The sequence below is a fragment of the Streptomyces aurantiogriseus genome, from assembly GCF_014649375.1.
GTDB classification, from domain to species: Bacteria; Actinomycetota; Actinomycetes; order Streptomycetales; family Streptomycetaceae; genus Streptomyces; species Streptomyces aurantiogriseus.
Genome location: NZ_BMSX01000010.1, coordinates 287,657 through 345,327, shown reverse-complemented (window position 1 = coordinate 345,327; position 57,671 = coordinate 287,657). Strand labels below are relative to the sequence as shown.

46 protein-coding genes, 1 tRNA gene and 1 pseudogene (1 of these 48 cut by a window edge) are annotated in these 57,671 nt (G+C 71.4%); 29 read left to right on the top strand and 19 right to left on the bottom strand.

All coding sequences use genetic code 11. The features are described from left to right. Together IE263_RS22830 and IE263_RS22825 are read left to right on the top strand one after the other, a co-directional pair. On the top strand, positions 1-464 hold the 3' portion of the coding sequence (locus IE263_RS22830) for a DegT/DnrJ/EryC1/StrS family aminotransferase (protein WP_189939577.1). Its footprint begins 199 nt before the window's first position; 464 of the gene's 663 nt are visible here — the last part of the coding sequence; its start codon lies off the left edge, out of view; its stop codon occupies positions 462-464. 75 nt (positions 465-539) lie between these two features. Continuing rightward, positions 540-615: transfer RNA gene (locus IE263_RS22825), tRNA-Thr, on the top strand. A 47-nt stretch (positions 616-662) separates the two neighbouring features. On the opposite strand, the gene IE263_RS22820 is transcribed toward IE263_RS22825, so the two are convergent. Next, positions 663-3,401 (bottom strand): SpoIIE family protein phosphatase, encoded by a 2,739-nt coding sequence (locus IE263_RS22820; RefSeq protein ID WP_189939537.1) that lies wholly within the window; start codon positions 3,399-3,401, stop codon positions 663-665. A 328-nt stretch (positions 3,402-3,729) separates the two neighbouring features. Here IE263_RS22820 and IE263_RS22815 point away from each other — a divergent pair, with 328 nt between their 5' ends. The 9 genes from IE263_RS22815 (at position 3,730) to IE263_RS22775 (ending at position 18,130) form a co-directional block, all read left to right on the top strand. Then, complete coding sequence (locus IE263_RS22815; RefSeq protein ID WP_189939535.1) at positions 3,730-9,201, top strand: HAMP domain-containing protein; 5,472 nt, start codon at positions 3,730-3,732, stop codon at positions 9,199-9,201. A 244-nt stretch (positions 9,202-9,445) separates the two neighbouring features. Then, positions 9,446-10,132, top strand: a complete 687-nt coding sequence (locus tag IE263_RS22810) for a response regulator (RefSeq protein WP_189939533.1) — start codon at positions 9,446-9,448, stop codon at positions 10,130-10,132. 145 nt (positions 10,133-10,277) lie between these two features. Next, positions 10,278-12,989: a DNA translocase FtsK gene (locus IE263_RS22805; RefSeq protein WP_189939531.1), complete on the top strand. Its 2,712-nt coding sequence runs from the start codon at positions 10,278-10,280 to the stop codon at positions 12,987-12,989. Positions 12,990-13,247: 258 nt separating this feature from the next. After that, on the top strand, positions 13,248-14,081 hold the full coding sequence (locus tag IE263_RS22800; RefSeq protein ID WP_189939530.1) for a helix-turn-helix domain-containing protein: 834 nt from the start codon (positions 13,248-13,250) through the stop codon (positions 14,079-14,081). Between the two features lie 112 nt (positions 14,082-14,193). After that, positions 14,194-15,663 (top strand): 30S ribosomal protein S12 methylthiotransferase RimO, encoded by a 1,470-nt coding sequence (gene rimO / locus IE263_RS22795; protein ID WP_189939528.1) that lies wholly within the window; start codon positions 14,194-14,196, stop codon positions 15,661-15,663. Beyond that, on the top strand, positions 15,660-16,385 hold the full coding sequence (gene pgsA / locus IE263_RS22790) for a CDP-diacylglycerol--glycerol-3-phosphate 3-phosphatidyltransferase (RefSeq protein ID WP_189939519.1): 726 nt from the start codon (positions 15,660-15,662) through the stop codon (positions 16,383-16,385). The genes rimO and pgsA overlap by 4 nt, the downstream gene beginning before the upstream one ends. Next, positions 16,382-16,927 carry a CinA family protein gene (locus IE263_RS22785; RefSeq protein WP_189939517.1) on the top strand — a complete coding sequence of 182 codons (546 nt, stop codon included), beginning with the start codon at positions 16,382-16,384 and terminating at the stop codon, positions 16,925-16,927. Before pgsA ends, IE263_RS22785 begins: the two co-directional genes overlap by 4 nt. A gap of 109 nt (positions 16,928-17,036) precedes the next feature. Next, on the top strand, positions 17,037-17,417 hold the full coding sequence (locus IE263_RS22780; RefSeq protein ID WP_003993396.1) for a helix-turn-helix domain-containing protein: 381 nt from the start codon (positions 17,037-17,039) through the stop codon (positions 17,415-17,417). A gap of 242 nt (positions 17,418-17,659) precedes the next feature. Beyond that, entirely contained in the window at positions 17,660-18,130 is a 471-nt protein-coding gene (locus IE263_RS22775) for a Dps family protein (RefSeq protein ID WP_189939515.1), read from the top strand. Positions 18,131-18,492: 362 nt separating this feature from the next. Here the strand turns inward: IE263_RS22775 and IE263_RS22770 are convergent, their stop codons facing one another. The 3 genes from IE263_RS22770 to IE263_RS22760 all read right to left on the bottom strand — a co-directional run bounded on the left by IE263_RS22770 (position 18,493) and on the right by IE263_RS22760 (position 25,123). Continuing rightward, complete coding sequence (locus tag IE263_RS22770) at positions 18,493-19,257, bottom strand: SDR family NAD(P)-dependent oxidoreductase (RefSeq protein WP_189939507.1); 765 nt, start codon at positions 19,255-19,257, stop codon at positions 18,493-18,495. Between the two features lie 32 nt (positions 19,258-19,289). After that, on the bottom strand, positions 19,290-20,132 hold the full coding sequence (locus IE263_RS22765) for an Fpg/Nei family DNA glycosylase (RefSeq protein ID WP_189939505.1): 843 nt from the start codon (positions 20,130-20,132) through the stop codon (positions 19,290-19,292). An 80-nt stretch (positions 20,133-20,212) separates the two neighbouring features. Then, positions 20,213-25,123 (bottom strand): ATP-dependent helicase, encoded by a 4,911-nt coding sequence (locus IE263_RS22760; RefSeq protein ID WP_189939503.1) that lies wholly within the window; start codon positions 25,121-25,123, stop codon positions 20,213-20,215. A gap of 146 nt (positions 25,124-25,269) precedes the next feature. Here IE263_RS22760 and IE263_RS22755 point away from each other — a divergent pair. The 3 genes and pseudogenes from IE263_RS22755 to IE263_RS22745 form a co-directional block, all read left to right on the top strand. Then, positions 25,270-26,028: pseudogene (locus tag IE263_RS22755) on the top strand (AraC family transcriptional regulator); the annotation flags it as partial. Positions 26,029-26,141: 113 nt separating this feature from the next. Then, the gene (locus tag IE263_RS22750) at positions 26,142-26,888 is read left to right on the top strand and encodes an AzlC family ABC transporter permease (RefSeq protein ID WP_189939501.1); all 747 of its coding nucleotides are present in this window, start codon (positions 26,142-26,144) and stop codon (positions 26,886-26,888) included. Then, positions 26,885-27,193, top strand: a complete 309-nt coding sequence (locus tag IE263_RS22745) for an AzlD domain-containing protein (RefSeq protein WP_189939499.1) — start codon at positions 26,885-26,887, stop codon at positions 27,191-27,193. The genes IE263_RS22750 and IE263_RS22745 overlap by 4 nt, the downstream gene beginning before the upstream one ends. Positions 27,194-27,218: 25 nt before the next feature. Here the strand turns inward: IE263_RS22745 and IE263_RS22740 are convergent, their stop codons facing one another. After that, complete coding sequence (locus tag IE263_RS22740; RefSeq protein WP_189939497.1) at positions 27,219-28,163, bottom strand: prenyltransferase/squalene oxidase repeat-containing protein; 945 nt, start codon at positions 28,161-28,163, stop codon at positions 27,219-27,221. Between the two features lie 79 nt (positions 28,164-28,242). Between IE263_RS22740 and IE263_RS22735 the strand changes: the two genes are divergently transcribed. From IE263_RS22735 to recX, 4 genes are all read left to right on the top strand, one after another. Then, a complete protein-coding gene (locus IE263_RS22735) occupies positions 28,243-28,437 on the top strand; it encodes a DUF3046 domain-containing protein (RefSeq protein ID WP_189939495.1) in 195 nt (64 codons plus the stop codon). Between the two features lie 60 nt (positions 28,438-28,497). After that, the gene (locus IE263_RS22730) at positions 28,498-29,760 is read left to right on the top strand and encodes an AI-2E family transporter (RefSeq protein ID WP_189939493.1); all 1,263 of its coding nucleotides are present in this window, start codon (positions 28,498-28,500) and stop codon (positions 29,758-29,760) included. Between the two features lie 262 nt (positions 29,761-30,022). Further along, the gene (gene recA / locus IE263_RS22725; RefSeq protein ID WP_189939491.1) at positions 30,023-31,153 is read left to right on the top strand and encodes a recombinase RecA; all 1,131 of its coding nucleotides are present in this window, start codon (positions 30,023-30,025) and stop codon (positions 31,151-31,153) included. Between the two features lie 3 nt (positions 31,154-31,156). Beyond that, on the top strand, positions 31,157-31,951 hold the full coding sequence (gene recX, locus IE263_RS22720; RefSeq protein ID WP_189939490.1) for a recombination regulator RecX: 795 nt from the start codon (positions 31,157-31,159) through the stop codon (positions 31,949-31,951). A 443-nt stretch (positions 31,952-32,394) separates the two neighbouring features. Here recX and IE263_RS22715 read toward each other — a convergent pair whose 3' ends face one another. The 8 genes from IE263_RS22715 to IE263_RS22685 form a co-directional block, all read right to left on the bottom strand. Then, positions 32,395-32,790: a rhodanese-like domain-containing protein gene (locus tag IE263_RS22715; protein ID WP_229911104.1), complete on the bottom strand. Its 396-nt coding sequence runs from the start codon at positions 32,788-32,790 to the stop codon at positions 32,395-32,397. Then, on the bottom strand, positions 32,787-33,320 hold the full coding sequence (locus IE263_RS22710; RefSeq protein WP_189939488.1) for a cupin domain-containing protein: 534 nt from the start codon (positions 33,318-33,320) through the stop codon (positions 32,787-32,789). The genes IE263_RS22715 and IE263_RS22710 overlap by 4 nt, the downstream gene beginning before the upstream one ends. A gap of 83 nt (positions 33,321-33,403) precedes the next feature. Next, positions 33,404-33,451: a hypothetical protein gene (locus IE263_RS50070; protein WP_309506048.1), complete on the bottom strand. Its 48-nt coding sequence runs from the start codon at positions 33,449-33,451 to the stop codon at positions 33,404-33,406. 163 nt (positions 33,452-33,614) lie between these two features. Continuing rightward, complete coding sequence (locus IE263_RS22705) at positions 33,615-35,210, bottom strand: FAD-dependent monooxygenase (protein ID WP_189939486.1); 1,596 nt, start codon at positions 35,208-35,210, stop codon at positions 33,615-33,617. Between the two features lie 175 nt (positions 35,211-35,385). Continuing rightward, positions 35,386-36,291 carry an amino acid ABC transporter permease gene (locus IE263_RS22700; protein WP_189939485.1) on the bottom strand — a complete coding sequence of 302 codons (906 nt, stop codon included), beginning with the start codon at positions 36,289-36,291 and terminating at the stop codon, positions 35,386-35,388. Further along, a complete protein-coding gene (locus IE263_RS22695) occupies positions 36,288-36,956 on the bottom strand; it encodes an amino acid ABC transporter permease (RefSeq protein WP_189939483.1) in 669 nt (222 codons plus the stop codon). The genes IE263_RS22700 and IE263_RS22695 overlap by 4 nt, the downstream gene beginning before the upstream one ends. A gap of 170 nt (positions 36,957-37,126) precedes the next feature. After that, positions 37,127-37,972 carry a glutamate ABC transporter substrate-binding protein gene (locus IE263_RS22690; protein WP_189939481.1) on the bottom strand — a complete coding sequence of 282 codons (846 nt, stop codon included), beginning with the start codon at positions 37,970-37,972 and terminating at the stop codon, positions 37,127-37,129. Between the two features lie 91 nt (positions 37,973-38,063). Beyond that, complete coding sequence (locus tag IE263_RS22685) at positions 38,064-38,840, bottom strand: amino acid ABC transporter ATP-binding protein (RefSeq protein WP_189939479.1); 777 nt, start codon at positions 38,838-38,840, stop codon at positions 38,064-38,066. Between the two features lie 324 nt (positions 38,841-39,164). Here IE263_RS22685 and IE263_RS22680 point away from each other — a divergent pair, with 324 nt between their 5' ends. Both IE263_RS22680 and IE263_RS22675 read left to right on the top strand, forming a co-directional pair. Beyond that, on the top strand, positions 39,165-39,851 hold the full coding sequence (locus IE263_RS22680) for a response regulator transcription factor (RefSeq protein ID WP_189939478.1): 687 nt from the start codon (positions 39,165-39,167) through the stop codon (positions 39,849-39,851). Positions 39,852-39,861: 10 nt separating this feature from the next. Then, entirely contained in the window at positions 39,862-41,274 is a 1,413-nt protein-coding gene (locus IE263_RS22675; RefSeq protein ID WP_189939476.1) for a sensor histidine kinase, read from the top strand. A 59-nt stretch (positions 41,275-41,333) separates the two neighbouring features. Here the strand turns inward: IE263_RS22675 and IE263_RS22670 are convergent, their stop codons facing one another. Continuing rightward, the gene (locus IE263_RS22670; protein ID WP_189939474.1) at positions 41,334-42,332 is read right to left on the bottom strand and encodes a TAXI family TRAP transporter solute-binding subunit; all 999 of its coding nucleotides are present in this window, start codon (positions 42,330-42,332) and stop codon (positions 41,334-41,336) included. A gap of 118 nt (positions 42,333-42,450) precedes the next feature. Here IE263_RS22670 and IE263_RS22665 point away from each other — a divergent pair, with 118 nt between their 5' ends. Continuing rightward, a complete protein-coding gene (locus IE263_RS22665) occupies positions 42,451-42,858 on the top strand; it encodes a pyrophosphohydrolase domain-containing protein (RefSeq protein ID WP_189939472.1) in 408 nt (135 codons plus the stop codon). Between the two features lie 37 nt (positions 42,859-42,895). Here the strand turns inward: IE263_RS22665 and IE263_RS22660 are convergent, their stop codons facing one another. The 3 genes from IE263_RS22660 to IE263_RS22650 form a co-directional block, all read right to left on the bottom strand. Beyond that, positions 42,896-44,377 carry a hypothetical protein gene (locus IE263_RS22660; RefSeq protein ID WP_229911103.1) on the bottom strand — a complete coding sequence of 494 codons (1,482 nt, stop codon included), beginning with the start codon at positions 44,375-44,377 and terminating at the stop codon, positions 42,896-42,898. Between the two features lie 242 nt (positions 44,378-44,619). Next, positions 44,620-45,843 carry a cation:proton antiporter gene (locus IE263_RS22655; RefSeq protein ID WP_189939470.1) on the bottom strand — a complete coding sequence of 408 codons (1,224 nt, stop codon included), beginning with the start codon at positions 45,841-45,843 and terminating at the stop codon, positions 44,620-44,622. Between the two features lie 4 nt (positions 45,844-45,847). Beyond that, a complete protein-coding gene (locus IE263_RS22650) occupies positions 45,848-46,333 on the bottom strand; it encodes a cation:proton antiporter regulatory subunit (RefSeq protein WP_189939468.1) in 486 nt (161 codons plus the stop codon). Positions 46,334-46,695: 362 nt separating this feature from the next. On the opposite strand from IE263_RS22650, the gene IE263_RS22645 reads away from it, so the two are divergent. The 4 genes from IE263_RS22645 to IE263_RS22630 all read left to right on the top strand — a co-directional run bounded on the left by IE263_RS22645 (position 46,696) and on the right by IE263_RS22630 (position 50,852). Further along, a complete protein-coding gene (locus tag IE263_RS22645; RefSeq protein ID WP_189939467.1) occupies positions 46,696-47,763 on the top strand; it encodes a sensor histidine kinase in 1,068 nt (355 codons plus the stop codon). After that, positions 47,760-48,449 (top strand): response regulator transcription factor, encoded by a 690-nt coding sequence (locus IE263_RS22640; RefSeq protein ID WP_189939465.1) that lies wholly within the window; start codon positions 47,760-47,762, stop codon positions 48,447-48,449. The genes IE263_RS22645 and IE263_RS22640 overlap by 4 nt, the downstream gene beginning before the upstream one ends. 78 nt (positions 48,450-48,527) lie before the next feature. After that, positions 48,528-50,048 carry a tRNA (N6-isopentenyl adenosine(37)-C2)-methylthiotransferase MiaB gene (miaB, locus tag IE263_RS22635; RefSeq protein ID WP_189939463.1) on the top strand — a complete coding sequence of 507 codons (1,521 nt, stop codon included), beginning with the start codon at positions 48,528-48,530 and terminating at the stop codon, positions 50,046-50,048. 90 nt (positions 50,049-50,138) lie between these two features. Beyond that, a complete protein-coding gene (locus tag IE263_RS22630; RefSeq protein ID WP_189939461.1) occupies positions 50,139-50,852 on the top strand; it encodes a class III extradiol dioxygenase subunit B-like domain-containing protein in 714 nt (237 codons plus the stop codon). A gap of 213 nt (positions 50,853-51,065) precedes the next feature. Here IE263_RS22630 and IE263_RS22625 read toward each other — a convergent pair whose 3' ends face one another. Together IE263_RS22625 and IE263_RS22620 are read right to left on the bottom strand one after the other, a co-directional pair. After that, a complete protein-coding gene (locus IE263_RS22625; protein ID WP_189939459.1) occupies positions 51,066-51,335 on the bottom strand; it encodes an antitoxin in 270 nt (89 codons plus the stop codon). 24 nt (positions 51,336-51,359) lie between these two features. Next, entirely contained in the window at positions 51,360-51,686 is a 327-nt protein-coding gene (locus IE263_RS22620; RefSeq protein WP_189939457.1) for a hypothetical protein, read from the bottom strand. Positions 51,687-51,869: 183 nt separating this feature from the next. On the opposite strand from IE263_RS22620, the gene miaA reads away from it, so the two are divergent. From miaA to IE263_RS22600, 4 genes are all read left to right on the top strand, one after another. Further along, positions 51,870-52,808: a tRNA (adenosine(37)-N6)-dimethylallyltransferase MiaA gene (miaA, locus tag IE263_RS22615; RefSeq protein WP_189939455.1), complete on the top strand. Its 939-nt coding sequence runs from the start codon at positions 51,870-51,872 to the stop codon at positions 52,806-52,808. 108 nt (positions 52,809-52,916) lie between these two features. Beyond that, positions 52,917-53,426, top strand: coding sequence for a hypothetical protein (locus tag IE263_RS22610; RefSeq protein ID WP_189939573.1), 510 nt, complete (start codon positions 52,917-52,919; stop codon positions 53,424-53,426). A gap of 123 nt (positions 53,427-53,549) precedes the next feature. After that, the gene (gene dapF / locus IE263_RS22605) at positions 53,550-54,419 is read left to right on the top strand and encodes a diaminopimelate epimerase (RefSeq protein ID WP_189939453.1); all 870 of its coding nucleotides are present in this window, start codon (positions 53,550-53,552) and stop codon (positions 54,417-54,419) included. Between the two features lie 300 nt (positions 54,420-54,719). Continuing rightward, positions 54,720-56,942, top strand: a complete 2,223-nt coding sequence (locus IE263_RS22600) for a RelA/SpoT family protein (RefSeq protein ID WP_189939452.1) — start codon at positions 54,720-54,722, stop codon at positions 56,940-56,942. Positions 56,943-57,671 lie beyond the last annotated feature (729 nt).

Below are 57,671 nucleotides of genomic sequence, written 5' to 3'. Positions count from 1 at the left end.
GCTTCGGGCGGCCGGCGGGTATCGCGCGGTTGCACGAGTTGGGGCAGCGGCATGGGCTGCTGGTGTTGGAGCAGGCCGAGTCGCAGGCGCCGTACGACGAGATCGCGCAGCGCAGGGAGCGGGCTGCCTATCTCGATGCGCGGTTGCGGGGGGTGCGGACGCCCGACAGTGGGGACGGGCACACCTATCAGCAGTACGTCGTGCGGGTGCCAGGGAACGGGCGGCCCGATCGGGACGCGTTCGCACGGGCCCTGCGGGGGAGGGGAGTCGAGTGCCGGGTGCCGGTGAAGACCCCGCTGCACCGGTTGCCCGAGTTCCGGCGGTTCGTTTCGCTGCCGCAGACCGAACTGGCTGCCGATGAGACGCTCGCGCTACCGGTGGACGCCTCGCTGACGAAGCGGGACATGCAGCGGATCGTGTCCGCCTGCAACGCGCTTGGGGGACTGCTCCAGCCCGCCTTCTGAGCGAGTTTGGGAGTACGGCTTCGTTCGGGGTATGATCTATTCCGTTGCCGCGAGGGAAACCTCAAAAAGCGACAGGCCCCTATAGCTCAGTCGGCAGAGCGTCTCCATGGTAAGGAGAAGGTCAACGGTTCGATTCCGTTTGGGGGCTCCACAAGGAATCCCCCGCCCATCAGGGCGGGGGATTTTTCATGCGTTCCTTCAGGCCACTCGCATCGCGAGGATCGCCATGTCGTCCGACGGGGCGTCCGATGCGAAGCGTTCCACCGCGCGCATGATGCGAGCCGCGACCGCGCCGGCCGTCAGGCCCGTGCACGTGGTGAGGACATCGGCGAGGCCGTCGTCGCCCAGCATGCGGGTGCCCTCACGGCGCTCGGTGACGCCGTCCGTGACACAGAGCAGGACGTCGCCGGGGTCGAGGGTGACTGTCTGCTCGTAGAGCTCCAGGTCCTCCATGACGCCGAGGAGAGGCTGGGGTTCGGCTGCCGCCTCGACCGTGCCGTCCTGGCGCAGGCGGAGGGGGAGCGGATGGCCGGCGCAGACCACCTTCAGTTCCGCGCTGCCGTCCTCCTGCGGACGCAACTCGCCGTAGAGGAGGGTCAGGAAGCGGCTGCGGGCGCCCTCGTCGAGGATCGCGGAGTTCAGGCGCTCCAGGACCTCGGGTCCGCTGAGGCCCTCGCGGGCCAGCAGGCGCAGGGCGTGGCGGGCCAGGCCCGTCACCGCTGCCGCGTTCGGGCCTGTGCCGCAGACGTCGCCGATGGCGAAGCCGTAGGCGCCGTCGCTGATCGGGAAGACGTCGTAGAAGTCGCCGCCGACCTCGTTGCCCTCCCCGGCCGCGCGGTAGATGACCTCGACCTCGACGCCGTCGATCTTGGGAGTCTCCGGGGGCAGGAGGCTGCGCTGGAGGGACTGGCTGATGGCCGTGCGCTCCGAGTACAGGCGGGCGTTGTCCAGGGCGAGGGCGGCTCGGCGGCTCAAGTCCTCGGCGAGTTCCAGGATTTCCTGGCGGAAGTGCTCGTCGGTGGGTTTGCCGAGGGTGAGCATGCCGATGACGCGGTTGCGGGCGACCAGGGGCAGGACCACGGTTTCGCCGCCCACCGCGGAGGCCGTGGCCAGGGTGGGGCCGATGCCCGACGTCACCTGGTGGGAGGGGCCGCCGGTCAGGCCGAGGCTGCGCATGGAGCTGCGCAGGGCCGCCTCGTGCGCCGCCTCGCCGGGGGCCGACCAGACGCGGGCGCCCGGGGTGGGGACGGGGTCCGGCGGGGGGATCTTCGAGAGCAACGACTTGATGCCGTCGATGAGTTCCTCGTCCTCGTGCAGGACGTACGACAGGTACGGTTCCGAGGCCTGGTCGGCGATCGTGTAGACCGCACACCAGGTGGCCAGCGTCGGGACCGTCATCTGGGCCATGAGGGCCAGGGTCTGGTCGCGGTCGAGGGTGCCGGCGAGGAGGTCGGAGGCTTCGACGAGGAAGCTGAGGGAGCCTCGGCGCAGGCGCTCCAGTTCGCCCAGGCGGGCCGACTCGACGGCCAGCGCGATGCGGTCCGCGGCGAACTGCAGGCGCAGGGCCTCCTCGTTGGAGTATCTGGCGGGGGCCTCGGCCGCGACACCGAGGGAGCCGGTGAGGCGGCCCTCGACCTTCAGCGGGACCGTGACCACCGAGCGCATGCCTGTGCCGTTCAGCAGGGGGACGGCGCCGGGGACGGCCAGGAGGTCCTCGTGGACGGCCGGCATGCGGGCGGAGCCGTAGCGGCCGGGGCCCGCCTCGACGGGAACGCGCGCGAAGCGCTGGCGGGCGGAGGGCAGGCCCGTGGAGGCGCGGACCTCCAGCTCCGTTTCGTCGTCGGTGGCGAGGAGCAGGAAGGCGGAGTCGCCGTCGAGCATGTCGCGGGCGCGTTCCACTGTGCGCTGGAGGAGGCCGTCGAGGTCATCCGGGGCGGGGGAGCCGATGAACACCTCGAAGGGGTCGGTGCTCTGGCCGTCGGTGGCGGGGGCCGCGTCGGAGGCCGGAACGCGCAACGGCGTCTGCAGGACCGCCCGTTCGTGGTCGCGGACGAGGAGGCAGACCGTGGAGGGGTCGCCGTCGGTGTCGCGGACGCGCAGGTGGGAGGCGTACACCGGGGTCACGCGGCCGTCGGCGCCGCGGATGCCGTAGCTGCCCTCCCAGCGGGAGAGTTGGAGCGCCTCGGCGATGCCGGTGCTGGTGCCGGGGGTGTGCGGCCAGGCGGCGAGGTCGGTGAGGGGCTTGCCGGTGACCTGGTCGGCCGCGTAGCCGAAGAGTTCCTCGGCGTCCTCGTTCCAGGCCGAGATGGCGCCCGTACGGTCGATCTGGACGACGGCGACGCGGACGCGGCCGTCGGCGAGCGGGAGCAGGTCGGCGGGGAGCGACGGGCCGGCCGCGCGGGTGCCGACCGGGCGCTCGGGGAGCGTGAGTTGGAACCAGACGTTCTTGTGGGTGGGCGTGTAGTCGACGCCCCAGTGGCCCGCGATCGCCGCGCACAGCTGGAGTCCCCGGCCGCCTTCGCGGTCGGGGCTGCCCATGGATGCGGGGGAGCCCTGGAGGGGGATCTCGCGCTCCGGGTAGCGGTCGGCGACCTCGATGCGTACGCCGTCGTCGGCGCGCAGGCACAGGACGTCGGCGTGGGTGCCCGCGTGGACCACCGCGTTGGTCACCAGCTCGCTGGTGAGGACCACGGCGTCGTCGACGATGTCCGCGAACCCCCAGCCCTGGAGGGTGTCGCGGACGAAGGAGCGGGCGGTCGCGACCGATCGCCCGACGGGCTCGAAGCTGGCAGCCGCGCGCGCGGTGATCACTGAACTCCTCGGCCGGTTGTCGACGTGCAGGGCTCCCCGGTCGTCCGGCTCGCGCCGCTGGTGCGGAAGCGTGCCCGTCGGCCGGGGTTCCGGGGGCTGTTCCCCCGGGATCAGTCCGGTGGTCATGTGTGCGGCCGCCCTCCGATGCCCGCTCGTGCTCGTGCCACCGCCCAGGCCGGACGGACCGGCGCGGCTGGACAGCCGCATGCAAGGTTACTTACCTTCCCCCTCCGTGCGGATGCCGGTCGCCGGTGTTTCCGCCCCCCGGGTGTGCGGAGCGTGTGCGAAAGCTGCCGAACTGTTATGGCCGGGTTGGGAGAGGGTGAAACACTGGGCAGGCTTCTTGTGAAGGTCCGGCAGACTGGGTGTCTTCTGTGTACGCCGGGCAGCAGCCTTTTCGGGCCTGCCTGATTTCATCGGGCAGTAGAACGGTCGACCCCTGCGGGAGGGACAAGTGGAGTCTGGCGCAGCGACGCGGGGCACGAAGGCGCGCGCGAAAGGCGGACAGTCCCTGAACAGGCAGCGCACATCTCGAGGCGGGACCACCACGGTGGACACTGCGGCCCTGAACCGGCTGCTGGCTGCTCTGGTTTCCATGCGGGACGGGAACTTCCGCAAACGGCTCACGGTGTCCGGGGACGGCGTGATGTCGGAGATCGCGGCGGTCTTCAACGAGGTGGCCGACCGGAATCTGCACCTCACCGGCGAGTTGTCGCGGGTGCGGCGCATGGTCGGGCGTGAGGGGAAGCTCACGGAACGGCTGGAGACGGGCGCCTGTGAGGGTTCCTGGGCGACGGCCATCGACAACTCGAACGCGCTGGTCGACGACCTCGTGCGGCCTGTGTCCGAGGTCGGGCGGGTGCTGTCGGCGGTGGCCGAGGGTGATCTGTCGCCGCGTATGGAGCTTCGGACGCACACGCCGGAGGGGGCCGGGCATCCGCTGCGCGGGGAGTTCCTGAAGGTCGGGCGGACCGTCAACAACCTGGTGGATCAGCTCTCGACGTTCACGGACGAGGTCACGCGGGTGGCCAGCGAGGTGGGGACCGAGGGCAAGCTGGGCGGACAGGCCCAGGTGCGCGGTATGTCCGGTTCGTGGAAGGACCTCACGGAGTCCGTCAACACGATGGCGGAGCGGCTGACGGCCCAGGTGCGGGACATCGCGCTGGTGACGACGGCGGTGGCCAAGGGCGACCTGTCACGCAAGGTCACCGTGCATGTCGAAGGCGAGATGCTGGAGCTGAAGAACACCGTCAACACGATGGTGGACCAGTTGTCCGCGTTCTCGTCCGAGGTGACGCGGGTGGCCCGTGAGGTGGGCACGGAGGGCCTCCTGGGCGTCCAGGCGCAGGTGTCCGGCGTCGACGGCGTGTGGAAAGAACTCACCGATTCGGTGAACACCATGGCGGGGAACCTCACGGCTCAGGTGCGTGGGGTGTCCGAGGTGATGACGGCGGTCGCCAACGGTGATCTGTCGCGGAAGGTGACCGTGCCGGCCCGTGGTGAGGTCGCGCAGCTCGCCGAGACGATCAACCAGATGACGGAGACGCTGCGCATCTTCGCGGACGAGGTCACGCGGGTGGCCAACGAGGTCGGTGGCGAGGGGCGGCTCGGGGGCCAGGCGAACGTGCCGGGTGCGGCGGGGACGTGGAAGGACCTCACCGATTCGGTGAACACCGTCTTCCGGAACCTGACCACCCAGGTGCGGGACATCGCCGCCGTGACGACGGCCGTGGCCAACGGTGATCTGTCGCAGAAGGTCACGGTGAACGTGGCCGGCGAGATGCTGGAGCTGAAGAACACCGTCAACGGGATGGTCGACCAGCTGTCGGCCTTCGGTGCCGAGGTCACGCGCGTGGCGCGGGAGATCGGTGTCGAGGGTGAACTGGGCGGTCAGGCGCAGGTGTCGGGCGCGGCCGGGACGTGGAAGGACCTGACGGACTCCGTCAACACGGCGTTCCGGAATCTCACCGGACAGGTGAGGAACATCGCCCAGGTGACGACGGCCGTGGCCAACGGTGATCTGTCGCAGAAGGTCACCGTCGACGTGTCCGGTGAGATGGCCCAGCTGAAGAACACCGTGAACACGATGGTGGACCAGCTCTCCGCGTTCGGCGCCGAGGTCACGCGTGTGGCCCGGGACGTGGGCACCGAGGGCCGGCTGGGCGGTCAGGCCCGAGTGGAAGGCGTCTCCGGCACCTGGAAGGAGCTCACCGACTCCGTCAACTTCATGGCGGGCAACCTCACCTCGCAGGTGCGGCAGATCGCCCAGGTGACGACGGCGGTGGCGCGGGGTGACCTGTCGCAGAAGATCGACGTGGACGCGCGCGGGGAGATCCTGGAGCTGAAGAACACCCTCAACACGATGGTGGACCAGCTCTCCGCCTTCGCCGACCAGGTGACCCGGGTCGCGCGCGAGGTGGGTACGGAGGGCCGGCTGGGCGGTCAGGCGCAGGTGCCGGGCGTCGCCGGTGTGTGGCGGGACCTGACCGACTCCGTGAACGGCATGGCGTCCAACCTGACGGGCCAGGTGCGCAACATCGCTCAGGTGGCCACGGCGGTGGCCCGGGGTGACCTGTCCCAGAAGATCACCGTGGACGCGCGCGGGGAGATCCTGGAGCTGAAGAACACCCTGAACACGATGGTGGACCAGCTGTCGTCGTTCGCCGAAGAGGTCACGCGGGTGGCCCGCGAGGTGGGCACGGAGGGCATTCTCGGTGGTCAGGCCGAGGTACAGGGGGTCTCGGGCACCTGGAAGGACCTCACGCAGTCCGTGAACTTCATGGCGAACAACCTGACCATTCAGGTGCGCAACATCGCCGAGGTCACCACGGCGGTCGCCAAGGGTGACCTGTCGAAGAAGATCACCGTCGACGCCAAGGGCGAGATCCTCGAGCTCGTCACCACCGTCAACACGATGGTGGACCAGCTGTCGTCCTTCGCCGAGCAGGTGACCCGGGTGGCCCGCGAGGTGGGCACGGAGGGCATCCTGGGCGGTCAGGCCCATGTGCCCGGCGTCGTGGGCATCTGGAAGGACCTCAGCGACAACGTCAACCTGATGGCGAAGAACCTGACCGTTCAGGTGCGGAACATCTCCCAGGTTGCCGCGGCCGTCGCCAACGGCGACCTGACGCGGACGGTGACGATCGAGGCGCGCGGCGAGGTCGCGCAGCTCGCGGACACCTTCAACACGATGGTGAAGACGCTGAGTTCGTTCGCCGACCAGGTCACCAAGGTGGCCCGTGAGGTGGGCACGGACGGCATCCTCGGTGGTCAGGCGCATGTGCCGGGTGTGGCGGGTACGTGGAAGGACCTCACCGAGTCGGTGAACCAGATGGCGTCCAACCTGACCGGCCAGGTGCGCAACATCGCCATGGTGACGACGGCCATCGCCAAGGGTGATCTGACGAAGAAGATCGACATCGACGCGCGCGGGGAGATCCTCGAGCTGAAGACGACCATCAACACGATGGTCGACCAGCTGTCGTCGTTCGCCGAAGAGGTCACGCGGGTGGCCCGTGAGGTGGGTACGGAAGGACAGCTCGGCGGTCAGGCACGCGTGCGTGACGTCGACGGCACCTGGCGCGACCTCACCGAGTCGGTGAACGAGATGGCCGGGAACCTGACCCGGCAGGTGCGTGCCATCGCGCGCGTGGCGACCGCGGTGACCCGGGGCGACCTGAACCTGAAGATCGACGTGGACGCGTCCGGGGAGATCCAGGAACTCCAGGACTACATCAACAAGATGATCGCCAATCTGCGCGACACCACGATCGCCAACAAGGAGCAGGACTGGCTCAAGGGCAACCTCGCGCGCGTGTCCGCGCTGATGCAGGGTCGGCGCGACCTGGAGGACGTGGCCTCCCTCATCATGAGCGAGCTGCCGCCCCTGGTGGCCGCTCAGCACGGCGCGTTCTTCCTGGCGATGCCGCCGGCCGACGGCGCGAGCGAGCAGGGCGACCAGTACGAGCTGCGGATGCTGGGCTCGTACGGCTACTCGATGGGGTCGATGCCGACGTCGTTCCGGCCGGGTGAGGCGCTCGTCGGGACGGCCGCGGAGGAGAAGCGGACGATTCTCGTCTCGAACGCGCCGAGCGGCTACCTGAAGATTTCCTCCGGGCTCGGTGAGGCGCCGCCCGCGCAGGTGATCGTGCTGCCGGTGCTGTTCGAGGGCCAGGTGCTCGGTGTGATCGAGCTGGCGTCCTTCACGCCGTTCACGCAGATCCAGAAGGACTTCCTCAACCAGCTCGCCGAGATGATCGCGACGAGCGTCAACACGATCTCCGTGAACACCAAGACGGAGCAGCTGCTGAAGCAGTCGCAGGAGCTGACCGAGCAACTTCGGGAGCGGTCGGCGGAGTTGGAGCAGCGGCAGAAGGCCCTCCAGGCGTCCAACGCCGAACTGGAGGAGAAGGCCGAGCTGCTGGCCCGGCAGAACCGCGACATCGAGGTGAAGAACACCGAGATCGAGGAGGCGCGGCAGGTCCTTGAGGAGCGTGCCGAGCAGCTCGCGGTGTCGATGCGCTACAAGAGCGAGTTCCTCGCCAACATGTCGCACGAGCTGCGCACGCCGCTCAACTCGCTGCTGATCCTGGCCAAGCTGCTCGCCGACAACGCCGAGGGCAACCTGTCCCCGAAGCAGGTCGAGTTCGCCGAGACCATCCACGGCGCCGGTTCCGACCTGCTCCAGCTCATCAACGACATCCTCGACCTGTCGAAGGTCGAGGCGGGCAAGATGGACGTCTCCCCGACGCGCATCGCCCTCGTCCAGCTCGTGGACTACGTGGAGGCCACCTTCCGCCCGCTGACCGCGGAGAAGGGCCTCGACCTGTCCGTACGGGTCTCGCCGGAGCTGCCCGCCACCCTGCACACCGACGAACAGCGGCTGCTGCAGGTGCTGCGCAACCTGCTGTCCAACGCGGTGAAGTTCACCGACTCCGGATCGGTCGAGCTGGTCATCCGGCCCGCCGGGGTGGATGTGCCGATGGCGATCCGGGAGCAGTTGCTGGAGGCCGGTTCGCTGACCGACGCGGACGCGCCGCTGATCGCGTTCTCGGTGACCGACACCGGCATCGGCATCGCGGCCAGCAAGATGCGGGTGATCTTCGAGGCGTTCAAGCAGGCGGACGGCACCACCAGCCGCAAGTACGGCGGTACGGGTCTGGGGCTGTCCATCTCGCGGGAGATCGCGCAGCTGCTGGGCGGTGAGATCCACGCGCAGAGCGAGCCGGGGCGCGGCTCGACGTTCACGCTGTACCTGCCGCTGCACCCGAGCGAGTTGCCGCCGCAGGGCTACCAGCAGGTCGTGCCGGCGCTGGAGGCGGGCGACCTGGTGGCGTCCGAGAACGGCGCGCGCGAGCTGTCGGAGCTGTCCGATGTGGAGATCGAGACGCCGGCCGAGGTGAAGTCGTACCAGGAGACGCAGCACGGGCCGGCCGCGCTCTTCCGGCGGCGGCGCCGCTCCGTGGCGGGTGGCGAGCCGCAGGTCGGGCGGCCGGACCAGTGGGCGCCCGTGGGGCACCAGGCGCCGCAGGGGCACCGGGGAATCCGGTTCGGCGGCGAGAAGGTGCTGATCGTCGACGACGACATCCGCAATGTGTTCGCACTGACCAGCGTCCTGGAGCAGCACGGCCTGTCGGTGCTGTACGCGGAGAACGGCCGTGAGGGCATCGAGGTCCTGGAGCAGCACGACGACGTGGCGGTCGTCCTGATGGACATCATGATGCCCGAGATGGACGGGTACGCGACGACCACGGCGATCCGGCGGATGCCGCAGTTCTCCGGGCTGCCGATCATCGCGCTGACCGCGAAGGCGATGAAGGGCGACCGGGAGAAGGCGATCGAGTCGGGCGCCTCCGACTACGTCACGAAGCCGGTCGATCCCGATCACCTGCTGGCGGTGATGGAGCAGTGGATGCGGGAGGAGTGACGGGAACCGTCCGGGGAGGAGAGAAGTTGCTGACTGAGGGTGTCCGATGCCGTGTAGCGGGGCGGGTTTCGGGGAACCTTCTGATCTCCTGCCGCGTTCCTGCTACGTGCACAGTGACATCACGGTGACAGGGTGTGGCGACGGTCGGGGTGCGGCTACCATGACCGGCACAAGGAAGGGCGGCGCAAAGGAGTCGTCCCCAGGGGCGGCGCCCGGTGCACTGCCGGGGCGAGGAGGGCGGGCCATGGTGCAGAAGGCCAAGATCCTCCTGGTCGATGACCGGCCGGAGAATCTGCTGGCGCTGGAGGCGATCCTCTCGGCGCTCGATCAGACGCTGGTGCGGGCATCGTCCGGGGAAGAGGCGCTCAAAGCACTGCTGACGGACGACTTCGCGGTCATTCTGCTGGACGTCCAGATGCCGGGAATGGACGGTTTCGAAACGGCCGCCCACATCAAGCGGCGAGAACGGACGCGGGACATCCCGATCATCTTCCTCACAGCGATCAACCACGGCCCGCACCACACCTTCCGCGGGTACGCGGCGGGCGCGGTGGACTACATCTCCAAGCCGTTCGACCCGTGGGTGCTGCGCGCGAAGGTCTCCGTCTTCGTCGAGCTGTACATGAAGAACTGCCAGCTGCGTGAGCAGGCGGCGCTGCTGCGGCTCCAGTTGGAGGGTGGTGGCGGCAAGGCGGCAGCCGGTGGCGCCAAGGAGCCGGCCGGGTTGCTCGCCGAGCTGTCCGCGCGGCTCGCGGCTGTCGAGGAGCAGGCCGAGGCCCTCTCCAAGCAGCTCGACGACGAGTCGGCGGACGCGGCCGCGGTGGCCACCGCGGCGCACCTGGAGCGCAAACTGACCGGCCTGCGCCGGGCGCTGGACGCGCTGGAGCCCGGCACCGGAAGCGGCCCGGCCTCGGTGCCGTCGCAGAACTGACACGTGCGGCGGGAGCAGTTGCTGGTGAGCGGAAGTCAGCCTTCGGATGGCGAGCGTCAGTTCCGCGCCTCAGCAGGGGCGACACGAACGGGTGAAGCAGTGGGCGCACGTGTCCGCTGCCGTCTCCCCCGGTAATCTCACACCCATGGCCTCACGTCCCTCCGCAGCGAAGAAGCAGCCCGCCAAGAAGGCGGCTGCTCCGGCGAAGGCTCCGGCGAAGAAGGCCGCCGCGAAAAAGGCCCCGGCGAAGAAGGCGCCCGCCAAGAAGGCCGCGGCCAAGAAACCCGCGCCCAAACCGGCACCCAGCCCCACCGGAGGCATCTACCGGCTCGTACGCGCCGTCTGGCTGGGCCTGGCGCATGCCGTGGGCGCGGTGTTCCGCGGCATAGGGAACGGCGCCAAGAACCTCGACCCCGCCCACCGCAAGGACGGCATCGCGCTCCTGCTGTTCGGCATCGCGCTGATCGTCGCCGCGGGCACCTGGGCCGACCTGCGTGGTCCCGTCGGCGACCTCGTCGAGATCCTGGTGACCGGCTCCTTCGGCCGTCTCGACCTGCTCGTGCCGATCCTGCTCGCGGTCATCGCTGTGCGCTTCATCCGGCACCCCGAGAAGCCCGAGGCCAACGGCCGCATCGTGATCGGGTTGTCCGCCCTCGTCATCGGCGTCCTCGGCCAGGTGCACATCGCCTGCGGCGCGCCCGCCCGCAGTGACGGCATGCAGGCGATCAGGGACGCCGGCGGCCTGATCGGCTGGAGCGCGGCGACCCCGCTGACGTACGCCATGGGCGAGGTCCTCGCCGTACCTCTGCTGGTGCTGCTGACGATCTTCGGGCTGCTCGTCGTCACCGCCACGCCCGTCAACGCGATCCCGCAGCGGCTGCGGCAGCTCGGGGTGCGGCTGGGCGTGCTGCACGATCCCGAGGCGGACGAGTTCACGGACGATGAGGCGCGCTACGACGAGCAGTGGCGCGAGGCGCTGCCCGCGCGCCCCCGCCGACGCTCGAGCGCCCCCCAGACGTACGACCCCGACGACGCCGAGCAGGAGGCCCTCTCGCAGCGCCGCGGCCGACCCCGGCGCTCCGCGGTGCCGCAGCCCGCGATGGACCGGGAGATGGACGCCGTGGACATCGCCGCGGCCGCCGCGGCCGACCTCGACGGCGCCGTCCTGCACGGCATGCCGCCGTCGCCGATCGTCGCCGACCTCACCCAGGGCGTGCGCGTCGGCGACCGCGAGCCGACCACGCCGACGCCCGTCCCCGCCCCGGCCGCGCGCCCCAAGCAGGAGAAGCTCAAGACCGGGGTGGTCCCGGACCTGACCAAGTCGGCCCCCGACGAGCCGCGCGACCTGCCGCCGCGCGCCGAGCAGCTCCAGCTGTCCGGGGACATCACCTACGCGCTGCCCTCGCTCGACCTCCTCACGCGCGGGGGCCCCGGCAAGGCGCGCAGCGCGGCCAACGACGCCGTCGTCGCCTCGCTGACCAACGTCTTCACCGAGTTCAAGGTCGACGCCGCCGTCACCGGCTTCACGCGCGGGCCGACGGTCACGCGCTACGAGGTCGAGCTGGGCCCCGCCGTGAAGGTCGAGCGGATCACCGCGCTGACGAAGAACATCGCGTACGCCGTCGCCAGCCCGGACGTGCGGATCATCTCGCCGATCCCCGGCAAGTCCGCGGTCGGCATCGAGATCCCGAACACCGACCGGGAGATGGTCAACCTCGGTGACGTGCTCCGTCTGGCCGAGTCCGCGGAGGACGACGACCCGATGCTGGTCGCCTTCGGCAAGGACGTCGAGGGCGGTTACGTCATGCACTCGCTGGCGAAGATGCCGCACATGCTGGTCGCCGGCGCCACCGGCTCCGGCAAGTCGTCCTGCATCAACTGCCTGATCACCTCGATCATGATGCGGGCGACTCCCGAGGACGTCCGGATGATCCTGGTCGACCCCAAGCGCGTCGAGCTGACCGCCTACGAGGGCGTCCCGCACCTGATCACGCCGATCATCACCAACCCCAAGCGGGCCGCCGAGGCGCTCCAGTGGGTCGTACGGGAGATGGACCTGCGGTACGACGACCTGGCGGCGTACGGCTACCGGCACATCGACGACTTCAACCGGGCGGTGCGCGAGGGGAAGGTGACGCCGCCCGAGGGGAGTGAGCGGGAGCTTCAGCCGTATCCGTATCTGCTGGTGATCGTCGACGAGCTGGCCGACCTGATGATGGTGGCGCCGCGGGACGTCGAGGACGCGATCGTGCGGATCACACAGCTCGCGCGCGCGGCCGGCATTCATCTGGTGCTCGCGACCCAGCGGCCGTCGGTCGACGTCGTCACCGGTCTCATCAAGGCGAACGTGCCCTCGCGGCTCGCGTTCGCCACCTCCTCGCTCGCCGACTCGCGCGTCATCCTCGACCAGCCCGGTGCCGAGAAGCTGATCGGCAAGGGTGACGGGCTGTTCCTGCCGATGGGGGCGAACAAGCCCACGCGTATGCAGGGTGCGTTCGTGACCGAGGCCGAGGTCGCGGCCGTCGTGCAGCACTGCAAGGACCAGATGGCGCCCGTCTTCCGGGACGACGTCACCGTGGGCACCAAGCAGAAGAAGGAGATCGACGAGGACATCGGCGACGACCTCGACCTGTTGTGCCAGGCGGCCGAGCTGGTCGTCTCCACGCAGTTCGGGTCGACGTCCATGCTCCAGCGCAAGCTGCGGGTCGGTTTCGCCAAGGCGGGCCGGCTGATGGACCTCATGGAGTCGCGGAACATCGTCGGGCCGAGCGAGGGATCGAAAGCTCGTGACGTTCTTGTGAAACCCGACGAGTTGGACGGCGTGCTCGCGGTGATCCGCGGGGAGGCTGAAGGGTAGACGTTTCTCCGCGGGGTCGGCGGGCGTTCGTGACTCACCCGTTAGAGAGCGGCGGGCAACCGTTTCCCTTTGGCGTACGTCAAGTTGAGCGAGAGGACAGGTGCGGGTCCCATCCTGGGGTTCGTGCCTGTCCCGTCATTGGTCTGACCGGCCATTCCGATGGCGTACAAAGTCCCACCGCCGGGTTGCCCCTCCCTTTTGCACCCCCCCTAGACTGAACCTCCAGCACAGGTGGCTACACGCTCGAAAGGCGCCCCCGTGTCCATCGGCAACTCCCCTGAAGACGAGCGTCCGTTCGAAGACGTCTCCGAGGAAGCCCGCCCCTCCATCGGCCGCGCCCTGCAGCAGGCGCGCATCGCGGCCGGGTTGACCGTCGACGACGTCAGTACCACCACCCGGGTCCGCCTCCCCATCGTGCACGCCATCGAGGCGGACGACTTCGCAGCCTGCGGCGGGCACGTCTACGCGCGCGGGCACATCCGGACCCTGGCCAGGGCCGTCCACCTCGACCCCGCCCCGCTGATCGAGCAGTTCGACGCCACCCACGGCGGCCGCCCGGCGCCGACCCCGGCCGCGCCCCTCTTCGAGGCGGAACGTATCCGCCCCGAGCGGCGGGGACCGAACTGGACCGCGGCCATGGTCGCCGCGATCGTCGCCGTCATCGGGTTCGTCGGCTTCACCGCGTTCAAGGGCGGCGACGACGGCACGAAGGACGTCGCCGAGGGCACCACACCGACGAGCAGCGCGCCCGTCACGCCCACGCCGAAGAGCGACAAGACCGTCGACAAGACGCCGGAACCCTCCGACAGCGCCATCGCCGCCGCGCCTCAGGACAAGGTGACCGTCCAGGTCAGCGCCACCGACGGCAAGAGCTGGATCTCCGCCAAGGACCACAACGGCCGGCTGCTCTTCGACGGCCTGCTCAAGCAGGGCGAGTCCAAGACTTTCCAGGACAGCGAGAAGATCAACCTCGTCCTCGGCGACGCGGGTGCGATCCAGCTGTACGTCAACGGCAAGAAGATCGAGGACGACTGGCAGCCGGGGGCCGTGGAGCGGCTGACGTACACGAAGGGTGACCCGCAGGCCGGGTGAGACGGGCGTCCGCAGGGGAACGGGGCCGGCGAGGATCGCCGGTCCCGTTTCGTATGAAGATCACCAACCCCGTCGACAGGGGCTGTCAGCGAGACAAAGTAGTCTTGAGCCCATGCCTGAACGCCGTACCGTCGCACTCGTCACTCTTGGCTGCGCCCGCAACGAGGTGGACTCGGAGGAGCTCGCAGGCCGTTTGGAGGCGGACGGCTGGCAGCTCGTGGAGGACGCCGGGGACGCGGACGTCGCCGTCGTCAACACCTGCGGTTTCGTCGACGCCGCCAAGAAGGACTCCGTCGACGCCCTCCTCGAGGCCAACGACCTCAAGGGGCACAGCAGAACCCAGGCTGTCGTGGCGGTGGGCTGCATGGCCGAGCGGTACGGCAAGGAACTCGCCGAGGCCCTCCCGGAGGCCGACGGCGTGCTCGGCTTCGACGACTACGCCGACATCTCCGACCGCCTGCAGACCATCCTGTCCGGTGGCATCCACGCCTCCCACACCCCGCGCGACCGGCGCAAACTGCTGCCGCTCAGCCCGGCGGCGCGCCAGGAGTCGGCCGCCGACGTCGCGCTTCCCGGGCACGGTCCCGTGGACCTTCCGGACGGGCTCGCTCCGGCGTCCGGCCCCCGAGCACCCCTGCGCCGCCGCCTCGACGGCGCCCCGGTCGCCTCGGTCAAGCTCGCCTCCGGCTGCGACCGGCGCTGCACCTTCTGCGCCATCCCGTCCTTCCGCGGCTCCTTCATCTCGCGCCGTCCCTCGGACGTCCTGAACGAGACGCGGTGGCTGGCCGAGCAGGGCGTCAAGGAGATCATGCTGGTCTCCGAGAACAACACCTCCTACGGCAAGGACCTCGGCGACATCCGTCTGCTGGAGTCGCTGCTGCCGGAGCTGGCCGACGTCGACGGCATCGAGCGGGTGCGCGTCAGCTACCTCCAGCCGGCCGAGATGCGTCCCGGGCTGATCGACGTGCTGACGTCGACGCCGAAGGTCGCGCCCTACTTCGACCTGTCCTTCCAGCACTCCGCGCCCGACGTGCTGCGCGCGATGCGCCGCTTCGGCGACACCGACCGCTTCCTGGAACTGCTCGACACCATCCGGAGCAAGGCGCCCGAGGCCGGCGTGCGCTCCAACTTCATCGTCGGCTTCCCCGGCGAGTCCGAGGCCGACCTGGCCGAGCTGGAGCGGTTCCTGAACCACGCGCGGCTGGACGCCATCGGCGTCTTCGGCTACTCCGACGAGGAGGGCACCGAGGCCGCGACGTACGACGACAAGCTCGACGAGGACCTCGTCGCCGAGCGGCTCGCGCGCGTCTCCCGGCTCGCGGAGGAACTCGTCTCGCAGCGGGCCGAGGAGCGCCTGGGCGAGACCGTGCGCGTGCTCGTGGAGTCGGTCGACGAGGACGGCGTGTACGGCCGTGGGGCGCACCAGGCGCCGGAGACGGACGGCCAGGTGCTGCTCACGTCGGGCGAAGGACTGAGCGTCGGTCGTATGGTCGAGACGAAGGTGGTCGGTACGGAAGGTGTCGACCTGGTGGCCGAGCCCCTGCAGGGCTCGATCGGGTGTAGTGAGGAGGCGGACAGATGACGGGTGTCCCGGCATCGGCCGCGGGCGGCTCCTCACAGGCGAAGGGTGCCGCCGCTTCGGGCGCGCCTGCCGCCGACGGCTCGTCGGGTGCCAAGGGACCGCGGGGCGGCAAGCTGGCGGCCGTCGCCGTCAACCAGGCGAGCGTCTGGAACATCGCCAATCTGCTGACAATGCTGCGGCTGATCCTGGTCCCCGGCTTCGTCGCGCTGATGCTGGCCGACGGCGGCTACGACCCGGCGTGGCGCTCGCTCGCCTGGGCTGCCTTCGCCATCGCCATGATCACCGACCTGTTCGACGGGCATCTGGCGCGGACGTACAACCTCGTCACCGACTTCGGGAAGATCGCCGATCCCATCGCCGACAAGGCGATCATGGGAGCGGCCCTGATCTGCCTCTCCGCGCTCGGCGACCTGCCGTGGTGGGTGACGATCGTGATTCTCGGCCGGGAACTCGGGATCACCCTGCTGCGTTTTCTCGTCATCCGGTACGGCGTCATCCCGGCGAGCCGGGGCGGCAAGCTCAAGACGCTCACCCAGGGCGTGGCCGTCGGGATGTACGTCCTGGCGCTGACAGGATGGCTGGCCACTCTCAGGTTCTGGGTGATGGCCGCGGCGGTCGTGCTGACCGTGGTGACCGGGCTCGACTATGTGAGACAGGCCATTGTGCTGCGCCGACGGGGAATCGCCGAGCGCAAGGCCGCGTTGGAGGAGACGGAAGCGTGAGTTCCACGGCCACCGACGTGGTGCGGCTACTCACGGTGAGGGGCGAGACGCTCGCCGTCGCCGAGTCGCTGACCGGTGGCCTGGTTGCGGCGGAGATCACATCGGTCCCCGGGGCGTCCAAGGCCTTCCGTGGATCGGTCACGGCCTACTCCACACCGCTGAAGCATGAACTGCTCGGGGTCGACGCAGGTCTGCTGGCCACCCGAGGAGCCGTGGATCCGCAGGTCGCGGCCCAGATGGCGGCCGGCGTGCGCAAGGCGCTGGGGGCTGACTGGGGCATCGCGACCACCGGCGTCGCCGGGCCCGAGCCCCAGGACGGTCAGCCCGTCGGGACGGTCTTCGTGGCGGTGGACGGGCCCCTCGGGGCGGATTCCGTTTCCGCCGCTGGCGGAAAAGTGGAGGCCCTGCGGTTGAACGGCGACCGCGCGGAAATTCGTAGAGAGAGTGTACGGAGCGTACTCGCAGTGCTCCTGAGGGAGCTTGCGGACGAACAGACCGGGAATGAGCGGGCACAGGATACGGAACAGAACGGGGGGTTTTGATGTTTGCAGCCCTGAGTGAACACGACATCGCTCCCCGCACGGCCGCGGCGCAAGGCGGTACGGTGGGGCGAGAAGGATGCGGCTACGCGGTCCGAGGAGGGAGCCACCGATGATTCTGCTCCGTCGCCTGCTGGGTGACGTGCTGCGTCGGCAGCGCCAGCGCCAGGGCCGTACTCTGCGCGAAGTCTCCTCGTCCGCCCGAGTCTCACTCGGCTATCTCTCCGAGGTGGAGCGGGGGCAGAAGGAGGCTTCCTCCGAGCTGCTCTCCGCCATCTGCGACGCGCTGGACGTACGGATGTCCGAGCTCATGCGGGAAGTGAGCGACGAGCTCGCCCTCGCCGAGCTGGCCCAGTCTGCTGCGGCCACCCCCAGTGAGCCTGTGCCCACGCCAGTTCGTCCGATGCTGGGTTCCGTGTCGGTGACCGGTGTGCCACCGGAGCGGGTGACCATCAAGGCACCCGCCGAGGCGGTGGACGTGGTCGCCGCGTGAGGTGCCGCTGGGTGGGTGCCCCCACCGAGTGCGGGTAAAGGCGTACAGCACGCCGTGCGTGTGAGCGTGCGGCATCTGTGAGGCCCCGGCCGGGGCTTCTCCGGGAGGTCCGGAGGAGTGCGGTCGGGGTTTTTGCATGCCCGGGATGGGCGGTTCGCTCGATTTCGGGTCGGTTTGCCGGTCCTGGGTGCGGCGGTCATCGTGGAGGGGCACGACGGGAGTCGACCAACCCGGAGGTAGGGATGCACGTCGTGAAGAGCCCGCTGTCCAACGCCGCTCAGAAGACCGTCTCCGACGCCCTGCAGGGCGCGCTGGTCGATCTGATCGACCTCTCGCTCGTCGCCAAGCAGGTCCACTGGAACGTGGTCGGGCCTCGCTTCCGGTCCGTCCACCTCCAGCTCGACGAGGTCGTGGACACCGCCCGCACGCACTCCGACACCGTGGCGGAGCGCGCCTCGGCGCTGGGCGTCCCGCCGGACGGGCGTGCTGCGACGGTGGCCGCCAAGAGTGGGATCAGTGTGGTGTCCGAGGGATGGGTCAAGGACACGGACGCGGTGGAGGCGCTGGTGGCGGCGCTGGGCGCGGTGATCACCCGGATGCGGGAACGGGTGGCCGCCACCGGGGACGCGGATCCGGTGAGTCAGGACATCTTCATCGGGATCACCGCCGATCTCGAGAAGCATCACTGGATGTTCCAGGCGGAGAACGCCTGAGGAACGTGGGCGTGCCGGGCGGGGTGAGCGGCTTTCCGGCGTCGGGCTGGAGGTGACGGCCGTGTCGGGTCGGACAGTGCGCCGGGGGGCCGTGCTGGGGCTCGGGGCGCTGTGGTGGTGGGCCGCGGTGCGGACTGCCGTGGCGCCCGACGCCGGGGTGGTGGAGGGGGCGGTCGCCGCCGGGGGGTGGGGGCTGAGTCTGCTGCCGGTGCACTGTGTGGCCAAGGCGCGGGCGGCGGGGGCGGTCGCCGCGGGGCGATGGAGGGCTGCTTGGCGTGGGGAGGCGGGTGGTGCTGCGGCCGGCTTGGAGGGCGCAGCCGGAGAGCGGGGCGAGGGCGCTCTGGAAGGCGGGTGGGTGACGCCTACCAAGGCATGGCCACGCCGCCGTTCGGGCGGAGGATCTGGCCCGTCGTGAACGAGGACGCGTCCGAGGCCAGGTGCAGCACGGCGTGGGCGACGTCCTTCGGCTCGCCGACCCGGCCCAGGGGTGACATGCGGGACATGAGCGCCTCGGTGTGCGCCTGTGCGCCGACGTCGTGGCGGTCGGTCATGGGAGTGCGGATCCAGCCCGGGGCGACGGCGTTGACGCGGATGCCGTACCGGCCGACCTCGGCCGCCAGGGTCTTCGTCAGCTGGACCACCGCAGCCTTGGCCACGCCGTAGCAGAGGAGCCCGGGGCCGCCCGTGTCGACGGCGCCCGAGGCCATGGTGATGATGCTGCCCGGCGTGTTGTGGGCGAGCATCAGGCGGGCCGCTTCCTGGCAGGCGTGGAGCACACCCTTGAAGTTGACGTCGAGGACCCGGTCGAGGTCCTCGTCCCGGGTCTCCAGGACCGGGCTGCTGTGCATGATCCCGGCGACGGCCGCCATCACGTCGAGGCGCTCGCAGGACTCGACCGCCTGACGCACCTGGGCGCGGTCGGTGACGTCGAGGTGGTGGGTGCGGGCCGTGCCGCCGAGGTCCTTGATCAGGGTCGCCGTCTCGTGGAGGCCCTGTTGATCGCGGTCCGCTCCGTGCACGGTGGCGCCGGCCTCGGCCAGCAGCACGGCGCAGGCGCGGCCTATGCCGCTCGCGGCGCCGGTGACGAATGCGGTGCGTCCGGTGAGGTCGTACGCCTTCACGGCCATGAGGGGACGGTACGAGGGTTTCTGACGGCCCGTCAATTGCTGGTGCGGGGACGGATGCGGCGCGTGAGTGGGGAGCCGGGGGCCGGGGCGGGGCCCGTCTGGCAGGCGGGGCACCAGTACGTGGGGCGGTCGCGGGAGCCGTCGCCCTGGTCGGCCGCACGGACGGGCGTTCCGCAGCGCAGGCAGGGACGGGGTGCGCGGCCGTAGACGAAGAGGTCCTGGCCGCGGCGGCCGGTGGTGCTGCGGATGGGGCGGTCGCGGTTGGTCTCCAGGAGTTTCCTGGCGAGGGCGGGCAGCTTCGTGGCGCGGTCGGCGGGGAGCGCTCCTACGGGAAGCCACGGGGTGGCGCCGAGGAGGAAGCAGAGCTCGCTCTTGTACACATTGCCGATGCCGGCGAGGTTGCGCTGGTCGAGAAGGGCCTCGCCCAGGGGGCGGGCGGGGTCCGCGAGGAGGTTGGCGAGGGCGCGCTCGGGGTCCCAGTCGGGGCCCAGCAGGTCGGGGCCGAGGTGGCCGACGACGCGCTCCTCATCGGGGGTGCGCAGGAGTTCGAGGACGGGGAGGCGGTAGCCGACGGCCGTGCGGTCGTGAGTGCCGAGGACGGCGCGGATCTGGTGTGCGGGGCCGCCGGTCCAGCGCTGGTCGTTCGCGTACACCTTCCAGGAGCCGTCCATCCGAAGGTGCGAGTGGAGCGTCAGGCCGCCCTCGATGCGGGTGAGGAGGTGCTTGCCGCGGGGGGTGACGTCCAGGACGGTGCGGCCGGTGAGGTCGGTGGTGGCGTACTTGGGGACGCGCAGGTCGGAGCGGGTCAGCACCTTGCCCGCGAGGGCGGTGTGCAGCCGGCTCGCGGCTTGCCAGACCGTGTCACCTTCGGGCATGGGTCAAGGGTGGCACGGGCGCTCGCACACGCCCACGGCCGTCGGGGAGGGGCGTGGGGAGTCGGTGCGGGCTCTGGTTGTCATGCTCGTATCCGCAGGCCTCGGGGGGTCGCGATGAAGCCCGCTCCTTCCAGGAGGGTGCCCAGGGGGGAGGTCAGGGCCGAGGCGCCGTTGACGCGTTCCACCGTGACCGTGCCGAGGGAGCCCGCGTGGGCGGCTGCGGCGAGGGCTTCCGCCGCTGCGTGCAGGCGGGGGTCGTCGGTGGGCGTGGCCCCGCCGTCCGGAGTGGAGGGCCAGGCCAGCAGGGTCTTGCCGCCGCGCTCCATGTAGAGGGTCAGTTCGCCGTCGACGAGCACCACCAGGGAGCCCGCCTTGCGGCCGGGCTTGTGTCCGGCTCCGGTCGGTGGCTCGGGCCAGGACAGGGCGGCACCATACGCGTTCGCCGGGTCGGCCGCGGCGAGGACGACGGCCCGGGAGGCGGGGGAGGGCGTACGGCGACGGTGGCCGGGGAATCCCGAGGCGTTCGGGAAGCCGTTGCCGCCTCGGGGGCCGCCCGCGCCGGGGGAGGCGAAGTCGCGGGGGGAGACGTAGTCACCCGGCGCGGGGGAGGGCGGCGGGGAGTCGAAGTCGTCGAGGCCGGGGATCTCCCAGTTGAGGTCGTCGGACGGGGAACTGTCGGGGAAGGCGAAGCTGTCGGGGCTGCCGTCCTCTCGGCCCGGGCCGGGCAGTGCCTCGCCCCGGTCGCGGGCGTTGGCCACCGCGCGGACGCGGTCCACGGCGCCGTCCATCGCGAACTGCGCTGCGCCGAGCCCCTCCACGACATAGCCCCGCCGGGCCTGGCCGCTGTCCTCGAAGGCGGACAGGACGCGGTACGTCGCCGAGAAGCCGCCTTCGACGCCCTCGGCCGAGACCGCGCCCCGGGTCACCACTCCGTGTCGGTCGAGGAGGGTGCGGGCGAGGGCGTGGGCGCGGACGGTGGGATCGGGTTCGTGGGCCGGGAGCAGGGACCAACGGCCGGCGACGGTCGGAGGGCCGCTGCGGGAGGCGGAGCGCGCGGCGGCTGTCAGGGAGCCGTAGCGGCCGCGGGGGACCGCGCGCTTGGCGCGGTGGGCCGTGGAACCGGCTGTGCGGCCCGAGCCCAGCAGGGAGCGCATCGGCGCCAGCGTGTCGTTGGTGAGGCGGCCGGACCAGGCCAGGTCCCAGAGGGCGTCGGCGAGTTGGGGGTCGGTGACGTCGGGGTGGGTGGTGGCGCGGACCTGGTCGGCGATCTGGCGGAAGAACAGGCCGTAGCCGCCGGAGAGGACGTCCAGGACGGACTGGTGCAGGGCCGTCAGCTCCAGGGGGTGGGGTGGGGGCAGGAGCAGGGGGGCCGCGTCCGCCAGGTACAGGGAGACCCAGCCGTCCTTGCCGGGGAGGGCGCCCGCGCCGGCCCAGACCACCTCTCCGGCGGCGGTGAGCTCGTCGAGCATCGCCGGGGCGTAGCCCGTCACGCGGGACGGCAGGACGAGCTTCTCCAGGGCGGAGGCGGGGACGGACGCGCCCTGGAGCTGCTCGATCGCGCGGACCAGTCCGTCGATGCCGCGGAGCGCATGGCCCTTGCCGATGTGCTGCCACTGGGGCAGGAACTGGGCGAGCGCGGCGGGCGGGACCGGTTCGAGTTCGTGCCGCAGGGCGGCCAGGGAGCGGCGGCGCAGCCTGCGCAGGACGGTCGCGTCGCACCACTCCTGGCCGATGCCGGCCGGGTGGAACTCGCCCTGGACGACGCGGCCGCCCGCCGCGAGCCGCTGGAGGGCGCCCTCGGTGACCGCCACGCCCAGGCCGAACCGGGCGGCCGCGGTGGCCGAGGTGAACGGGCCGTGCGTGCGGGCGTAGCGGGCGAGGAGGTCGCCCAGCGGGTCCTTCACCGGCTCGGTGAAGGCCTCCGGGACACCGACGGGGAGCGCGGTGCCCAGGGCGTCGCGCAGGCGGCCCGCGTCCTCGACCGTCGCCCAGTGGTCGGCGCCGGCGATACGGACCCGGATGGCGCGGCGGGCGGCGGCCAGCTCCTGGGCCCAGTGGGGTTCGGCGCCGCGCTCGGCCAGCTCGGCGTCGGTGAGCGGGCCGAGCAGACGCAGGATGTCCGCGACGCCTTCGGCGTCCTTCACGCGGCGGTCCTCGGTCAGCCACTGCAGCTCCCGCTCCAGCTCGGTGAGCACCTCGGCGTCGAGCAGCTCGCGCAGCTCCGCCTGGCCGAGAAGCTCGGCCAGCAGCCGTGAGTCCAGGGAGAGGGCGGCGGCGCGGCGTTCCGCGAGGGGGGAGTCGCCCTCGTAGAGGAACTGGGCCACGTAGCCGAACAGGAGGGAGCGGGCGAAGGGGGACGGCTCCGGGGTGGTGACCTCGACCAGGCGCACCTTGCGGGACTCCAGGTCGCCCATCAGCTCGACGAGTCCGGGGACGTCGAAGACGTCCTGGAGGCACTCGCGGACCGCTTCCAGGACGATCGGGAACGAGCCGAACTCGCTCGCCACCTGCAGCAGCTGGGCGGCGCGCTGGCGCTGCTGCCACAGAGGGGTGCGTTTGCCCGGGTTGCGGCGCGGCAGCAGCAGGGCGCGGGCGGCGCACTCGCGGAAACGGGCCGCGAACAGCGCGGAGCTGCCCACCTGGTCGGTGACGATCTGATCGACCTCGCCCTTGTCGAAGACGACGTCGGCCGCGCCGACGGGGGCCTGCTCGGCGTCGACCGCCGTGTTGAAGGGGGTGCCGGACTTCATGGGCTCCCCGTCGAGGAGGTCCAGGCCCATGATGTCGGCGTCGGGCAGACGCAGGACGATGCCGTCGTCGGCGTGCATGACCTGCGCGTCCATGCCGTACCGCTCCGAGAGCTTGGCGCCCAGGGCGAGGGCCCAGGGGGCGTGGACCTGGGCGCCGAAGGGGGAGTGCACGACGACCCGCCAGTCGCCGAGTTCGTCCCGGAAGCGTTCCACGACGATCGTGCGGTCGTCGGGGACGTGGCCGCAGGCCTGGCGCTGTTCGTCCAGGTACGACAGAACGTTGTCCGCGGCCCAGGCGTCCAGTCCCGCGGTCAGCAGGCGCAGGCGGGCGTCGTCCTTGGGCAGGGAGCCGACCTCGCGCAGGAACGCGCCCACCGCGCGCCCCAGCTCCAGCGGGCGGCCCAGCTGGTCGCCCTTCCAGAACGGGAGGCGGCCGGGGACGCCGGGGGCGGGGGAGACCAGGACGCGGTCGCGTGTGATGTCCTCGATGCGCCAGGACGTCGTACCCAGGGTGAAGACGTCGCCGACGCGGGACTCGTAGACCATCTCCTCGTCCAGCTCGCCCACCCGGCCGCCGCCCTTCTTGGGGTCGGCGCCGGCGAGGAAGACGCCGAACAGGCCGCGGTCGGGGATCGTGCCCCCCGAGGTCACGGCGAGGCGCTGGGCTCCGGGGCGGCCGGTGATCGTGCCGGCGACGCGGTCCCACACCACGCGCGGGCGGAGTTCGGCGAAGGCGTCGGAGGGGTAGCGGCCGGCGAGCATGTCCAGGACCGCCGTGAAGGCGGACTCGGGGAGGGAGGCGAAGGGCGCGGCGCGGCGGACCAGGGCGAGCAGGTCGTCGAGCTGCCAGGTGTCCATCGCGGTCATGGCGACGAGCTGCTGGGCGACGACGTCCAAGGGGTTCGCCGGCACCTTGAGGGACTCGATGGCGCCGGTGCGCATGCGTTCGGTGACCACTGCCGCCTGGACCAGGTCGCCGCGGTACTTGGGGAAGACCACGCCGGTGGAGACGGCTCCGACCTGGTGGCCCGCGCGGCCGACGCGCTGGAGGCCCGAGGCGACGGAGGGCGGGGACTCGACCTGGACCACGAGGTCGACCGCGCCCATGTCGATGCCCAGTTCCAGGCTGGAGGTGGCGACCACCGCGGGGAGACGGCCCGCCTTCAGGTCCTCCTCGACCAGGGCGCGCTGCTCCTTGGAGACCGAGCCGTGGTGGGCGCGCGCGATGACGGGCGGTGCGCCCTGGGCGGCGCCCGAGCCACCCATGAGTTCGGCCGGGGCATGGTGCTCGTCGAGGGTTTCGCCCGTCGCCCGCTCGTAGGCGATCTCGTTGAGGCGGTTGCAGAGGCGCTCCGCGAGGCGGCGGGAGTTGGCGAAGACGATCGTGGAGCGGTGGGACTGGATGAGGTCGGTGATCCGCTCTTCCACGTGTGGCCAGATGGACGGGCGTTCCGCCCCTTCGGAGCCGTCCGCCACCGGGGAGCCGCCCAGTTCGCCCAGGTCCTCGACCGGGACGACGACCGAGAGGTCGAACTCCTTGCCGGACTTGGGCTGGACGATCTCCACCCTGCGGCGCGGGGAGAGGTAGCGGGCCACCTCGTCGACCGGGCGGACCGTGGCCGAGAGGCCGATGCGACGGGCCGGCTTCGGGAGGAGTTCGTCCAGGCGCTCCAGGGAGAGGGCCAGGTGGGCACCGCGCTTGGTGCCGGCCACGGCGTGCACCTCGTCCAGGATCACCGTCTCGATGCCGGTCAGGGCGTCGCGGGTGGCTGACGTCAGCATCAGGAAGAGGGACTCGGGCGTGGTGATCAGGATGTCCGGGGGGCGGGTGGACAGGGCGCGGCGCTCGGCGGCGGGGGTGTCGCCGGAGCGGATGCCGACCTTGACCTCGGGCTCGGGCAGGCCCAGACGTACGGATTCCTGGCGGATGCCCGTCAGAGGGCTGCGGAGGTTGCGCTCCACGTCGACGGCCAGGGCCTTGAGCGGGGACACGTACAGCACGCGGCAGCGCTTCTTCGGGTCGGCCGGCGGGGGCGTGGAGGCCAGTTGGTCCAGGGCGGCAAGGAACGCGGCCAGGGTCTTGCCGGAACCGGTCGGGGCCACCACCAGCACGTCCGAGCCCTCACGAATGGCCTGCCACGCGCCCGCCTGGGCGGCGGTGGGCGCGGAGAACGCCCCCGTGAACCAGCCGCGGGTCGCGGGGGAGAAGCCGTCCAGGGCTCGGTGTGCGTCGCTGACCATGCGTCCATCGTGCACCCAGGCACTGACAATGGCGCTGACCTGCGGTTGCGCTGCGCCGGCCGGGCTGTGCGCCCGGGTGGGGCGGGTCGGCGCCGCGGCCGCTCCCGTCGTAGCGCGGCTGCTGGTGAGCGGGGGCGTCGCCGAGAATGGGAGGTATGGCGGGATCGGGTGAGGTGGCGAGGCACTGGCAGTATGCGGATCTGCCGGGGGTCGATCTGCTGCGGGCCCGGTACGTACGGAAGACCTTCGTGCGGCACACGCACGAGCACTTCGTGATCGCCGGTATCGCCGAGGGGGTGGACGTCTTCCACCATCGTGGGGGCGATCAGTACGCGGGGGCCGGCGCGCTCGCACTGGTCAATCCGGACACCCCGCACACGGGACGGGCCGGTGGGCCCGAGGGGTGGCGCTACGGGGCCGTGTATCCGTCGCCCGAGGTCGTGGCCGGGATCGCCGCCGAGACGACCACCCTGCGGGGCACCCCGGGGTTCATCAGTCCCGTGCTCGACGATCCCTACTCCGTCTCGCTGGTGCATCAGGTGCTCCGTGCCGCCGACGAGGGCAACGCGTTGGCCGCCGACACGTTGTTGCGGGTCGCCGTGACGCGGCTGCTGCGGTTGAACGGCGGGTCTCTACCGGCACGGCGGGTCAGTACGGCCGGTGCGCGGGTTGCCGCACGCGCGCGTGCCGTGCTGGAGGAGCGGATGGCCGGTCCGCCGACCCTGGAGCAGCTCGCGGGGGATCTCGGCACCAGCCCCTTCGCGTTGCTGCGCGCGTTCCGGGACGCCTACGGAATGCCGCCGCACGCCTGGCTCACGGACGCGCGGGTCCGCCGGGCACGGCGGCTGCTGGACGCAGGGACGGCACCCGCGGAGGCGGCCCTCGCGGTGGGGTTCACCGATCAGCCGCACCTCAACCGTCACTTCGCCCGGATCGTCGGCGTGCCTCCGGGTGCCTACCAGCGCGAGCGCAAGAACGTACAAGACGCGCGGTCACGGCTGGTCCTACCGTCCGACGCGTGGCAGAACAGACAGCTCTCGCAGATGTACGCGCCGACGACGGAGGGAGGCCGGACGCCGCCGTCGTACGGGACGCCCTCGGTGTCGGGGTCGCCGTCGGACTCTCCGGGTTCGCCTTCGGGGTGACCTCGGCGGGCAGTGGGCTCACGGTGTGGCAGACCTGCGCGCTCAGCCTGCTGGTGTTCACGGGCGCGTCCCAGTTCGCGCTCGTCGGGGCGCTCGCGGCGGGCGGCAACCCGCTGACGGCGGCTGCAGGCGCCTTCTTCCTGGGGGTGCGCAACGCCTTCTACGGCCTGCGCCTGTCGCAGTTGCTGGCCCTCCCGCGCGCGGTGCGCCCGTTCGCCGCCCAGTGGGTGATCGACGAGACGTCGGCCGTGTCGCTGGCGCAGCGCGATCGGCGCGGGGCGCGGATCGGCTTCGCGGTCACCGGGCTCAGCCTGTACGTGCTGTGGAACCTCACGACACTCCTGGGTGCCCTGGGCGCCGAGGCGATCGGGGACACGAACGCATGGGGGCTCGACGCGGCCGGGCCCGCCGTCTTCCTGGCGCTGCTCGCACCCATGCTGAAGACCGTCACCGAGCGGGCCGTCGCCGGCCTCGCGGTCGTTCTGGGGCTCGGCCTCCTGCCCGTCCTGCCCGCCGGGGTGCCCGTCCTGGTGGCCGCGCTCGCCGCGCCGCTCGCCCTCTGGGCCGAGGGGCGTCGCAAGGGCCGGACGGCCGGCCGACCGGAGGAGGGGGAGCGGTGAACGTCTGGATCGCGATCGGGGCGACCGCCCTCAGCTGTTACGCCGTCAAGCTCGCCGGGCTGCTCGTTCCCGCGGGCGTTGTCGAACGGCCCCTGGTCCGGCGGCTCGCGGCCCTGCTGCCCGTCGCCCTGCTCGCCGCCCTGACGGCCCAGCAGACGTTCGCCGACGGACACGCGGTCGTCCTCGACGCGCGGGCCGCGGGGCTGGCCGCGGCCGCCGTGGCGCTCGTCCTGCGAGCGCCGTTCCTGCTCGTCGTCGCGGCGGCCGTGGTGGTGACGGCGGGGGTGCGGGCCGTCGGCGGGTGACGGTGCGCGGCCGGGTGCTCGGCCGTCACCCGATGGCGCGGCCGTACGCCCTCAGGGTCCGCAGGGCCTCGATCGTCACCATGGGGCGTGCCTCCAGGGCGGTGCCGGGTGCCCAGCGCCGCCAGCGGATCGGCCAGCCGCCGTCCTCCTCCTGCTCGCCGGCGAGGAAGTCCAGCGAGCGTGCCATCTCGTCGTCCGTGAACCACGCGCGCGCGAGGGAGCCCGGTGTCCGGGCGAAGTCGTACGGGAAGTGGTGCTCACCGGGGGCGTATCCGGGCGGGACGGGGTGCGTGTCGCGGTGGCCGGGGTCCAGTACGGCGAGTCGCTGTTCGCGCACCAGGCGGCCCAGGCGGTCGGCGGCCGCCTCCGCGCGCGGGCGGTCGGGGGCGGAGTCCAGGAAGGCCACGGCGGCCTGGATCTCGTACGGGTGGGACGTCTCCAGGGCATCCACCGCCTGCCAGCAGAAGTCCGTGGCCCTGAACAGCCAGGCGTGCCACACCTCGTTGCGGTGGAGGAGGCCCACCACCGGACCCGTGGCCAGGAGTGCGCTGGGCGGGTCGTCCAGGATCGGGACGAACGGGGCCGCCGGGTAGCCGCGCTGGCTGGGATGGATCGCCGGGAGGGCCCCGTCGGGGTTCGACACGGAGGTGAGGTAGCGGCAGACCCGTTCCACGCGCTGGCCGCCGCAGCGTCCGAGGGAGTCCAGGACGCGCAGGGCGTGCGCGGTGTGCAGGGGCTGGCTGACGGGGCCGCGCAGATCCGGCTCCAGCGCGTGGCCGTATCCGCCGTCCTCGTTGCGGTAGGCGTCGAGCGCGGTCTCGACCGGATCGGCGCCGCCGTGGAGGAAGTGGTACGCGAAGAGGCGCTGCTCCAGCACGCGCGCGGTGAGCCAGACGAAGGGCTCGGCGCGGAAGAGCGGGGTGTGCGCCGGGGGCGTAGGGGGGAGTGGGGATGCTCCGGTTTCGGCCATGCGTCAGACCGTAGGGCGGAAAGCGGTGTCGACAGGCGGTCCCGGCCAGGGCCACCCCCGGGGGCGGGATACTGGTGTCATGCGGTTGACGGTCTTCTGGCAGCGGATGGCGGAGCACTTCGGCTCGGGCTACGCCGACACCTTCGCGCGCGACCACGTGATGGCGGAGCTCGGCGGACGCACGGTGCACGAGGCGCTGGAGGACGGCTGGGAGGCCAAGGACGTGTGGCGCGTGGTGTGCGTGGTGATGAACGTTCCGCAGGAGAAGCGCTGATCCGCGGTCAAGATCGAAGGGGGGCCTCCGCTTGTCGGTGGCGTGGGCGAAACTTGAGCCGTGGCACCCACTGACGAGAGCGGGCAGGTCGCCCCGCAGGCATCCGGGTCGGACACGACGCCGCCCAGCCAACCCCCGGCCGGCTTCGACGCCGCGCCGGGTGCGCGCATGCCCCGCTGGCTCCCGCGCGCGATGGTGCTCGCGTTCGCTCTCTTCGGCGTGTTCCAGTTGGGCACCTGGGCCTTCCACCAGCTCGTCGGCCTGCTGATCAACATCCTCATCGCGTTCTTCCTGGCCCTCGCCATCGAACCCGCGGTGAGCCGGATGGCCGCGCACGGCATGCGCAGGGGACTCGCCACCTTCCTGGTCTTCTTCGGCCTGCTGATCGTGGTTGCCGGCTTCTTCACGCTCCTCGGCTCGATACTCGCGGGGCAGATCATCAAGATGATCGAGGGTTTCCCCGAGTACCTCGACTCCGTCATCAACTGGATCAACACGACGTTCCACACCGACCTCAGACGCGTGGACATCCAGGAGGGCCTGCTCCACTCCGACTGGCTGAAGAGGTACGCGCAGAACAGCGCCGCCGGTGTCCTGGACGTCTCCACCCAGGTTCTCGGCGGCCTCTTCCAGCTGCTGACGGTCGGGCTGTTCTCGTTCTACTTCGCCGCCGACGGGCCGCGCCTGCGTCGCGCCCTGTGCTCCGTCCTGCCGCCCGCCAGGCAGGCCGAGGTGCTGCGCGCGTGGGAGATAGCCGTCGACAAGACCGGCGGCTATCTGTACTCGCGCGGTCTTATGGCGCTGATCTCGGGCGGGGCCCACTACATATTGCTGCAGGGCCTCGGCATCCCGTACGCGCCCGTGCTCGCGGTGTGGGTGGGCGTGGTCTCGCAGTTCATCCCGACCATCGGTACGTATCTCGCGGGCGCCCTGCCCATGCTGATCGCCTTCACGGTCAGCCCCTTGTACGCGGTCTGGGTACTGATCTTCGTCGTGGTGTACCAGCAGTTCGAGAACTACATGCTGCAGCCCAAGCTGACGTCCAAGACCGTCGACATCCATCCCGCCGTCGCCTTCGGCTCGGTCGTCGCCGGCACCGCCCTCCTCGGCGCGGTGGGCGCCCTGATCTCCATCCCGGCGGTCGCCACGCTGCAGGCCTTCCTGGGCGCGTATGTGAAGCGGTACGACGTCACGGACGATCCCCGTGTCCACGGCCATCGAAGGCGGGGCGAGGGGGCGCGCCCGCTCACCCGCCTGCGGCGGCTGTGGACGAGGACGCGGGAGCGGACGGGGACGACCGGGCCGGGGGAGAAGTCCGGCTGACGGTGCCCTGGCGGCCGGGTCCGGGGCGTTGTCAGGGCGTGAACGTCGGCTCGCAAGTGCCGTGGGGCGCGCTTGACACGAAAATCGAACATCCATTCTTATGGAGGCTCCGGCGGGGCTCTCGGTGGGGATTCCGTCCCGGTTTGGGTAGGGAAATGCCCGAGTTATCCACAGGCCGGACCTGCGTCGGGGCGCATTGTCAGTGGCAGGCGTTAGCGTCTTTGACGTGAAGCGATCGACTCAAGCAAACCGGGTGGAACCCATGGCAGGAACCGACCGCGAGAAGGCCCTGGATGCCGCACTCGCACAGATTGAACGGCAATTCGGCAAGGGCGCGGTCATGCGCATGGGCGAGCGGTCGAAGGAGCCCATCGAGGTCATCTCGACCGGGTCGACCGCCCTCGACGTGGCCCTCGGCGTCGGCGGTCTGCCGCGCGGCCGCGTCGTGGAGATCTACGGACCGGAGTCCTCCGGTAAGACCACGCTGACCCTGCACGCCGTGGCCAACGCCCAGAAGGCCGGCGGCCAGGTCGCCTTCGTGGACGCGGAGCACGCCCTCGACCCCGAGTACGCGCGCAAGCTCGGCGTCGACATCGACAACCTCATCCTCTCCCAGCCCGACAACGGCGAGCAGGCCCTGGAGATCGTGGACATGCTGGTCCGCTCCGGTGCCCTCGACCTGATCGTCATCGACTCCGTCGCCGCGCTCGTCCCGCGCGCGGAGATCGAGGGCGAGATGGGCGACAGCCACGTCGGTCTGCAGGCCCGCCTGATGAGCCAGGCCCTGCGGAAGATCACCAGCGCGCTCAACCAGTCCAAGACCACCGCGATCTTCATCAACCAGCTCCGCGAGAAGATCGGCGTGATGTTCGGCTCCCCGGAGACCACGACCGGTGGCCGAGCGCTGAAGTTCTACGCCTCGGTGCGCATCGACATCCGCCGCATCGAGACCCTGAAGGACGGCACGGAGGCGGTCGGCAACCGCACCCGCTGCAAGGTCGTCAAGAACAAGGTCGCGCCGCCCTTCAAGCAGGCGGAGTTCGACATCCTCTACGGCCAGGGCATCAGCCGCGAGGGCGGCCTGATCGACATGGGCGTGGAGCACGGCTTCGTCCGCAAGGCCGGCGCCTGGTACACGTACGAGGGCGACCAGCTGGGCCAGGGCAAGGAGAACGCCCGCAACTTCCTGAAGGACAACCCCGACCTCGCCAACGAGATTGAGAAGAAGATCAAGGAGAAGCTGGGCGTCGGCGTGCGTCCGGAGGAGCCCGCCGCGGAGCCGGGCACGGACGCCGCGGTCGCCACGGGCATGCCGGCGGACGACGCCGCCAAGACCGTTCCCGCTCCCGCCGCCAAGGCCGCCAAGACCAAGGCCGCGGCTGCCAAGAGCTGATCCGTGACGCGACGAACGGACTGGGCCGAACACGACGCCTACCCCGGCAGCCCCTGGGAGCCGGGGCGAGGGGAGGACGGCGGCCCTGACCGAGGCGGCGACGACTGGCCGGACGGCGGCTCGCACCGGAGTGACGGCGCGGACGGTGACGGCCGGCTCCGCGGTGGCCGAACGAGGCGTGGCGGTGAAGGCGGTCCACGGGGCGGACGTGGACGCCGCCGGCGCGGCTTCGGAGAGCCGTCCGCCGAGGACGAAGGCCCCTCCACCTCGTCGAGGGCCGAGAAGGGGGAGTCTTCAGGGGACCCGGCTGAGCGGGCACGGGCGATCTGCCTGCGCCTGCTCACCGGGACCCCGCGCACCCGGAAGCAGCTCGCCGACGCCCTCAGCAAACGGGAGATCCCGGACGACGTGGCCGAGGAGGTGCTCTCACGGTTCGAGGAGGTCGGGCTGATCAACGACAGCGCCTTCGCGGACGCCTGGGTGGAGTCCCGGCACCACGGTCGGGGACTGGCCCGGCGCGCGCTCGCGCAGGAACTGCGGACCAAGGGCGTCGACTCGACGCTGATCGACGAGGCCGTCTCCCAGCTCGATTCCGAGCGGGAGGAGGCGACCGCGCGCGAGCTCGTCGCCCGCAAGCTGCGCTCGACCCGCGGCCTCGACCGCGACAAACGGCTCCGCCGCCTCGCCGGGATGCTCGCCCGCAAGGGCTACTCCCAGGGCATGGCCCTGCGAGTGGTCCGGCAGGCGCTGGAGGAGGAGGGGGAAGACACCGAGTCCCTGGGGGACGAGGAGTTCTGAGCTTCACCGAGACAGGGGGTGTCACCGGCCGGGATCGGGCGAGGCCCTTTGGCGGGAGGTTCTGACGACCGGTTTTCACGAGAAGGCTCCGAGGCGAGCCCTACGCGATTCGGGTTAGGCCTGGTCGGCCCAGCAGGGCTCGCAGGAGAGCCGGAGGGCGTGGGAGGGCTCGCAGGAAGGCCGGAGGGCCGGAGGGCGTGGGCGCGGCCATGGGCGTGCGAGCCATCCCGCCCCGTCGGCTCGGCTCCGGGCACGGTGGACGCGCGGGGGCGCCGATCGCGTCCGGAGCCGAGTCGGCACGGGCGGCCTTTCGCCGAGGAGGCCCGGATTCGCAGCTTGCGCCGGCTACCCCTGCTCAGCTGGGATACCGTCGCACGGCCGCACGCCATCTGCGCCGCACGCCTCCTCGGTGGCGCCCAGCCGCGGCCCTGCGCGGCGTCCGCCTACGAGGTCACCGGCAGGCCCGCCGCCCGCCACGCCTGGAAACCGCCCACCAGGTCGGTGGCCCGATGCAGTCCCACCTGGTGCAGGGACGCGGCCGCCAGGCTCGACGCGTAGCCCTCGTTGCAGATGACGACGACCCGCACGTCGTGGCCGGTGGCCTCGGGGAGGCGATGGCTGCCCTGGGGATCCAGGCGCCACTCCAACTCGTTGCGCTCGACGACCAGGGCGCCGGGAATCAGCCCGTCCCGCTCGCGCAGGGCCGCGTACCGGATGTCGACGAGCAACGCCTCGCCCACGCGGGCGGCCTCGTACGCCTCCCGTGCCTCCACGCGCGCGTACCCCGCACGCACCCGCTCGAGCAACTCGTCGATGCCCAGGGGCCGCTCGCCGCTCACTGCCAGTCCTCCGGGCGCTCGACCTGCTCCAGGCGCAGCACCTGACCCGTACGGCTGTAACGACGGATCTGCGGCAGCGGCGGGTAGTAGGCGTGGACGGAGATCGCGTGCTGGTCGGGGGACTCGTTGAGGACCTCGTGGACATGGTGCCGTCCGAAGGCACGGCCCTGGCCGGCGGGCAGTCGGCGTTCCCGGTCCACGCCCTCCGTCAGCTCCAGGGTCTTCCAGCCGTCGGTGGGCAGCCGCGCGGTGAGCGAGTTCTCCTTGAGCTCGCCGCGCGCGGTGAGGAAGGCGCCCACCGAGTCAGCGTGGTCGTGCCAGCCGGTGCCGGTGCCCGGCGGCCAGCCGATCAGCCAGGCCTCGCTGCCTCCGGGCCCCTTCAGGCGCACCCAGGTGCGGCCCTCCGGATCGAGAGGGAGGGAGGCGATCAGTTCAGTGTCGGCGGCCGTACGCCGGACGAAGTCGAGGAGATCCGCCTGCGTGGGCGCGGCGACGGCGGTGGGCGCGGATGGGGAGGGGGAGACAGACACAGGTACCGTCCTGGGAGCGTTCGCGGGGCGCGCGGCAGCACGAGAGCGCATCGGCGGCGCGCCGGTGGAAGAAGGGTGCGAATTCAGCAGGACGGACGACACACGCAGCCCGCATAGCGGACGAGGTCCATATGGACCCTCCGCCACAGGCGCACACAGGTGTCGGTCACGATTCGGAGTACACCACGCCGGTACGTACCGGTCAACTCACTGTCATCATGCGGACCGCAGAGTGACAGTGAGTACGGTCAACCGACCATCGCACCGGGTGTGAGCCTCGCCCATGCGCTCACGTCACTTCGCCCCGGCGCCGGCCTCCGCTCCCACCGGCCCTCCCACCGCCGCCTCCGCCGCCGCGTACAGGTCGGCCGGACGGACCCCGCTCAGTGCGGTGACCAGGTGCCCGTCGGGCCGGACCAGCAGGACCGTGTGGGCGGCCGCACCCGGGTAACTCTCGGCCACCAGCAGTTCGGCCGGGCGGGGCAGCGCCGTCACCGCGGCGGCGAGCCGGGGCATGATCCCGGCGCTCACCCAGTGCTTGCGCTCCCACACGCCCGTGCCGGGCGCGATCAGGACGACCAGCAGGGCACCGCGGCCCAGCCGGTCCCGCAGCCGTACGAACGAGCCGTCCTCCGCCGTGACGCGCACGTCCTCGACGGGTGCGCCGGGGGGCGTGTCCACCGGCACCTCCGCCTCCAGAGGCCGGGGCGCGAGCGGGGAGCCGGCGTAGGCGCCCGGCGCGCCCAGCTGGCCGCGCCCCAGGTGGCCCTCGGTGAGCAGCACGTCATGACCGCGGGCGGCGCCGGGGACGTACGCCCTTATGCCACCGCCGCCGCGCAGCAGGGGCAGCGCCTGGTCGGCCGCGCGCAGGCGGGCGGCGACCACCGCGCGGCGCTCCGCCTGGTAGCTGTCCAGCAGCGCCTCGTGCGGCCCGTGATGCCAGGCCAGGGCCAGCTTCCACGCGAGGTTGTCGGCGTCGCGCAGGCCCTCGTCGAGCCCCTGGGTGCCGAGCGCGCCGAGCAGGTGGGCGGCGTCCCCGGCGAGGAAGACCCGCCCGGCACGCCAGCGGCGGGCCAGCCGGTGGTGGACCGTGTGGACACCGGTGTCGACCAGCTCGTACGCCGGCGTCGAACCGCCGCTCCAGCCCGCGAGGGTCTCGCGCACGCGGGCCACCAGCAGCTCGGGTGTGACGAGGTCCTTGCCGGGGGGCAGCAGCCAGTCCAGGCGCCAGACGCCGTCCGGCAGCGGGCGTCCGGTGACTTCCCCGGCGGAGGGCCCGGACGTACGCCACGGCGGCATCCGATGGAGCAACGCCTCACCGGTCCACGGAAGTTCCACGCGCAGCGCGGCCACGGCGTGTCGCTCCACCGCCGTACGGCCGGGGAAGCGGATGTCCTGGAGCTTGCGGACCGTGGAGCGGGGGCCGTCGCAGCCGACGAGGTAACTGCCGCGCCACCATGTGCCGTTGGGGCCGCGGGTGTGGGCGGTGACAGCGGAAGGTTCCTGCTCGACGGTGTCCAGGCGGCTGTCCACGGCGATTTTCACGAGCCGCTCGCCCGCGAGGGCCGCGCGCAGGGCGCCGGTCAGCACATGCTGGGCGAGGTGCAGGGGAGCCGGTTCGGTGTCGTCGAAGGTGATCTCGCGCGTCACCTGCCTGCGTCGCATCGCCCGCCATCCGGCCCAGCGGACGCCGGCCTCGGCGAGGGATGTGCCGGTGAGTCGTTCCACCAGGGCGGCGGTGTCCTCGCGGAGTACGACGGTGCGCGCGAGCCGCGGTTCGTCCTTGCCCGGGCCCTCGTCGAGGACGATCGACGGCACCTCCTGACGCGCCAGTGCCAGGGCGAGCGTGAGCCCCACGGGCCCCGCTCCGACGATGATCACCGGGTCCACGGCGTGGCGCCCCCTGCCCGCGACGGTGTCCTCAGGGACGTAAGTGAACAAGAGGTTGGAGCAGGGTGCACGATCACAGAACGTATGCAACCCACTGCCGGTTCCCTCGTCAAGCGACGGAGGCAGCGGCGTGCTCGCCGCTGCCTCCGTACAGGTCACACCGCTTGAGTGCGGGTCAGACCGCGCCGCCCGCGCCTGTTCCGTAGGTGCCCGGAATCGCGGCGGGGTTGTCCTCGACCTCTTCGGGCGCCAGCACCGCACCCGTGCCGCGCTTGCTGCGCCGCAGCCGGCCCTCGAGCCAGCTCGCGAAGCTGGTGAGGATGAAGTTCACCACGATGTAGATGATCGCCACCACGATGAAGCTGGGTACGACGTTGGCGTAGTTGGCCGCCAGCGTGCTGCGCGAGTTCAGCAACTCGGTGAATCCGAGCATCACGCCGCCCAGCGCGGTGTCCTTCACGATGACCACGAGCTGGCTGACGATGGCCGGCAGCATCGCGGTGACCGCCTGCGGCAGCAGGATGCTGGTCATCGTCTGACCCTTGCGCAGACCGATCGCGTACGCGGCCTCCGTCTGGCCCTTGGGCAGGGCGAGGATGCCGGCCCGGACGACCTCGGCGAGGACCGAGGCGTTGTAGAGCACCAGACCGGTGACGACGGCGTACAGGGGGCGCTGCTCGCTGCCGATGTCCGTGGAGCGGACGTAGAACTCGAAGGCGAACAGCATCAGCAGCAGTACCGGGATCGCCCGGAAGAACTCGACCACCGCGCCGGCCGGGACGCGCACCCAGCGGTGGTCGGACATGCGGGCGATACCGAAGACCGCGCCCAGCGGGAGGGCGATGACCATGGCGAGCGCCGCGGCCTTCAGGGTGTCACCGAGACCCGGCAGCAGGTATGTGGTCCATGCCTGGGAGGTGGTGAACGGCTCCCACAGCGCCCATTCGAGCTGCTCCTTCTCGTCCATCTTCTGCCACATCCACCACAGCGCCAGGGCGAGGAGGACGAAGAAGAGGACGGAGAGAAGGACGTTGCGCCGCTTGGCGCGGGGGCCGGGCGCGTCGTAGAGGACGGAGGTCATCGCTTCACCGCCAGTCGCTTGCCGAGCCAGCCGAGCAGCAGGCCGGTGGGAAGGGTCAGCACCACGAACCCGAAGGCGAAGACCGCGCCGATGGCCAGCGTCTGGGCCTCGTTCTCGATCATCCCCTTCATCAGGAGGGCCGCCTCGGGCACGCTGATCGCGGCCGCCACGGTGGTGTTCTTGGTCAGAGCGATCAGGACGTTGGCCAGCGGTCCGATGACCGCGCGGAACGCCTGCGGCAGCACGACGAGCCCCAGCGTCTGGGTGAAGCCCAGCCCGATCGCGCGCGCCGCCTCGGCCTGGCCGAGGGGCACGGTGTTGATGCCGGAACGGATCGCCTCGCAGACGAAGGCCGCGGTGTAGGCGGCCAGACCGAGCACCGCGAGCCGGAAGCCCTGGAGCTCGAAGTTGTCGGACGCGCCCATCGTCATACCGAAGATGTCGGCCAGGCCGAGCGAGGTGAAGACGATGATGACTGTCAGGGGGATGTTCCGGACGATGTTGACGTAGGCGGTGCCGAACCCGCGCATCAGCGGGACCGGGCTGACCCGCATCGCGGCCAGCAGGGTGCCCCAGACCAGGGAGCCGACGGCGGAGAAGACGGTCAGTTTGATCGTCATCCAGAACGCCCCGAGGACGTCGTAGCCTTCAAGAAAGTCGAACACGATCTCCCGCGCTTCCGGGTGTGTGGCGTACGTGGAGGAGGGCGTGGCGCGCCGCCGCCGTGATCGCGACGGTCGGCGGCGCGCCCGCGGAATCCCACGTCGCCCGCGGGATTCCTACGGCAGCGGATGCCGCATGGCGTGCGGATGCCGCATCGGGTGCGGATGCCGCCTTACTTGACGATGACGCCGATCTTCGGGGCCGGCTCGTTCTTGTAGTTCGCCGGGCCGAAGTTCTCGGTGACCGCCTTGTCCCAGGACTTGTCGCTGACCATCTTCTCCAGCGCGGCGTTGATCTTGTCGACGGTGGCCTTGTCGCCCTTCTTGACGCCGATGCCGTAGTTCTCGTTGCTGAGCTTCTCGCCCACCAGCTTGAACTGGCCCTTGTACTTGTCCTGCGCGGCGAAGCCCGCGAGGATCGAGTCGTCCGTGGTCACCGCGTCGACCGCGCCGCTCTGCAGAGCGGCGATGCACTCCGAGTAGCCGCTGTTCTGGCGCAGGTTGGCCTTCGGGGCGATCTTGTCCTTGACGTTCTGCGCCGAGGTCGAGCCCGTCACCGAGCAGAGGTTCTTGCCGTTGAGGTCCTCGCCCGCGGCGATCTTGGAGTCGGCCTTGACCAGCAGGTCCTGGTGGGCCAGCAGGTAGGGGCCGGCGAAGTCGACCTTCTGCTTGCGCTCGTCGTTGATCGAGTAGGTGGCGACGATGAACTTCACGTCACCGCGCGCGAGGGCGTTCTCGCGGTCGGCGCTCTTGGTCTCGACGAACTCGATCTGGTTCGCCTCGTAGCCGAGCTCCTTGGCGACATAGGTGGCGACGTCCACGTCGAAGCCCGAGAAGGAACCGTCGGGCTCCTTCAGGCCGAGGCCCGGCTGGTCGTACTTGATACCGATCTTGATCTTGTCGCCGCCGCCGCTGGAGCCGCTGCCCGAGTCGTCCTTGTCCTCGGAGCCGCACGCCGTGGCGGTCAGGGCGAGGGCGAGAACGGCGGCCGAGGCGGCGGTGACCTTGCGAAGCTTCATGGTGAACTTCCTTTGATGATGCCTTCGGGATGAAGGAATACGGGCCGTCGAAAGGCGGGGTGACGCAGGTCGTCGGGTGCGCCGGGGCGCGTCAGTGATGCAGGATCTTCGACAGGAAGTCCTTGGCGCGGTCGCTGCGCGGGTTGCTGAAGAACTGGTCGGGCGCAGCCTGTTCGACGATGCGGCCGTCCGCCATGAAGACCACGCGATTTGCAGCCGATCGTGCGAAGCCCATCTCGTGGGTGACGACGATCATGGTCATGCCGTCTCGGGCGAGCTGCTGCATGACCTCCAGCACCTCATTGATCATCTCCGGGTCCAGGGCCGAGGTCGGCTCGTCGAAGAGCATGACCTTCGGGTTCATGGCCAGGGCCCGCGCGATGGCGACGCGCTGCTGCTGACCGCCGGAGAGCTGCGCGGGGTACTTGTCGGCCTGGGTGCCCACACCGACCCGGTCCAGCAGCTCGCGGGCCTTCTCCTCGGCCTTCTTCTTGTCGGTCCTGCGGACCTTGATCTGGCCCAGCATGACGTTCTCGAGCACGGTCTTGTGCGCGAACAGATTGAAGGACTGGAAGACCATGCCGACGTCGGCGCGCAGCCGGGCCAGCTCCTTGCCCTCCTGGGGCAGCGGCTTCCCGTCGATCGTGATCGTCCCCGCGTCGATCGTCTCCAGGCGGTTGATGGTGCGGCACAGGGTGGACTTTCCGGACCCGGAGGGTCCGATGACCACGACGACCTCACCGCGCTCGATCGTCAGATCGATGTCCTGGAGAACGTGCAACGCGCCGAAGTGCTTGTTGACGCTCTTCAGGACGACCAGTTCGCCGGGCGCGGCCGCGTCTTCCTTGGCCACCGATACTTCGGTCATCGCTCTCAGGCTCCGTCCTCCTCGGTTTCGGAGGACAGTAGTAACCAGTCTCGACCAGCGTCATTACATCTGAGGGGAATCTGAGCATCACGATCCGATAGCAATCGGACACCCGTCGTAGCACTTGTGACCTGCGCGCGTATCGGCCGGATAACGGAAGCGCCGCGCAACCGGAACCCACTTGACGGCGTCCTCGTCCATCAGCGTGACTGCCTTGGTGCACGCGGGCGTGCCGCGCTTCTGCACGCGCCGGAACCGTACGCCTGGGTCGTGCGACTTTGTACAGAGCCGGACCGTACGCCCGATGAACCGGAGGAGGCCGGGATGAGACTGCTGCTCGTCGAGGACGACAACCATGTCGCCGCCGCGCTGTCCGCGGTCCTGAAGCGGCACGGTTTCGACGTCACTCACGCGCGCAGCGGCGAGGAGGCGCTCCAGGCGCTCGTCCCGGAGGGCCCCGGCTTCGGTGTCGTCCTGCTCGACCTGGGCCTGCCCGACCAGGACGGCTACGAGGTCTGCGGCAAGATCCGCAAGCGCACCGCCACCCCGGTGATCATGGTGACGGCCCGCTCCGACGTGCGTTCCCGCATCCACGGCCTCAACCTGGGCGCCGACGACTACGTGGTGAAGCCGTACGACACGGGAGAGCTGCTCGCCCGGATCCATGCCGTCAGCCGGCGCACCGTCCACGAGGATCCGGCCGCGGCCGGCGAGAGCACCCTCAGCCTCGGGCCCGTGCACATCGAACTGCCCACCAGACGTGTCACCGTGGACGGTTCGGTTGTCCAACTGACCCGCAAGGAGTTCGACCTCCTGGCGCTCCTCGCCCAGCGTCCCGGCGTCGTCTTCCGCCGGGAGCAGATCATCAGCGAGGTATGGCGCACCAGCTGGGAGGGGACCGGACGCACCCTGGAGGTGCACGTCGCCTCCCTGCGCGCCAAGCTGCGCATGCCCGCGCTGATCGAGACCGTACGCGGCGTCGGCTACCGGCTCGTCGCCCCGGCCGCGTAGCGGGGATCGCTTGCGCACACGTCTCCTGCCGCTGCTCATCGTCCTGATGGCGGCCGTGCTGCTCGCGCTCGGCGTGCCCCTCGCCGTCAGCGTGGCCGGGGCGCAGCAGCAGAAGGTGGTCGTGGACCGCATCGACGACACGGCGCGCTTCGCGGCCCTCGCCCAGTTCGTCACCGCACCCACCGGAACGTCCGGTACCACGTCCACGAGCAACGACGAGCGGCGCGAGACACTCAGCCGCGAGCTGGCCAGCTACTACGAGGTCTACGGCATTCGTGCCGGTGTCTTCTACCGCACCGACACCCCCATGGCTCACGCGCCGAGGGACTGGTACCTCCCCGAAACGGGGGAGGTGCGGGACGCGTTCGAGGAGGCGCTGCTCAGCCGTCGCAGCCACGACCCGAAGCAGGTGTGGCCCTGGCAGCGCAACCGGCTGGTGGTGGCGTCGCCGGTGATCCGGGACGGCGACGTCGTCGCGGTCGTCGTCACCGACTCGCCCACCGGCGCGATGCGGTCGCGGATCCTGCACGGCTGGCTGATCGTCGGCGCCGGCGAGATCGCCGCGATGCTGCTCGCCATAGGCGCCGCCCTGCGCCTGACCGGATGGGTGCTCAAGCCCGTACGCGTCCTGGACGCCACCACCCACGACATCGCCACCGGGCGCCTGAAGTCCCGGGTCGCGGTCGCGAGCGGTCCGCCGGAACTGAGGCGCCTGGCCCGGTCGTTCAACGAGATGGCGGGCAACGTCGAGGACGTGCTGGAGCAGCAGCGCGCCTTCGTCGCCGACGCCTCGCACCAGCTGCGCAACCCGCTCGCGGCGCTGCTGCTGCGCATCGAACTGCTGGCTTACGAGCTTCCGGAGGGCAACGAGGAGATCGCCTCCGTCCAGAGCGAGGGCAAGCGCCTCGCCCAGGTTCTGGACGATCTGCTCGACCTGGCCCTGGCCGAGCACACCGAGGCCGACCTCAGGGTCACCGACATCGGCGCGCTGACCGCCGAGCGCGTCGCGGCCTGGGCGCCCACCGCCGAGGCCAAGGGCGTCCGCCTGGTGGGCGACTGCCCGGCCACCACGGCATGGGCCGACCCGGTCACGCTGTCCAGCGCCCTGGACGCGGTGATCGACAACGCGGTGAAGTTCACGCCGGAGGGCGAGAGCGTGGAGGTGACGGTCGCCTCCAACGGCGACGCCTCGACCATCGTCGTCACGGACAACGGCCCCGGCCTGACCGACGAGGAACTCGCGCGCGTGGGCGACCGCTTCTGGCGCAGCGGCCGCCACCAGAACATCAAGGGCTCCGGTCTGGGCCTGTCCATCTCCCGCACCCTGCTCGCGGCCGGCGGCGGCTCGCTGTCGTACGACCATCACGAGCCGAGCGGGCTGAAGGTGACGGTGTCGGTGCCCCGGACGGGACCGACGGCCTGAGCCGTGACGGCCTGGATCGTTTCGCGGCGCTCGAGCCGTTTCCGCGGCTCCAGGCGTTTCTACGGCTTGACGGACCGGTAGTAGCGACGGGCGCCCTCGTGCAGCGGGAGCGGGTCGGTGTAGATGGCCGTGCGCAGATCGACCAGCTGGGCGGAGTGGACGTGCGCTCCGATGCCGTCCCGGCTCTTGATCACGGTCCGGGTCAGCCACTCGGTGAGCCGGGGGTCCACGTCCGTGCGGGTCATCAGCAGGTTGGAGACCGCGATCGTCGGTACGGTCGAGCCGTTCTGGATGGTGGGGTAGGCCGACTCGGGCATGTTGGTGGCCCGGTAGTAGCCGGTGGCGTCGTCCCGCTCGTGCATCTTGGCGACGAGCTCGACGTCGATCGGCACGAACCGGAAGATGAAGCTGTCGGCCAGCTTCTCCAGACCGGCCGTCGGCACCCCGCCGGACCAGAAGAAGGCGTCGATCTTCCCCAGCTTCAGCCGCTCGGGCCCGGTGTCGATGCCCTCCGACACGGCCGTGAGGTCCTTCGCCGGGTCCAGGCCGGCCGCCTTGAGCACCCGGTTGGCGATGAGTCGCACACCTGAGCGGGGCAGACCGGTCGCGACCCGCTTCCCCTTCAGGTCCGCGACGGACTGGATGTCCGAGTCGCGCCCCACGACGAGCTGGACGTAGTCGTCGTACAGGCGGGCGACCCCGCGCAGACGGGCGGCGGCGCCGCGGTGCTGCTCCTCGTACGTCGCCACGGCGTCGGCCGCGGCGATGGTGAAGTCCGCCTTGCCCTCCGCCACGCGCGCGACGTTCTCCTGCGATCCGTTGCTGGTCGTCAGGTTCACGTCCAGGCGCGGCATGTCCTCGGCGAGCTCGGTGCGCAGACGGCTGCCGTACTCGTAGTAGACGCCGCTGGTCGTGCCCGTGCTGAAGGTGATCGTGCCGCTCGGCGGGTCCTCGCCCAGGGGCAGCAGCCACCACAGCAGCAGCCCGAGGACGACGGCACCGGCGGCCGAACCCTGCAGGGCCCGGCGCCTGCCGACACGGGGGAACACCTTGGACATGCGCGCGATCCTGCCAGGCGGGGGCGGGGCTGACCAGGGCGGGGCTCACAGGGCGAGCTTCGGAGGAGGCGTCAGCCGATCAGGGGGTGGTGTCAGTGGCCGTCGTTACAGTCGGTGCATGAGTTCTTCGCCCGCCGACCTGGTCCGTGAATTCCACCGCGCCTTCGGGCTCGACGTCCGCAGTGCGCCGACCGAGGTGTCGCCCCGCCTCGCCGCGCACCGCGGGGAACTGCTCGCCGAGGAGGCCGCCGAAGTCGCCGAGGTGTCGGTGAGCGGCCCGCTGGACCGGCTCGCGCACGAGCTGGCGGATGTCGTCTACGTCGCCTACGGCACGGCCCTGGTGCACGGGATCGACCTCGACGCGGTGATAGCCGAGATCCACCGCTCCAACATGAGCAAGCTGGGCCCGGACGGTGAGATCGCCCGCCGCGCCGACGGCAAGGTCCTCAAGGGCGAGCACTACGAGGCTCCGGACGTGTCGGCGGTGCTGCGCCGCCAGGGATGGGTCCCCGGCGGCGCAGCCTGAGGGGCCTGCGTTGGCGGGCGTGTCGCCCGGCGTCCGGTTACGGCGCTGCGCTTCCCGCCAGCTTCCACTCCCGGTTCAGTGCGCCCAGCGGGATGTCCCGCTGGAACACCGGTGTGCCGAAGATCGACAGCTGCAGGCGCAGGGTGCCCTTCAGATCGACGCCGCCGTACACGGCCCAGGAACCGTCGGCTTCGAACACGTCGTCCGTGCCGGTGACCGTGGCCGTGCCCTCGCCGCGCACGTACGGCGCCAGATCGGCGACGACGCCGACGCTGCCGTACAGGCCGACCGTGGCCTGGGCGCCGAGGGCCGCCTTCACGGTGCCGGCGGTGGTGACGGAGGTCCGGACCGGGGTGCTCGTCATGTCGGAGGAACTGACGGGGGTCCAGCCCTGGGCGAGGCCGAAGGTGCCGCCGGCCTTGAAGTCGCCCTTGAGGCTCTGCTCGACGTCGACGGTGATCCTGCCGTCGCCGCTGACCTCGACGTAGCAGGTCAGGTCGAGGTTGACCACGACGGGGACGGGGCCGACCTGGAGCACCGGGTCGGCATGCAGGGTGGCGAAGGGGATCCGCACCGCAGTCGTGGAAGCGCCGGCGCGGCCTTTCAGCGACCAGCCCGAGGTCCAGTCTCCGGACACGCCCAGGTATGCCGAAGCCGGCGCGGCGCCGGTGCCCTCGCCGCCGTAGCGGAAGTCGACCTGCGGGGCGACCTGCACATAGCCGGAGATCGAGGCGTCCGCCGACGCGGCGGTGTTGCCGACGGCCGGCAGGTCGGCGCGCACATCGAGGCGCAGGCTGCCGAGGGGGACGGTCGCCCCTTCGGGGCCGACGTGCACGTCATCCGTCCGGGACCAGGAGACGTCCACGTCGGGCAGCAGCTTGTCCACATCGAAGGCGGCCGGGTCGACCGGCACGCTGCCCTTCGCGGTGTCGTCCCCGAGCAGGGCGTTGAGCTGGGCGGGCCGGGTCTGCACCTCCGTGCCCTCGTCGGTCTCGCCGATCACCTTCGTGACCTCGGCGAGGAGCCCGTTCGGCGCGCCGGGGGCGGGGGCGCTGGCGATGACGTCGCCGACAACGGGGTGGTCGGCCGTCTCCGACGCGCTCGGGGAAGTCGAGGGGCCCGCGGAACTCGCGTCGCCCCTCTCGTCGTTGGAGTTGTCGGAGCCGTGAGAGCTGTCGGAGTCTGCGGAGTCGTCGGATCGCCCCGAGTGGCCGGAGGCGATGACGGCCCGCCGGGTCTTGTCGTCGTACGCGCTCACGCTGAGCTTCGTGCGGTGGGCCTGCCCGCCGGACGTGCCGGGGCGGGCGGTGGCCGTCGGGGCGTCGACGGGCGCGGCCGCCACGGCGAGCGAGCGGTCGGCGGAGGAGGTGTCCGCCGTGCCCGTGCCGGCCTGCGGGCTGGAGGTGGCGGCAGCGTGCTCGGCCCGCGACGGGGGAGAGGAGCAGCCGGCGGCGAGGAGGAGAGAGGTTGCGGCTAAGGCGGGTATGAGGGCACGCGTGAGCCCTGTGCGTCTGCGCAAGGTCAGTCCTGGAAGGTGGGGGGCGGTGAAGGGAAGCCGGCAGGGCAGGTGTGCTCGATCTGCTTACTCACCGGTAACGAGCCATGAGCATGCCATGAGCCCCTCGCCGGGACTCCATGATCCAGCCACGCTCCGGTGTGACGTACGCCATCGACGTGGCGTGAGGTACGCCGTCGGTGTCGCCTGTGCCGTGCGGCGAGGCCGTACCTGCGGTTCCCTGCGGTCACCTGCGGTCCCCCGCCTCAGTCAGCCACAGGCGTCTCCGTCCGCGCCTCGGAGACCTGCTTCGCCGTGCCCCGGCGCGCCTCCCCGCGACGGGTCCACCGCGTCGCCAGCGGTTCCGTGTACCGGGCGGTGAGCGGGCCCAGGACGACCAGGATCAGGACGTACGCCGTCGCCAGCGGGCCCAGGGACGGCTCGATACCGGCGGTCACCGCCAGCCCGGCGATGACGATCGAGAACTCCCCGCGCGCCACCAGCGCTCCACCCGCGCGCCAGCGGCCCTTGACGGAGATCCCGGCGCGTCGGGCCGCCCAGTACCCGGTGGCGATCTTCGTGGCGGCGGTGACGGCAGCCAGTGCGAGGGCGGGCAGCAGAACCGGAGGGATGCTGGCCGGGTCGGTGTGCAGCCCGAAGAACACGAAGAAGACGGCGGCGAACAGGTCCCGCAACGGACTCAGCAGGGTGTGCGCACCCTCGGCGACCTCCCCGGACAGCGCGATGCCCACCAGGAACGCGCCCACCGCCGCCGACACCTGCAGTTGCTGCGCCACACCGGCGACCAGGATCGTCAGCCCCAGGACGACAAGCAGCAGTTTCTCCGGGTCGTCGCTCGACACGAAGCGGGAGATGACCCGGCCGTGGCGCACCGCCGCGAACAGCACGAGGCCCGCGACGCCCAGCGCGATCGCGAGCGTCATGCTGCCGGCCGCCAGCCCGGCCCCGGCCACCAGGGCGGTGACGATCGGCAGGTAGACCGCCATCGCCAGGTCCTCCAGCACCAGGACGCTCAGGATCACCGGGGTCTCCCGGTTGCCGACCCGGCCCAGGTCGCCCAGCACCTTGGCGATGACCCCCGACGACGAGATCCAGGTGACGCCCGCCAGCACCACGGCCGCCACCGGGCCCCAGCCGAGCAACAGCGCGGCGGCCGCGCCCGGCAGGGCGTTGAGAGCGCAGTCCACGAGCCCGGACGGGTAGTGCGCCTTGAGGTTGGAGACCAGATCGCTCGCCGTGTACTCCAGGCCGAGCATCAGCAACAGCAGGATGACGCCGATCTCGGCGCCGGTGGCGACGAACTCCTCGCTCGCGCCGAGCGGCAGCAGCCCACCCTCGCCGAAGGCGAGACCGGCCAGCAGATACAGCGGGATGGGCGAGAACCGGAAACGGGCGGCGAACCGGCCGAGCAGGCCGAGGCCGAGGATGATGGAACCGAACTCGATCAGCAGGACGGCGGAGGAGTGCACGCGTTCACTCCCGCCCGAGTATCGCCGCGGCCGCGTCCACGCCCTCGCGGGTGCCGATGACGATGAGGGTGTCACCGCCCGCGAGGCGGAAGTCCGGCGCCGGGGACGGAATCGCCTCGGCCCGCCGCAGCACCGCCACGATCGAGGCGCCGGTCTCCGTGCGCATCCGGGTCTCGCCCAGCAGTCGCCCGTTCCAGCGCGAGGTCGCCGCCACCTCGACGCGTTCGGCGACCAGCCCCAGGTCCGTGGTGTACAGCAGGCTCGCGCTGTGGTGGGACGGCTTCAGCGCGTCGATCAGCGAGCCCGCCTCGGCGCCGGTCAGCCGCAGGGACTGAGCGCAGGAGTCCGGGTCGTCCGCGCGGTACACGCTCACCGTGCGGGTGCCGTCGCGGTGCGCCACCACGGACAGGTGGCGCTGCTCGCGCGTCACGAGGTCGTACTGAACGCCGATGCCTGGCAGCGGTGTCGTCCGGAGGCGTGGAGCGGACACGGTTCTTCCCCTTGCTGGTCGTTCGTCGCTGGTGGTTCGTCACTGGTGGTTCGCGCGGTGTGCGCGGCCGGGTGGTGGTGCGGGTTCCGTGGCGGTACAGGTTCCCGTCCCGCGGTCGTGCAGGCCTTGCCCGGCGGTTGTCCGGACACTCGCCCGGCGGCCGGGCAGGTCTCGTCCGGCGGCCGGGCAGGCCGCCGGTCACCTGGGCGCGGAGCCGCCATGCTGCCATCCCCCCGTACGGTGGCGACATGGGTGTCGTGACGGATGGACAGGGCCGGCGGAGGACGGAAAGGCTGGTCACGGCGGTGCCATGGACGAGGAGCCGGGGAGCGGCGAGGAGCCGGGGAGGAGGAGTGGCGCACGTGTCGCTGTTCTGGCGGATCTTCGCCCTGAACGCCGTCGGCCTGATCGTGGCCGCCGCGCTGCTCCTCGGCCCGGTCACCGTCTCCACGCCCGTCCTTCCGGGCGAGGCGCTCGTCGTCGTGGCGGGCCTGGCCGCCCTGCTCGCCGTGAACGCGGTCGTGCTGCGCGTCGGACTGGCCCCGCTCGGACGCCTGGGCCGGGCCATGGCCGACGCCGACCTGCTGCGCCCCGGGGCTCGTGCCGTCGTCGCCGGACCGGTGGAGACCGCCGAGCTCATCACGACGTACAACGCCATGCTCGACCGGCTGGAGGCCGAACGCGCGGCCAGTGCCGCCCGGGCCCTGTCCGCTCAGGAACGCGAGCGGCACCGCATCGCCCGCGAACTCCACGACGAGGTCGGCCAGACCCTGACCGCCGTGCTCCTTCAGCTCAAGCGCGTAGCCGACCATGCCACCGACGACCTTCGCGGGGAGGTGGGCCAGGCACAGGAGGCCACCCGCGCCGGCCTCGAGGAGATCCGCCGCATCGCCCGCCGCCTGCGCCCCGGCGTCCTCGACGAACTCGGCCTGGTCAGCGCCCTGCGCTCCCTCGCGGCCGAGTTCACCACCCACGGGCTGACGGTCCGCCATGACCTCCGGGCCGGGCTCCCACCGCTGACCGAGGAGACCGAACTCGTGCTCTACCGCGTCGCCCAGGAAGCCCTCACCAACACCGCCCGGCACGCCGGCGCCGACCGCGCCGAACTCCGCCTCAGCCCGGTCTCCGACGGTGTCGAACTTCTCGTCCGGGACAACGGCAGCGGCCCGGGCCCGGCGACGGCCGAGGGCGCCGGCATCCGAGGCATGCGCGAACGGGCCCTGCTGATCGGAGCGACACTCACCCTCACCTCGGGCACGGACGGCGGCGGGACGGACGTACGGCTGCGGATCGGGACGAGGGCGGAAGCCGGCAGCGCACCCCACCCCGCCAGAGGCACAGGCAGTGGTGCCGATCGCGACCCCCGCGCGGGCGTGGGCGAAGGCGCTGCACCCGCCCACCGCTCGCCCACCCCCGGGAACCACCGATGACCGCCGACACGCCTCCGCGCCCGCCCGCCCCGCCCACCCGCGTCCTCCTCGCCGACGATCACACGCTGGTACGCCGGGGTGTGCGGCTCATCCTGGACGGCGAACCCGATCTGACGGTGGTCGCCGAGGCCGGGGACGGCGCCGAGGCCGTCGAGCGGGCCCGGGCCGGGGACATCGATCTCGCCGTCCTCGACGTCGCCATGCCCCGCACGACCGGTCTGCAGGCGGCCCGGGAGCTTTCCCGCCGCCACCCTGACCTGCGCATCCTCATCCTCACCATGTACGACAACGAGCAGTACTTCTTCGAGGCCCTCAAGGCCGGAGCCGGCGGCTACGTCCTGAAGTCCGTCGCCGACCGCGACCTCGTCGAGGCCTGCCGGGCGGCCATGCGCGACGAGCCGTTCATCTACCCGGGCGCGGAGCGGGCGCTCGTCCGCTCGTACCTGGACCGGCTGCACCGCGGCGACGGCATCGACGGTCTGCCCGAGCGGCCCATCACCGAACGCGAGGAGGAGATCCTCAAGCTCGTCGCCGAAGGCCACACGTCCAAGGAGATCGGCACGCTGCTCTTCATCAGTGCCAAGACGGTCGAACGGCACCGCGCCAACCTCCTGCACAAGCTAGGTATGCGCGACCGGCTGGAACTCACCCGCTACGCCATCCGCGCCGGCCTCATCGACCCCTGAACCCGGGACGGGCCCGGAGACGAGGGCCCTTCGGTGATCGAGGCCTGGGCTGTCCGAGGTACCGCCTACCCTTATGGCATGAGCAGCATCGACCGGAGCCAGCCCGTGGGCGTCAATCGCACCTATGAGATCCGCACCTACGGGTGCCAGATGAACGTCCACGATTCCGAGCGATTGTCCGGGCTGCTCGAAGAGGCCGGATACGTGCGGGCCCCCGAGGGGACGGACGGCGACGCGGACGTCGTCGTCTTCAACACCTGCGCGGTCCGTGAGAACGCCGACAACAGGCTCTACGGCAACCTCGGCCGCCTCGCGCCGAAGAAGGCCTCGCGACCCGGCATGCAGATTGCCGTGGGCGGCTGTCTCGCGCAGAAGGACCGCGACACCATCGTGAAGAAGGCGCCCTGGGTGGACGTCGTCTTCGGCACCCACAACATCGGCAAGCTGCCGGTCCTGCTGGAACGCGCGCGCGTGCAGGAAGAGGCACAGGTCGAGATCGCCGAGTCGCTGGAGGCCTTCCCCTCGACCCTGCCGACGCGCCGCGAGAGCGCGTACGCCGCCTGGGTCTCCATCTCCGTCGGCTGCAACAACACGTGCACCTTCTGCATCGTCCCGGCCCTGCGCGGCAAGGAGAAGGACCGCCGCCCCGGCGACATCCTCGCCGAGATCGAGGCCCTGGTCGCCGAGGGCGTCTCCGAGATCACCCTGCTCGGCCAGAACGTCAACGCGTACGGCTCCGACATCGGCGACCGCGAGGCCTTCAGCAAGCTGCTGCGCGCCTGCGGGAAGATCGAGGGCCTGGAGCGCGTCCGCTTCACCTCCCCGCACCCGCGTGACTTCACCGACGACGTGATCGCGGCCATGGCCGCGACGCCGAACGTGATGCCGCAGCTGCACATGCCGCTGCAGTCCGGTTCGGACACGGTCCTGAAGGCGATGCGCCGCTCCTACCGGCAGGAGCGCTACCTCGGGATCATCGAGAAGGTCCGCGCCGCCATCCCGCACGCGGCGATCTCCACCGACATCATCGTGGGCTTCCCCGGCGAGACCGAGGAGGACTTCGAGCAGACGCTGCACGTCGTGCGCGAGGCACGGTTCGCCCAGGCGTTCACCTTCCAGTACTCCAAGCGGCCCGGGACCCCGGCCGCGACCATGGACCACCAGATCCCCAAGGAGGTCGTCCAGGCGCGCTACGAGCGTCTCGTCGCGCTCCAGGAGGAGATCTCCTGGGAGGAGAACAAGAAGCAGGTCGGCCGCACCCTGGAGCTGATGGTCGCCGAGGGCGAGGGCCGCAAGGACGGCGCCACCCACCGCCTCTCCGGCCGCGCCCCCGACAACCGCCTGGTCCACTTCACCAAGCCGGAGCAGGAGGTGCGCCCCGGCGACGTGGTCACCGTCGAGGTCACCTACGCCGCCCCGCACCACCTCCTCGCCGAGGGCCCCGTCCTGGACGTGCGCCGCACGCGCGCGGGGGACGCCTGGGAGAAGCGCAACGCCGAGAAGGCGGCCAAGTCGGCCGGCGTCCTGCTCGGCCTGCCCAAGGTCGGCGTGCCGGCCCCGCTCCCGGTGGCCACGGGCAGCGGCTGCGGCTGCGACTGACCCGGCCGGTGGCGGCGGGGAGCGTGGGGCGATCGATCCGACGGACGTGGTGATCGAGGACTGACGGCGGGCGCGGCTACGCTGCCGATCATGCTTGTCGCCGCCGCGGTCTGTCCCTGTCCGCCCCTGCTCGTGCCCGAGGTCGCCGCGGGTGCCGCACCCGAGCTGGACGCCGCGCGTGCCGCCTGCTCCGACGCGCTGGGCGTGCTCGCCGCCGCCCGGCCGGACCGGCTCGTGGTCGTCGGGCCTGCCGACGAGTCCGGGCGGGGCACGCACGCGGAGGGCACGCCCGGCTCGTTCAGCGGCTTCGGCGTCGACCTCACCGTACGGCTCGGGAGGGGCGGCGGGGCCACCGCGCCCGAGCGGGAGCTGCCGCCCTCCCTCGCCGTCGGTGCCTGGTTGCTGGAGCGGGCCGGATGGTCCACCCCGGTCGAGGGGCTCGGCGTGGGGGAACGGCTCGCGCCCGAGCGGTGCGTCGACGTCGGAAGGGACATCGGCGCACAGCCCGGGCGGATGGCACTGCTGGTGATGGGCGACGCCAGCGCGTGCCGGACGCTGAAGGCGCCGGGCTATCTCGACGAGCGCGCGGCACCCTTCGACGCGGAGGTCGCCCGGGCGCTCGGCACGGCGGACGTCGCGGCCCTCGAGGCCCTCGACGCCGAGCTGGCGCGCGAGCTGAAGGCGGCCGGCCGGGCACCCTGGCAGGTGCTCGCGGGCGTGGCCGAGGGCGCCGGACTGTCGGGCACGCTGCTGTACGAGGACGCGCCGTACGGCGTCGGATACGTGGTCGCGGCCTGGTCCTAGGCGACCGACGGCAGCGCTGGTCGGTGTCGTGGTGGTGCCGGGGCGGGGCTTCGTCCCTCGGGCGGCCGTGTCGTCCGGGTCGGCGAAGGTACTCGCACGGCCGACGGAGCGCTCCGGCGCCGGTGGTGGCGCGGCTGTCGTGGAACGGCGGACGGCCGCGAGCGTTTCCGCTGCGCGGCCGTCCGCCGATCGGTGTCGTGCTGTGGCTGCTGTTCAGGAGCTGGGCGGGGGTGTGCTCGGCGGCGTGAACGTGTCGCCGCCCGCCCTCGGCTCGTCCTTGTGCGCGAGCCGGTCCATGGCGCCCTTGGCCTTGTCGGTGCCCGTGTGGATCTTGTCGTGGTACTTGCCCTTGGTCCTCTCGTCGACGACCTTGGCAGCCTTGTCGATCCCGTGCTGGATCTTGTCCTCGTGCCGGTGCGCGAGGTCCGAGACCTTGCCCCTGGCCGGGGCGAGCCTGGACTTGAGATTGTTCAAAAGACCCATGGGTCACCTTCCCTGGCGGGTCCGCTACGTGCGGGCGTTCTCGCCGGCCTCATTGTCGACGGCCTCCTCGGCGGACTGCTGCCGGGGGATCTCGACGCCGTCGGTGCTGGTGGTGTCGGTCTTCGCCGCCGTCTCCGTGGCATCGCCGGTCTCGGTCGACGTCCGCACCAGCGCCTCGGCGGCCTGCTCCGTCTCGGCGCCGTCCACCGTCGTACCGGCCGGTGCCTCGGCGGTGGTCTCCGCCTCCCGCGCGGTCGTCTCCTCCGTGACCGTCTCCTCCGTGACCGTCTCCTCCGCAGTCGCCTCTTCCGTGACCTTCGACCTCCGGAAAAGCCGCGCCAAAACGCCCATATCAACTCCATACGGTACTCGTGCGGGCGAAATCCCGCGTTGCCCGGTGCGTCCGTTTGCGCCACCGGGATGCGCCGCCCCCGCGAACGGGCGACGGGAATCTCGCAACGGGCAACGACGCCGGACCGGCCCCGTCACGTAACTCGTTCGAGAGCGGGCTGCGAGGTTTGCGAGACTGGTGCCGTGAGCAGCGCACCCCCCGCCCCCCACGTCATCGCCGTCGTCGGACCGACTGCAGCCGGAAAGTCCGATCTGGGCGTCTTCCTGGCTCAGCAGCTCGGCGGCGAGGTCGTCAACGCCGACTCCATGCAGCTCTACCGAGGGATGGACATCGGCACCGCCAAGCTGACGCCCGAGGAGCGCGATGGCGTCCCGCACCACCTCCTGGACATCTGGGACGTCACGGTCACCGCCTCCGTCGCCGAGTACCAGAAGCTGGCCCGCGCCCGGATCGACGCTCTGCTCGCCGCGGGCCGCTGGCCGATCCTGGTCGGCGGCTCCGGGCTGTACGTCCGGGGAGCCGTCGACAACCTGGAGTTCCCCGGCACCGACCCCGAGGTCCGCGCGCGCCTGGAGGAGGAGCTCACGCTGCGCGGCTCCGGCGCCCTGCACGCCCGGCTCGCCGCCGCCGACCCCGAGGCGGCGCAGGCGATCCTGCCCAGCAACGGCCGTCGTATCGTCCGCGCCCTCGAGGTGATCGAGATCACCGGCAAGCCCTTCACGGCCAACCTGCCGGGCCACGACTCGGTCTACGACACCGTCCAGATCGGTGTCGACGTGGCGCGCCCCGAACTCGACGAGCGCATCGCCCGCCGTGTCGACCGGATGTGGGACGCGGGGCTCGTGGACGAGGTGCGCGCGCTGGAGGCGCAAGGCCTGCGCGAGGGGCGTACGGCCTCGCGCGCGCTCGGCTACCAGCAGGTCCTCGCGGCTCTGAGCGGTGAGTGCACGCTGGAAGAGGCGCGCGCGGAGACCGTCCGTGCCACCAAGCGCTTCGCGCGCCGCCAGGATTCATGGTTCAGGCGCGACCCGCGGGTGCACTGGTTGAGTGGGGCTGCGGCGGATCTCACAGAACTTCCGCAGCTCGCACTGGCGTTGGTCGAACGACCGGTTACAGCCTGATCACGTCATGGCATCGGGACGCTCAGGCCGCCGTCCGGGCCTTCGGCACCATGCCATCATCGAGCTTCGATCGACCAAGTGGAGTCCGAGTTGGGAGGGCGCGTGGCGATGGAGGCCGGCCCTCGCGACACCGCACAAGGCACCGAGCACCTGATCACCGAGCGGGGTGAACCGGAGCCCGAGGAAGTGCGTCTGAGCCCCGACGGGCCGGACGTCGACGACACCCAGGACGGCGTGACCGCCGACGGGCCCGAGCCCGAGGAGATGTTCGCCGGCGGCCCCGAGGTGGAGGTCGAGCTGCGCCCCCAGCGGCGGCTGCGGATCTGGCAGCTCGCCCCCATCGTGGGCCTGGCCGCGACCGGCTCCCTGATGTTCGCGTTCCCTCTCGCCTTCGACTTCGGCGACAGCGGAGCCGTGATCGCCATGCTGGGGCTGCTGATCTGCTCCTGCGCGGCCGGCTGGGGGATGATGGCCGCGCGTCGCGTGGGTTACACGTGGCCCGGCCTGCCCCAGCGCGGCTCCGGCCGCCGCCCCGACTGGCGCGTGGTCCTCGCGTACGTCGTCGTGGTCGCCGCGGTGGTCGTCCTGGCCGTGTGGCGGGTCGCACGGCTTCGCTAGGCCGCAGAGCACCCACGCGCGCGTGCCGTGTCCTGTGGTGCACGCGCGCGGTGCCTGGTCCGGTTCGCAGGCGGCCCTCCACGCGCGCGTCGCGGTGTCGTACCCACCCCGTACGATCGAGGAATGAGCACGCGGATCGCCTTCCTCAAGGGACACGGCACCGAGAACGACTTCGTGATCGTCCCGGACCCCGAGAACGCCATCGACCTCCCCCCGGCCGCCGTCGCCGCTCTGTGCGACCGGCGCGCGGGCATCGGCGGCGACGGGCTGCTGCACGTCGTGCGGTCCGCCGCCCACCCCGAGGCCCAGGAGATGGCGGCCGAGGCGGAGTGGTTCATGGACTACCGCAACGGCGACGGCTCGATCGCGGAGATGTGCGGCAACGGCGTCCGTGTCTTCGCACGCTACCTCCAGCACGCCGGGCTCGTCACCGAGGGCGACCTCGCGGTCGCCACGCGCGCGGGCGTGAAGACCGTACACATCGCCAAGAACGGTGACGTCACCGTCGGCATGGGCAGGGCGCGCCTCCCCGAAGAGGACGTCACCGTGAGCGTCGGCGAGCGCAGCTGGCCCGCGCGGAACGTGAACATGGGCAACCCGCACGCCGTCGCCTTCGTCGACGACCTCGCGCACGCGGGCAACCTGTTCTCCCCGCCGCCCTTCAGCCCGGCCTCCGCCTACCCGGACGGGGTCAACGTCGAGTTCGTCGTCGACCGGGGCCCCCAGCACGTCGCGCTGCGGGTGCACGAGCGCGGTTCCGGCGAGACCCGGTCGTGCGGCACGGGCGCGTGCGCCGTCGCCGTGGCAGCCGCGCGCCGGGACGGCGTCGACCCGACCGTCACCGGGACGCCGGTCACCTACACCGTGGATGTCCCCGGCGGACGCCTCGTCATCACCGAGCGGCCCGACGGCGAGATCGAGATGACCGGACCCGCGGTCATCGTCGCCGAGGGCGAGATCGAACCGGAATGGCTGGAAACCGCCGTCAGTTGACGGATGCGGCGGCTTGGCTTCGGAGGCCGACGTGGCCCTGAGGTGCGCAGGAGTGCCGCCGGGGCCACCGCCGTGAGTTCGAAATCAAGACCGACCCCTGGTCGGGCGGCGCAAAATCGTAAACCTCCCCGCCCTCGCTCGAATGGGTGATCCGTTTCACGCTCGGCGAGAGGCGGTCAGTCGGGCGTGGTGGGCTCGGTAGCATCAAGCACCGGCCCGGACGGGGGATCGTTGCCAGCCCCCTGAGCCGTGTCCGCCCTGGGGCACTCCGTCCGCCGGTCCACGCAGCCGGAGGTGCCCATGAGTGCGGAGGCCACGAACCCCGCGACCCCAGGCCCGGTAGCGCCTGCCGCGCCCCGCAGGCGCAGCCGCCCCCGGATCGACCTGCGTCGCCTGGGCCGGGCCGCGTTGCTCGGCCCCGCCTCCCGCGGCCGGCTGCCCGACGCGATCGGGCACGTGGTCGAGGCCCACCGCGCCCACCACCCCGACGCCGACCTCGAACCACTGCGCCGCGCCTACGTGCTCGCAGAGTCCTCGCACCGCGGCCAGATGCGCAAGAGCGGCGAGCCGTACATCACGCACCCGCTCGCCGTGACGCTCATCCTCGCCGAACTCGGCGCCGAGACCACGACCTTGACGGCCTCTCTGCTCCACGACACCGTCGAGGACACCGATGTGACCCTCGATCAGGTCGGCGAGGAGTTCGGCGAGGAGGTGCGCTATCTCGTCGACGGCGTCACGAAGTTGGAGAAGGTCGACTACGGCGCCGCCGCCGAACCCGAGACGTTCCGCAAGATGCTCGTCGCCACCGGCAACGACGTCCGCGTGATGTCCATCAAACTCGCCGACCGGCTGCACAACATGCGCACCCTCGGCGTGATGCGCCCCGAGAAACAGGCGCGCATCGCCAAGGTGACCCGGGACGTCCTCATCCCGCTCGCCGAACGCCTCGGTGTCCAGGCCCTCAAGACCGAGCTGGAAGACCTGGTCTTCGCGATCCTGCACCCCGAGGAGTACGAGCACACGCGCGAGCTGATCGTCGACAACGCCTCCCGCCCGGACGACGCGCTCGCCGAGTTCGCCGACGCCATGCGCACGGTCCTGCGCGACGCCGACATCCAGGCCGAAGTCCTCATCCGGCCACGGCACTTCGTCTCCGTCCACCGCGTGTCCCGCAAGCGCGGCCGGCTGCGCGGCTGCGACTTCGGCCGCCTGCTCGTCCTCGTCAACGAGGACGCCGACTGTTACGCGGTCCTCGGCGAACTGCACACCTGTATGACGCCGGTCGTCTCGGAGTTCAAGGACTTCATCGCCGTCCCCAAGTTCAACCTGTACCAGTCGCTGCACACCGCCGTCGCCCGCGAGGACGGCCAGGTCGCCGAAGTCCTCATCCGCACCCACCAGATGCACAAGGTCGCCGAGGCCGGCGTCGTCGCCCTCGGCAATCCCTACGCTCCTCCCTCGGAGGAGCAGGGCGGCGAGGGCGGGCAGGCCGAGGGAGGCACGGCCGACGGGGAGCGTGTCGACCCCACCCGCCCCGGCTGGCTCTCCCGCCTCCTCGACTGGCAGGAGGCCGCACCCGACCCCGACACCTTCTGGTCCACCCTGCGCGAGGACCTCGCCCAGGACCGCGAGATCACCGTCTTCCGTCCCGACGGCGGCGCCCTCGGCCTGCCCGAGGGCGCCACCTGCGTGGACGCCGCGTACGCGCAGTACGGCGAGGACGCCCATGCCTGCATCGGCGCCCGCGTCAACGGGCGCCTGGCGACCCTGAGCACGGTTCTGCGGGACGGTGACACCGTCCAGCTCCTCATGGGCCAGGATCCGGCCTCCGAGCCCTCCAGGGAGTGGCTGGACCACGCCCACACGCCTGCCGCCCGCATCGCCATCCAGAGGTGGCTGGCCGCGCACCCGGGAACGGAGGGTCCGGCTGCCGCGTCCGACGCGGGGGCCTCCGCGGACACCGCGGACACCGGGGGAGACACGGACGCCGACGAGACCGAGGCAGCGGGAGCCGCTCAGGGCATCTCCGTCCGCCCTGTCTCCGAGGGGCCCGCCCCCCGCCCCGACGCCGCCCTCACCGTCGTGGACCGTCCCGGCGCGAGCGTCCGGCTCGCCGGGTGCTGCACGCCGGTGCCGTCCGACGAGGTGATCGGTTTCGCCGTGCGCGGGGGAGTGGTGACCGTGCACCGTGTGGAGTGCGCCGCCGTGTCGCGCATGATGAACGCGGGGCGCGCGCAGGTCGACGTGCGCTGGGGGGACACCACCGAGTGCCGGGTCACCCTGGTCGCGGAATCGTTCGGCCGGCCCCACCTGCTCGCCGACCTCACCGAAGCGATGGCCCTGGAGGGCGCCGAGATCGTCTCCGCGACCGTCGAACCGCCCAGCCAGCAACGCGTACGCCACACGTACACCCTCCAGCTCCCCGACGCGGCCCACCTGCCCACCCTGATGCGCGCCATGCGCAACGTGCCCGGCGTGTACGACGTGAGCCGGGCACAGCATCACGCGCCGACTTCGTGAGGCGGCGCTCGAAGGGCCGCGTCCGCCTTTGACCGGCGCGTGGCTCTCGGTACGAGCCGGGGGCGTACGCCGGTAGGCCCGACCTTGCTGGGGCACGCGGCGGCCGGAAGGGCACGTCCTGGACCGTACGGCGGCGGACGACCGTCTGCCCGCGCTCCGGGCGCAGACCCCCCTCTCGGAGCGCACGCCCCTCGCACCGGGCGCCCGCGGCCGCCAACACGCCCCCCGCGGGAGTGCACGCCCCTGATCATGCCGCCAAGCCCGCATCACGCCCGCCCGCGCGTGGAAGCACCTGCCCGCGGCTTAGTAGTCGAGGGCGTACCTCGGGGGCGCGCGTTCCGGGCAATGCGCCGGCGGACGACCGTCTGCCCGCGCTCCGGCGCAGGCCCCATCCCGGGGAGCGCCCGCCCTCCCCGGGAGTACCCGCCCTCTCCCGCCCCGAGCGCACGCGCCGCCCACCTCGCGCGCGGAGGCATCGCGGCAGCACCCCGGATGCTCACTACGCTCGGCGCATCTCCCGGGGCGCACGCCCCCAACCCTGGCCCAATCCGCCCTTTCGCGACCTGCCCTTTCACGACCTGCGCCGTACTTTCCCCCCCGGTCGCTCAGCCGCTCACCCCCCCGGCCGACGCTCACCGCCAGGCCATTCCTCCAGTCACCACCTCCACGCACGCGTAGGCAACCCGTTCGAGTGGGCCGGTCGCGCGTCGTCGCTGAGGCGTACGCCGG

Excerpts from the sequence above, each read along its gene's own strand:
- IE263_RS22820 (WP_189939537.1), bottom strand. The coding sequence starts at position 3,401 with ATGACCACCGGACTGATCCCGGGGGAACAGCCCCCGGAACCCCGGCCG.
- IE263_RS22810 (WP_189939533.1), top strand. The coding sequence starts at position 9,446 with ATGGTGCAGAAGGCCAAGATCCTCCTGGTCGATGACCGGCCGGAGAAT.
- IE263_RS22805 (WP_189939531.1), top strand. The coding sequence starts at position 10,278 with ATGGCCTCACGTCCCTCCGCAGCGAAGAAGCAGCCCGCCAAGAAGGCG.
- rimO (WP_189939528.1), top strand. The coding sequence starts at position 14,194 with ATGCCTGAACGCCGTACCGTCGCACTCGTCACTCTTGGCTGCGCCCGC.
- pgsA (WP_189939519.1), top strand. The coding sequence starts at position 15,660 with ATGACGGGTGTCCCGGCATCGGCCGCGGGCGGCTCCTCACAGGCGAAG.
- IE263_RS22780 (WP_003993396.1), top strand. The coding sequence starts at position 17,037 with ATGATTCTGCTCCGTCGCCTGCTGGGTGACGTGCTGCGTCGGCAGCGC.
- IE263_RS22775 (WP_189939515.1), top strand. The coding sequence starts at position 17,660 with ATGCACGTCGTGAAGAGCCCGCTGTCCAACGCCGCTCAGAAGACCGTC.
- IE263_RS22770 (WP_189939507.1), bottom strand. The coding sequence starts at position 19,257 with ATGGCCGTGAAGGCGTACGACCTCACCGGACGCACCGCATTCGTCACC.
- IE263_RS22765 (WP_189939505.1), bottom strand. The coding sequence starts at position 20,132 with ATGCCCGAAGGTGACACGGTCTGGCAAGCCGCGAGCCGGCTGCACACC.
- IE263_RS22760 (WP_189939503.1), bottom strand. The coding sequence starts at position 25,123 with ATGGTCAGCGACGCACACCGAGCCCTGGACGGCTTCTCCCCCGCGACC.
- IE263_RS22740 (WP_189939497.1), bottom strand. The coding sequence starts at position 28,163 with ATGGCCGAAACCGGAGCATCCCCACTCCCCCCTACGCCCCCGGCGCAC.
- IE263_RS22735 (WP_189939495.1), top strand. The coding sequence starts at position 28,243 with ATGCGGTTGACGGTCTTCTGGCAGCGGATGGCGGAGCACTTCGGCTCG.
- recA (WP_189939491.1), top strand. The coding sequence starts at position 30,023 with ATGGCAGGAACCGACCGCGAGAAGGCCCTGGATGCCGCACTCGCACAG.
- IE263_RS22700 (WP_189939485.1), bottom strand. The coding sequence starts at position 36,291 with ATGACCTCCGTCCTCTACGACGCGCCCGGCCCCCGCGCCAAGCGGCGC.
- IE263_RS22690 (WP_189939481.1), bottom strand. The coding sequence starts at position 37,972 with ATGAAGCTTCGCAAGGTCACCGCCGCCTCGGCCGCCGTTCTCGCCCTC.
- IE263_RS22685 (WP_189939479.1), bottom strand. The coding sequence starts at position 38,840 with ATGACCGAAGTATCGGTGGCCAAGGAAGACGCGGCCGCGCCCGGCGAA.
- IE263_RS22680 (WP_189939478.1), top strand. The coding sequence starts at position 39,165 with ATGAGACTGCTGCTCGTCGAGGACGACAACCATGTCGCCGCCGCGCTG.
- IE263_RS22670 (WP_189939474.1), bottom strand. The coding sequence starts at position 42,332 with ATGTCCAAGGTGTTCCCCCGTGTCGGCAGGCGCCGGGCCCTGCAGGGT.
- IE263_RS22665 (WP_189939472.1), top strand. The coding sequence starts at position 42,451 with ATGAGTTCTTCGCCCGCCGACCTGGTCCGTGAATTCCACCGCGCCTTC.
- IE263_RS22640 (WP_189939465.1), top strand. The coding sequence starts at position 47,760 with ATGACCGCCGACACGCCTCCGCGCCCGCCCGCCCCGCCCACCCGCGTC.
- miaB (WP_189939463.1), top strand. The coding sequence starts at position 48,528 with ATGAGCAGCATCGACCGGAGCCAGCCCGTGGGCGTCAATCGCACCTAT.
- IE263_RS22630 (WP_189939461.1), top strand. The coding sequence starts at position 50,139 with ATGCTTGTCGCCGCCGCGGTCTGTCCCTGTCCGCCCCTGCTCGTGCCC.
- IE263_RS22625 (WP_189939459.1), bottom strand. The coding sequence starts at position 51,335 with ATGGGTCTTTTGAACAATCTCAAGTCCAGGCTCGCCCCGGCCAGGGGC.
- IE263_RS22620 (WP_189939457.1), bottom strand. The coding sequence starts at position 51,686 with ATGGGCGTTTTGGCGCGGCTTTTCCGGAGGTCGAAGGTCACGGAAGAG.
- IE263_RS22610 (WP_189939573.1), top strand. The coding sequence starts at position 52,917 with ATGGAGGCCGGCCCTCGCGACACCGCACAAGGCACCGAGCACCTGATC.
- dapF (WP_189939453.1), top strand. The coding sequence starts at position 53,550 with ATGAGCACGCGGATCGCCTTCCTCAAGGGACACGGCACCGAGAACGAC.
- IE263_RS22600 (WP_189939452.1), top strand. The coding sequence starts at position 54,720 with ATGAGTGCGGAGGCCACGAACCCCGCGACCCCAGGCCCGGTAGCGCCT.